Here is a 57,671-nt window from a genome sequence, read left to right on the forward strand (position 1 = left end):
CCCCCGGCTCCGGGAGCGCCCGGCTCTACCGTACGGGGGATCTCGCCCGTCATCTCCCGGACGGCCGGATCGAGTACCTGGGCCGGCTGGATGATCAGCTCAAGATCCGCGGTCATCGGGTGGAACCGGGGGAGATCGAGTCGGCCCTCGGGCGGCACCCCCAGGTGGTTCAGGCCGCCGTGGTGTTGCAGCGCGCGCCGGGCCGAGAGCCGCGCCTGGTGGCCTACGTCGAGCCGCGCACGTGGGGCGCCCAGGCGGAGGGCGCGCTGAAGGAGGCGCTCCGGAAGTCCCTCCACGGGGTGATCCCCGAGTACATGATCCCGGCGGCCTTCGTGATCCTCGAGGCACTGCCGCTCACGCCCAGCGGGAAGATCGACCGCAAGGCCCTGCCACCACTGCCCGAACGAGAGCATGAGGCCAGTGCCCTGGTGCGGTCGGTGGGCAGCAGCGAGACGGAGCGTCAGCTCCAGGCCCTCTTCGGCGAGTTGTTGGGGCTCGGCACCGTGGCGCCCAACGCGAGCTTCTTCGAGCTGGGAGGACACTCGCTGCTCGCCGTCACCCTCATCGCGCGCATCCGGTCCCGTCTGGGCGTCGAGGTTCCTCTCAACGAGGTCTTCGAGCGTCCCACGGTCGAGGAGCTGGCCCGCTGGATGGACGCGCACTCGGGAGCCCAGTCCGCGTTGGCCCTGCGGCTACCCAACTGCGTGGTGGCGTTGAAGCCCCTGGGAAACAAGCCACCGCTGTTCTTCGCTCCGCCCTCCGCCGGCAGCCCGGCCGTCTACGTCTCCCTGGCGCGCTACTTGAGTCCGGAGCAGCCCGTCTTCGGCTTCCAGATGCCGGGCGTCATGGACGACCTGCGGCCCCCGGAGACGATCGAGGAGACGGCCGCGCTCTACGTGGACGCCATGCGGCAGATCCAGCCACACGGACCGTACCGGCTCGCGGGGTGGTCGTTCGGCGGCATCATCGTGTGTGAGATGGCGCGGCAGCTCGAGGCGATGGGAGAGCAGGTCGCGCTGCTTGGGCTGATCGATGGCGCGGCGCTCGACCGGCAGGCCGCTCGGGACAATGGGGAGAACGGGGAGGGGTTCTTCGCCAGCTCACAGATGGTGAAGGTGCTGACGGAGGCCCCGCTGCCACGTGACTATGAAAACGTGAGGCTCGTGGGGGAGTGGATGGGCATCAGCCTGCCCGAGTCTCTCGGGGAGCTGTTCCGCAGGGACACGGACGGCCAGCGCACCTACCTCTGGAGGTTCCTGCGGGACGCGGCGCGGACCGCCCGGAACTTCATTGTGACCATGCAGGCCGAGCGCCTCTACACGTTCTCCTCGTACGGAGGTCCCGCCACGCTCTTCCGCGCGGGCCCTCCGGCGATTGGGGTGGACACGCTCGTCGAGAGTGTGCGCAGGTTCGCCCGGGCGGGTGTGGAAGTGATTTCGGTACCGGGCAATCACATGACTCTCGTCATGGATGAGAGAAATGTCATGACGCTTGCACTCCGATTGCAAGAATGTCTGGATAAGGTTCTGGCCGCGGCCTCGAGCCATGGAGCCCCTCGGGCAGAGATGTCGGCGAAGGGTCTGAACGAGCAGCACTCAAGGGAGGTGGTGTGATGCCGTATCGAATTCTGTCGATGGATGGTTCATCCATATCTGGCGGAGAGGGTTATGTGACCGCGGGCCTGCTGAGGGCGCTCCGGCAGATGCTCGATTCCAGGGGAAACAAGCAACCGCTGCTGAATTCCGTGGATCTGTTCGCGGGCTCATCGGCGGGTGCCTTCAACGCGGCGTTCCTGGCCGCCGAGGCGGATCCGGATGCCGCCCTCGCCAAGATCATCGACTTCTGGGGCCAGGTCGTCTCCATGAACAAGAAGGGAGTGTCCCCCGGGCGCTTCCTGAAGGCGTTGGCGGGTGGCAGCGCGCTCCTCGACTCGAGCTACATGCGCGACTTCTTTTGCGAATACTTCGGCTCGACGCTGAGGCTCGGGGACCTCAAGCACAAGGTGGCGATCGCGTCCTACCAGCTCGATGGAAAGCGCAAGGGGATGCGGACCTGGAAGGCCAAGATCTTCCACAACACCAGCCCTGAAAATGACGCGGACCTGGACGAACTGGTGGTGGATGTCTTGATGCGGAGCGGCTCGCCGCCACTCTCCTATCCCATCTACCAGGGGCTCAAGCAGAAGGGGAGCGGCTACGTGGACGGAGGATTGTTCGCCAACAATCCGTCGCTCGTGGGACTGGCCCAGGGCATCAGCATCCTGGGCCGCAAGAACAAGAACGATGTGGTGGAGACGCTGGAGACCGAGCAGCCGGATATGACGGACATCCTGCTGTTCTCGGTGGGCAATGGGCAGATGCCCACGTATCTGGCACCGGAGTTCCATGGCGGCGTCGCCAACTGGGGCTTCGCCAAGTGGCTCCTGGACGTCCACAACCCCTTGATCCTGATCAAGATGCTGCTCGAGGCGGGCGCGGAGGCCGTGCACTACCAGTGCCGCATGATCCTCCGGAAGGAATACATCCGGCTGAACCCCGCCGTCGAAAAGCGCCTCTCCGCGACCGATCTCAAGCAGGTGGAGGCGGTCCTCCAGATGCTGCTGGCCTCGCAGTCCACCATGGATCATCTCGAGCGAGCGCGGAAGTGGGTGTCGAAGTCGGGCTGGCTGGGTGACACCACTCCCAGTCCGTCGCCCGCGGGGGCCTAGCGCACGTGGGAAACCCCGCACGAATCGAACCAGGAAAGGTGGACTGAAGTGGCCAGGCTCATTCTTGTCACGGGAAGTGGTGGCGCCGGGAAGACAGTCGTGGCGTCCGCGACCGGCCTGGCGGCGTCGCGCCGGGGCGTGCGCACGGGGATTGTCTCGTTTGGCTTGTCCCAGGGCCTGGTCAGCACCTTTGGCCTCGAGGAGCCGCTGTTCCCGTCCGCCAGGGGACAGCCAGTCCGCATCAACGAGCACCTGGACATCCAGGAGCTCGATGTCCAGGAAGAGCTGCGGCGCGGCTGGAGTCACGGACGCGGCTCCCTGGCCGCGCTCCTGGGAGAGGGGCTGGAGAACGTGAGCGCGGAGGAAGTGGCGATCACTCCTGGTCTGGAAGAGCTCGTCACCCTCCTGCGGCTGAGCGAGCTCCTCCGGGAGCAGCGGTACGAGCTGCTCATCGTGGACTGTCCGTCCACGACGGGGGCGCTGCGCCTGGTCAGCAGCGCGTCGGCTCTGGGTTGGTATGCCCGGAGGCCGTCATCTCCGGCGCGGAAGGCCCGAAGTGGGATGCTGACGGCCAGAAGCTGCCGCGAGCCAGGGGCGCTCCAGGAGGCGCGAGACAGGCTGGCGGCTGTGGACGAGCTGCTGCGTGACCCGGCCGTGACGACCCTGCGGCTAGTGGCCACCTCCGGAAAGGTATCCGTTCAGGAGACCCAGCGGGCGTATACCTACTTCAGCCTCTATGGTGTCACCACCGACTGCGTCGTCATCAATCGCCTCGCGCCAGGAGGGGAGGGCGCGCAGCAGCCTCACGTCGAGAAGCTCCAGCGCGTCTTCGCTCCGCTTCCGGTGCTGAAGACCACACTCCACTCCAGCGAGGTGGTGGGCGAGGGCCCGCTCGAGGCCTTCATGGAGCAGCTCTACCAGGGGGAGGATCCGGTGCTGCCCATGGTCTCGCAGCCCCCCCTCGGGTTCAGCAAGGAAGGGGTGGATGCGTACCGGCTGGAGCTCAAGCTCCCCTTCACGACCAAGGACGACATCGACATCTCCCGGCGCGAGGAAGAGCTCGTCGTGCGGGTGGGGGCCGTCCGGCGCAACATCCTGCTTCCCAGAATGATGGCGCTCCTGCCCACGGCAGGCGCTCGTATGGAAGGTGATAGACTCATCATGAGTTTCCGGAAAGAGAGAGGTGGCTGATGTCTTCGCAGAACAAGGGTCATTCGAGTGGGATGTTCCGGACCGCGCCCGAGAATGGGGCGCAGGTCGCCGATTTCGCCGAGGCCGTCATCCCGGGCGGCAGAGGCTTCGTCCAGCAGCTCTTCCGCGCGAGGAAGGACCTCCTCAAGGGCGTCTCGCATTTGATCGATGCCCAGATCAATGAGCTGGAGCACATCGACGCGGCGATCCAGGACGAGTCGCGGCGGAGTCCCCCCGCTTCCGCCTCCGGTCCTGCTCCCGCGGCGCACATGGGGACGCACAAGCATCGCTCCTACATGCGCGTGATGTCGCTTGGGGAGATCGTGGACAAGACCAAGGAGGTGCTCTACGCGAAGTGCACGGGAGCCAGGCCGCCCGTCATGTCGGAGCCTCCCAAGCCGAGCACGGCGGCAGCTCCGCCAGCGGCGCCGCCAGCGAACGAAGGCAATCCTGGCGAAGCCGCCAAGCCTCCGGAGAAGATCATCATCACTTCCACGACTTGATTCGCGTCATTCGTGCCGTGAGCCAACGGAGTTCCCTCGCCCCGGTGGTGAGGGCTCCGAGCCGCGAGGACGATGGACGGGCGCGCCAACCTGGCGCACTGCTCCTGCCGCGGCATCAACGGCTCGGGCATGGCGCATCGATAAGACGGCCGCACAGCTCGGCACCGTGGACGGGTCTCGTCCCGGCAGCGTACCCACGGTGAGCCCAGGGCTCGCGCAGGCTGTTGTCTCACCCTACTAGTGGAGAAGAGATGTCCAACGGTCAGACTCCCCCCTCGCTGGACGAAATGACGCCCTTGCAGCGCGCGGCCCTGGCGATCAAGACGCTCCGCGCGCGTGTCGACGGGCTGGAGCGAGCGCGCTCGGAGCCGATCGCCATCATCGGCATGGGCTGCCGGTTCCCCGGCGGCGCCGACGACCCACGGTCGTACTGGCAGCTGCTGCGCGCCGGGGTCGATGCGGTGGGCAAGGTCCCCGCGGACCGCTGGGACGCGGATGCGTACTACGCGCAGGATCCCGACGCCGACTGGAAGATGAGCGTGCGCGAGGGAGGTTTCCTCTCGCAGCCCATCGCCGCCTTCGACTCTGAGTTCTTCGGGCTCTCGCCGCGCGAGGCGAACTACGTCGATCCCCAGCAGCGCTTGATGCTCGAGGTCGCCTGGGAGGCCCTGGAGGATGCCGGGATTGCCCCCAGCTCGCTCGCTGGGAGCGACACCGGCGTGTACGTGGGCTTTCTGAGCAGTGACTACGGGCGCGTTCCCTTCAACGCGGTCCAGACCCGGGATCTGCCGTACATGGGGACCGGGAACGAGCTGAGCTTCTCGGCGGGACGCGTCTCCTATGTCCTGGGCCTGCAAGGCCCCTCCATGGTCGTCGCGACGGCGTGCTCCTCGGCGCTCGTGTCGGCCCACCTCGCGTGCCAGGCCCTGCGCCAGGGGGAGTGCTCGTTGGCGCTCGCTGGCGGAGTGAACGTGATCATCCGCCCGGACAGCAACATCGTCCTGTCCAAGATGCGGGCGCTGGCGCCGGATGGGCGCTCGAAGACCTTCGACGCGTCCGCCAACGGCTACGGCCGCGGTGAGGGATGCGGCGTCCTGGTGCTCAAGCGGCTCTCGGATGCGCAGCGCGACAAGGACCGCATCCTCGCCGTCATCCGCGGCTCGGCCGTGAACCATGATGGGCTGAGCGGAGGCCTGACGGTGCCCAACGGGCCCGCTCAGGAGAAGCTGCTGCGCAAGGCGCTGGAGTCCGCGGGCTTGGCGCCGTCCGACGTGCACTACGTGGAGGCGCACGGGACGGGGACTCCCCTGGGAGACCCCATCGAGCTTCGCGCCCTCGACGCGGCGCTGGGGCAGGGCCGCCGTCCGGAGGAGCCGCTGCTCGTCGGCTCGGTGAAGACGAACCTCGGGCATCTCGAGTCCGCCGCGGGCGCGGCGGGCATGATCAAGGTCGTGCTGTCGATGCGCAATGGTGAGCTGCCGCCGCACCTGCACCTGCGCAACCCCAATCCGACCGTCGACTGGGCACAGCTCCGGCTCTCCATTCCCACGCGGCTGACGCCGTGGAAGGCGGGAGCGCGGCCCCGGGTCGCGGGGATCAGCGGCTTTGGGCTCAGTGGTGTCAACGCCCACGTCCTCATCGAGGAAGCACCTCCGGAGTCGCCCCGGGTCCCGGAGGAGCTCCCGCGGCCGCTTCACGTCCTGGCGTTGTCGGCCAGGAACCCGGAGGCGCTGGGAGCGCTCGTCCAACGCTACGAGCAGGCGCTCGGCGGGCCCGAGCTCGCCTCGGAGTCGCTCGAGGACATCTGCTTCACCGCCAATACCGGGCGAGTCCACTTCCGACATCGCCTCGCGGTCCTCGGGACTTCGCGGGACGCGGTGCGGGACCAGCTCAAGGCGGTCCTGGAGGGGCAGAGCCCTCCGTCGGTGCCGCGGGGAAGGGCCGAGGGGCCGCCGCGGACGGCCTTCCTGTTCACGGGGCAGGGCGCGCAGGGGCTGGGGATGGGCGAGGAGCTCTTCCGGACCGAGCCCTCCTTCCGCCAGACCCTTCTTCGCTGTGACGAGGTGCTGCGCCCGCTGATGGGACAGTCGCTCATCTCGCTGCTGTATCCGCCGGAGCGCGGCGACAGTGCGCGTGCGCGGCTGAACGAGACCGGCTACACCCAGCCGGCGCTGTTCGCGCTCGAGTACTCCCTGGCCCGGTTGTGGATGCAGTGGGGGATTGTCCCGGACTTCGTGATGGGACACTCCGTTGGAGAGTTCGTGGCGGCGTGTGTGGCCGGCGTGTTCACCCTGGAGGAGGGGCTCGAGCTCATCGCCACGCGCGCGCGGCTGATGCAGTCCCTGCCCACCGGGGGCGCGATGGCCTCCGTGGCCGCGGAGCCGGCGGAGGTGGAGGAGTTGCTGCCGCGGTATGCGGGACAGCTCTCCATCGCGGCGCTCAATGGACCGCGCAGTGTGGTGATCTCGGGCCGCCAGGGGGCGGTGAGCGACTGCCTCGGCGAGCTGAGCAGGAGGGGGCGGCGGGGCACGCCGCTCCAGGTCTCCCATGCGTTCCACTCGTCCCTGATGGATCCCATCCTCGACGAGTTCTCTCGGGCCGTGGAGAAGGTGCGTCTCCAGCAGCCGGCGATCCCGCTGATCTCGAACCTGAGCGGACAGGAGGCCGGAGCGGAGATCGTGAATCCCCGGTACTGGGTGGATCACCTCCGCCAGCACGTGTCGTTCGCCCGGGGGATGGAGACCCTGAACCGGGCGGGCGTGCGGGTGTTCCTGGAAGTCGGCCCGAAGCCGACGCTCGTCACGATGGGGCAGTCCTGCATCACGGAGGGTGACAAGCTCTGGCTGGCGAGCCTGCGGCCCGAGCGCTCCGACTGGCAGCAGATGCTGGAGAGCCTCGGGGCCCTGTACGTGGCGGGGGCTCCGGTGAAGTGGCAGGGCCTGGAGGCGGGGCGTGATCGGCGCAAGGTCGTGCTCCCCAGCTATCCCTTCCAACGGCGGGAGCACTGGATGGAGCTCACCGGCGCGACCTGGGACCGTCAGGATGTGAAGGCCCAGGACTCCACGCGGGGCGAGCGCGTCCACCCGCTCCTGGGTCGCCGCCAGGAGTCACCGTCTCAGGTGCGGCAGTTCGAATCCTCCCTGGGGGCCTCGAGGCCGGCCTTCCTCCGGGATCACGGTGTCTACGGACAGGTCGTCATGCCGGGGGCCGCCTATGTGGAGATGGGGCTCGCCGCGGGGGCCGCGCTCTTCGGGGCCTCTGGGGGCACCGTCGACGAGTTCGCCTTCTCTCAGGCCCTCTTCCTCCCGGACGAGGGCGAGCGCCGCGTGCATCTGCTCTACACGCCCGAAGGGGACCGCGCGGGGAGGTTCGAGATCTTCAGCCAGGAGGAGGCTCGCGGTGGTGAGGTCGAGCCCGCCTGGATCCTGCACGCTCATGGTAAGCTCTCCGCGGCGGTGTCCGCGCCGGACGAACGTGTCGATCTCCAGCGCCTGCGGACCGGGATCGCTCACGAAGTGCCCGTGGACGGCTATTACGAGAAGCTGGGCCGGGCGGGGCTCGCCTATGGCCCCAGCTTCCGTGCGATCCAGGGCCTCTGGAGGGGCGAGGGCGAGGTCCTCGGCCGGCTTGGCTTGTCTGGCGCCGCGCTGGTGGATGCCGAGCGGTACGCTCTCCAACCCGCCCTCCTGGATGCGTGCTTCCAGATGGTGGGAGCCGTCCTCGAAGGGGAGGGAGATGCCGCCTACCTTCCCGTGGGAGTCGGGAAGGTTCGCGTGCACGTGACGGGCACTCGGGAGGTGTGGGCCCATGCCCGGATCAAGCGGAGCGAGGATCCGAAGGGCCCTGGCTATACGTGTGACATCGCGCTGATGACTTCCGAAGGGGAGCTCGTGGCGACCGTGGAGCGGTTGCTGCTCCGGCGTGTCACCCGCGAGGGCCTCTTCGGCGCGAAGAGCAAACGTCTGCAGAGCTGGCTCTATGCGCTGGAGTGGCAGGCCCGGCCGCTGGGGGTGCGGTCCGGGGCTCCCGGAGAGGGCGCTTCCGGTCCGGTCGCGGGTGCGGTGCCTCAGTGCCTCATCCTCGCCGATGAGGCGGGCGTGGGCGGTCGCCTCGCCGAGCGCCTCCAGGCTCGCGGCTGGCACGTGGTCACGGCGAGGGCGGGCGAGCGAGGCCAGGGCGTCGATCGCGAGCGTGCCGAGGCGCTCCTGGCCCTGCGCGCGGACCCGGCGCGAGGCCCGGTGCATGTCGTGGATCTGTGGAGCCTCGATGGAGCTGGGACAGGGCCCGGTGTGCCCGAGGAGTCCTTCCTTCACAGCACGCGCGTGCTGGAGCTCGCCCAGGGGCTCGTGCGGGCTCCGAAGGGCACGGAGACTTCACTCTGGTTGGTGACGCGAGGGGCTCAGGCGACCGTCGAGGGGGAGCGGATCTCCAGCCTGGGCGGTGCGGCCCTGTGGGGGCTCGGCAAGGCGATCATGCGCGAGCATCCGGAGCTCCACTGCCGGCGTGTGGATCTGGATCCCGGTTCCCCCGCGCGGGAGCTCGAGCAGCTCGCCGAGCATCTGCGGGATGAGCTCCTCGGTGGGAGCGCCGAGGACGAGGTCGCACTGCGGGGGAAGACCCGCCTGGTGCCCCGCCTGGTGCGCCACCGCAAGCTCCAGCTCTCGAGCGGTGAGGCCGGGCCTTCGCTGCGCCCGGACGCGAGCTATCTCGTCACGGGAGGGCTCAGCGGACTGGGGCTGGCCGCGGCGGAGCGATTGGCCGAGCGGGGTGCTCGCCACCTCGTGCTGCTCGGGCGGCGCGAGCCGGGGACAGAGGCACGCGCCCGGCTGGCGGTGCTGGCGGGTCGAGGCGTGAACGTCCAGAGCCTCTCCTGCGACGTGGCCGTCGCATCCGAGCTCGAGCGCGCCCTGGCGGGGCTCTCCGGACGGCTGCCGCCGATCCGGGGCGTGGTGCATTCCGCGGGTGTCATCGACGATGGGCTCTTGATGCAGTTGAGCCCGGAGCGGTTCGCCCGGGTGTTCGCCTCCAAGGTCTTCGGTGGGTGGAACCTCCACCGCGCTCTTCAGGGCGTGGAGCTCGACTTCTTCGTGCTCTTCTCGTCGGCGGCTTCGCTGATTGGCTCGGCCGGACAGGCCAGCTACGTGGCCGCCAATGCGTTCCTGGATGGGTTGGCGCACCACCGCCGCGGGGCGGGACTGACCGGCCTGAGCCTCAACTGGGGCGCCTGGGCCGAGGTTGGCGCGGCTGCGGACGAGCAGATCCAGCGGCGGATGGAGCAGCTTGGCTTCGGGGTGATTCCCGTCGGGGACGGGCTGCAGGTCTTCGAGCAGGCCCTGGGGCTGGGGGGGCAGATCGGCATCCTCCCGGTGGACTGGGCGGTGATCGGGCGGCGGGGGAGTTCTCCGCTGTTCGAGGGCTTCATCCAGAAGAGCAGCCCCGCCGTGAGCGAGGGAATCCGGCAGAAGCTCGAGTCCCTCTCCGCCAACAAGCGGCGTGCGACGCTGCGTGCGCATGTGGGTGAGCTCGTGAACGGCGTGCTGGGACGGCCATCTTCCGAAGCGCTCGATCCGGGCCAGGGCTTCTTCGACCTCGGCATGGACTCGCTGATGTCCGTGGAGCTTCGCAACCTCTTGCAGCGGAGCCTGGGGGCCTCGTTGCCCGCGACCGTCGCCTTCGACAATCCCACCGTCAACGGGTTGGTGGACTACCTGATGGACGAAGTCCTCGGCATGAAGGAAGAGAAGGCCGCCCCCGTGAGGGAGGCCACCGTCGAGGACAAGGATTTGGATGCGCTCCTGGCGGACGTGGACGGCCTGGACGATGACGAGGTCCAGAACATGCTGCGCCGCGGCCGCTGAGCCGGGGCCTTCGAGAACAGCGTCTCCGAGCTGGCGCCGGGAGCCAGCCGGAGGCGGATGGTGTTACGGCTTCCGGGTATGGATGCCGTACACCAGGTCCGTGATCGCGGAGAGGGTCTGGAGGTCTTCGACGCGAATCGCGTCGGCGGGCACGGTGATGCCGTATTGCTTCTGGATGAAGGCCATCATCCGGGTGGTCTCCAGGGAGTTCAAGATGCCGAGCTCGAGCAGGGGAGTAGAGGGCTCCAGGTCTTCTGCGGCACCCTCGAGGATCTCTTCGGCGACATAGCGGGTCAGGTCGGCGAGCAACTGGGTCTTGGTCATGGGGCGGGGATGGGAGCGGGTGGTGAGTTCGTCGCGGATGGTCCGCAGAACCTGATCGGTCACTTCGTTGATGAAGAAGTGCCCGCCTGAAAACATCTGCATCGTGAAGGAGTGCTGGGTCTCCTGGCTCCAGGCGGCGAGCGAGGCTTCGGTGACGTGGGGGTCACCCGAACCACCCAAGGCGCAGATCCGCACGGAGAGGGGAGGCTCTTCGCGGTGGACGTAACTCTCGGACACCTTCACGTCGGCACGGAGGGTGGGGAGGATGAGCTCGAGCAGCTCGGGTTGCTCTAGAATCTGGAGGGGCAGGCCGCCATAGCGGGTGGAGAGCTCGCGGATGAAGTCGTCCCGTCCGAAATGGCTGAAGGGTGGGAGTTGGCTCCGGTAGGAGGGGGCCGCGGAGCCCGAGGCGAAGAAGAGCCGCGGAAGAGGCCGCCCGTGCCGGCGGAGTTCACGGAGCAGATCGAACGCGACGAGTGCGCCGAGGCTGTGGCCAAAGAAGGCGTACTCGCCATCGAGAAAGGGGGAGAGCACCTCGACGAGCTTCGCCGTGAGCAGCGGCAGGGCGGTGAAGAGAGGTTCCCGGAGGCGGCTCTCCCGGCCAGGGTATTGGAGGGCGCACACCTCGATGTCGCTGGGGAGCAGATCCGGCCACTTGTAGTACGGGAGGCTGCCGGCGCCAGCATAGGGGAAGCAGAAGAGGCGGAGCCTGGGGGTGGCGGAGGGCTTTCGTCGGACGAGCCAGGGAGTTGCGGCTGGAGGAGGGCGGGATACGGGGTTCACGTGGCGACTCAAGGGAGGAGCGCTCCGTTTTCGGAGGGCGCAAGGCTGGCCGGGGGGGCTCGACGACGCAAGGAGTATCGTATGAGCAGATCCGGCGAATGCCACGGACCCGCACCCCACCGGCTCCCCTCACGCGGGATGGGGTGATCCACGTCCTCGGACGAGCAGGGGAATCAGCAGTAGCAGCAGCCCTGCCATCGAGCCGAGCCCGGACGAGGAGCAGCCGCCTCCACCCTGGAACTTCCAGAGCGATGGATCTTCCTTGGGCCGGCATGCCCCGGCGACGCAGAACGCATCGGCGCCACAGGCGTCGTCGCTCGTGCACGTCGTATTGCAGCTCGTCTGGCCGCAGGCGTAGACGCCGCAGAGGCGCGTCTCCGGAGCAGCGCACTGGCCCGCGCCGTTGCAGCTCGCGGCGAGGGTCTGGACACCGTTGGTACATGACTCCGCCCCGCATCCAACGGTGGCTTCCGGGTAGGTGCAGCTCATCCTGCTCTGGCCGTCGCACGTTCCTCCACACTTCGGGTCGTCGCTGGCGCAGGCGGGACGCTCACCGTGCGGGTTGCCGCTGACGGGAACGCAGGTGCCCTTGCTGCCCGCGGCGTCACAGGCTTCGCACTGACCGGTGCAGGCGGAGTCGCAGCAGACCCCATCCACGCAGTTGCCCGAGAGGCACTCGCTGGCGCTCTCACAGGCCGTACCGCGTGCCTTCGTGAAGGTCGCCACGATGGAGTGAGAGGTGTTGATCGTGGGGAGGACGTACTTGCCGCCGACGACCTGGGAGCGGCGATCCACCGAGTTGTCGATCAGGGTGGCGAGCTCGTAGCCCGTGGCGGGAGTCAGGGTGAGTTCCAGGGATTGTCCCTGCTTGACCGTCTGGTTTCCCGGCGGGGAGACGGTGCCGTTGGGGCCGTTGGTGAGCGAGATCGTATACAGGGGCGCCGGGCTGACCTGGAGGGGGCGCGTTCCGGAGAGCCGCGGCGCCGGGTCGCCTGGCATGCCACCGTACTCCACGATGTAGCCGGAGATGCTTTTATCCGAGAGCGGGAAGTCGTTCCACGTTCCGTTGGTGAAGAAGTGCGCGTAGTCCTCACTCATGCCTTTGTAATCGTTGGGCTCGCACTGGGACCAGTTGTTGTACCGCCCTTCCACGGCGGTGCCGTGGGCGCCCGAGCGGCAGGGGGTGGCATCGCTGTCCTGGGTGAAGAAGTGGCGCCCGGCGCCATTGTCCTCCTGGCCCTCGGGCCCGGTCACCCAGCGCCACGTCCGCTTCGAGCTGTCGTCGCTCGCGCCGATCCACCCCTGGCCCTGTAGTTTGCTGGTGACGAAGGTGTTCTCGGCCTCGCTGGTGATGGTGACGAGATAGCCCTTCAGCCCATCGTATTTCCTGCTTCCCGCTGCGTTCCTTGCTTCCTCCCATGTGATGCCGGGGGCGGAGACGAATTCGTAATAATGGCCGGTGGCTGGGCTGTAGTGGTTCGTGCTGTCGATAGAGTAGGTCACCTGCCGTTCCCGGGTATCGGGTGTCCTCGTGGCGATGTTCCGGTACGTGATGGAGCGCAAGATGGCCCCATAGGTTGCCGCCGGGGCGGACCCTGTCAGCGTGAGGATGCCAGTGGAGATGTTGAACGAACCGGTGACGCCCCCCTGTGGCGTGAAGTGGAGGCGATCCTGATCTGGGAGGTATCCACTGGTGATCGAGACATTCGCACCCTCGAGCTTCGTTCCGCCGGGATCGGTCAGCAAGAGGGTGCGATCGATGACCACTGCGGGCGAACTCTCGACGTACGTCGTGGTGCCAGGCGTCACCGTCAAGACCGGCACCGTCCCGTCCAGTGCGTCCTCGCGCAAGGCAGTGTTCTCCGCCGTGGAGGAGAAGGAGTTCTCCTCTTCGGGTGAACAGCCAGCGGCCATCAGCAGGATGGCGATGGAATACAAGAAGGGAATCCTTGAATGCATGGTGCTGACCCTTTGGGTGGGGATGGCGCACCAGGTGCCGGGATGCACCTGATGTCCGCACTCTGATGCGTCTTCCACCCGATTGAAGTGACGGAATTCACTCCCCACGTGTGAAGTCGCGCACAGCCCCTGGACGGGGGAGAGGGCACATTGGTTCTCGTTTAGAGAGACGCCCTGACAATGGAGAGGATGTTCATGTCATTCAGACTGGGAACTGGGATGGTTGCAAGGCTTGCCTTCGTCCCGGCACTGCTATGGCTTGCGTGCGGTAATGTGCCACGGGATGGGGACGGAGACCCGCGCCGCGAAGGGCTCGAGTCCCAGTCTCTCCAACTCATGGAGGCCAGGCTGTGGAGCTCCACGGACGCTCTGCCCCCAGCGCGCGACAGGCACACGGCGACGCTGTTGCCCTCGGGAAAAGTGCTGGTCTCCGGAGGCTACGGCCCCGTCTCCGTGGGTGGAGATAAGAAGGCCTTGGATAGCGCTCAGGTGTATGACCCACTCAAGGGTAAGTGGGAGTCAACGGGTCACCTGATCGAAGCCCGCTTCTGGCACACGGCGACGTTGTTGCCCTCGGGCAAGGTGCTGGTCACCGGCGGTTATGGCGCGGGCCTCCTCAAAAGCGCGGAGGTGTATGACCCAGGCACGGGGAGCTGGAGTTCAACGGAAGCCCTGGGCATGACCCGCGCCGGACACACGGCGACGTTGTTGCTCTCGGGCAAGGTGCTGGTCACCGGAGGCTATTCCGCCTCGGATGGCGGAGCCCTGAAGCACACGGAGGTATACGATCCGAAGACGGGAAGATGGAGTCCTACGGGGCAACTGAAAGAGGGTCGCATCATGCACACGGCGACGCTGTTACCCTCGGGCAAGGTGCTGGTCACCGGAGGAAGCGGTGCCCTCAATCCAGCAGGCACTGGCTTCAGCGGTATCCCCATCGCCAGCGCGGAGGTGTACGACCCGGAGACGGGGCAGTGGAGCACGACGACACCTCTGGACACCGCCCGTTATTACCACACGGCGACGCTGTTGCCCTCGGGTGAGGTCCTGGTCACCGGCGGCTATGGAAAGACAAGTAACCCCCTCGACAGCACACAGGTGTATGACCCGGTCACGGGGGGGTGGAACACGACGGCTTTTCTGGGCACAGCTCGTTTTCTGCACGCGGCGACGCTGTTGCCCTCGGGCGAGGTGCTGGTCTCCGGAGGTCGTAACCCAGCAGGCTTCTTCGCTAGCGCGGAGGTGTACGACCCGAAAACGGCAAAGTGGAGCACGACGGTTTCCATGAGCGAAGCCCGCGACCAGCACACGGCGACGCTGTTGCCCTCGGGTAAGGTGCTGGTCACCGGAGGTTCTGGCTCGGACGAGCATTATCTCGCCAGTGCGGAGGTGTATGACGATGCAGTGACTTCCATTCGCCCCGCGGTCTCGCCGATCCTTCCCCAGAAGCCTGGGGCCATCTTCTCCGTGCAGGGGACAGATTTCTCGGGCACCGTCGGCGGACCTGGGATTGTCCACTTGCAGAACTCAGCTGGGGGATCGCCGAGAGAGCTGCCCGCCACGGTGCTCTCGAACACATCCGTGCAGGTCAACCTGACCGGCGTACAGGAGGGATATCACTTGCTCTTCGTGCTGGCGAATGGCGTTGCCGGAGGACAACTCCTGCGTGTGGACGGAACGCCGCCGAACGCCCCCGTCGTGACCAGTCCGGAAAAACGGACCTGGGAACAGCTTCCCGTCATCGCCGGTGTGGCAGAGCCCGGAAGCTTCGTGACGGTGTGGCTGGATGGTATCAAGCAGTCAGAGAAACTCACGGCGGACAAGAACGGGAACTGGAGTTACAAACCGCACGCGGCGTTGGCTGACAAGGAGTATGAGGTCAAGGCCTCCGCCAGGGATGACGTCGGAAATGACGGTCCTCCATCCGATGCGTACATCTTCACCGTCGATACCAAAGCGCCGGATGCACCCGTGGTGACCAGGCTGAAGGAATTCACCAATAACCCGGTCCTCAGCCTTGCCGGTACGGCGGAGCCCGGAAGCTCCATAACGGTGTGGCTGGATGGTATCGAGCAGCCAGGGAAAATCACGAAGGAGGAGGCCGAGAACTGGAGTTTCACATCGAACACTGCGTTGGCTGACAAGGAATATGAGATCAAAGTCATCGCTACGGATGACGTCGGAAACGACAGCCTTCCCTCTGAGGAACACCGATTCACCGTCGACACCCTGCCTCCGGATGCACCCGTGGTGACCAGTCCGGAAGAACTCAACGATGACCCGGTGCCCCTCATTGCCGGTAGGGCGGAGTCCGGAAGCCTGGTGACAGTGTGGCTGGATGGCATCGAGCAGCCAGCGAAAGCCACGGCGGACGAGGCCGGGAACTGGAGTTTCACACCGAACGGACTGGACTCTGGACCTCACCTCGTCTCCGCCTTCGCCATGGATAGGGCCGGCAACACCAGCGACTCTTCAGCCGAGTACTCCTTCATCACCCAGAGAAGTCATTACGGCTGGAACTGCACCACCGCCCCCGCTCTGCCTGCCTCCTGGGCGTTGTTGGTACTGGCCTTGGCTCTTGGTCGGCGTTACCGAGCACGGTGAAACGTGCTCTGTTGGAATCCCGAATGGATTTTCGTAGGTTGCAGGAATGCTCGCTCTGACGCTGACGCTCATCCTGTCGCAGACTCCTCCCGCCGCCCCCGCTGGGCTTCTTCAACGGTTTGAAACGGAGCGTCCCGTCGTGCTCCAGGCCCTGGCCGCGAAGTATGCCTGCGAGAAGCCCAGCCGGAAGCCGGAGCCACTGTGCGATGCCGCTCTGTCGGAAACGCGTGGCTCCGCCGCCGACATTCGTGGACAGAATGTGCTGGTGGGGCTGACCTGGATTGTGAGGCGTGGGGCAACTGGGAAGGTCAGCGTAAGCGCGCCGAGACTCTCCGCACTGGCGCTCAACGGGCAGGGTGCCCGCGTCCTGGGGGCGGTCACCGACATCTCTCCCGAGAACGCCGAGGAGACGAAGCTGTTCGCGCGGCTCGCGAAGGACTACGAGGCCTTGCTCAAGGGGCGAAAGACGAACGTGACGCTGCCCGAGACCATCCGTTCGCTGCTCTCTGTCTGGTCAAAGAGCGCCAACCATCCCCTGGAAAAGGGCAGCGGTGCCTGGGTGTTCAAGGGAGCGCCTGGCGAGCTTCGCAAGGTTGGCGAGCACTGGGTGCTGGTCGGCTTGGGGCGAGCCGGTGACGAAATCGGCGTGTCGGTCTTCACGCCGTAGAGGTGCTCGAGTCCGAAGCACACCGAAGCATGTCCACTCCAGAAAAGGGAGTGGCCACCCAGGAAGCCGCGTCAGTCGTTCGCCACGGCGAACGCGAGCCGGTCGAAGCGCTGGGCCGCCAGGTCGTCACGGTGGACGAGCAGATAGACCTGGTTGCTCCCCCAGGTGAAGTCGGCCGCGTTGTCGAAGTTGAGCCGGAACACCTGCTCGTACTCCCGGAAGTCCTTCGAGAGTCCCGTGGGGGGTTCGAAGACACAGAGCGAGTCCTGGCCGAACGAGCGATGACCTCCGAGCCGGTGGTAGCGCTCGTCACACATGCCACTTTCGCGCTGCCACTCATCGATGTCGTCGGAGAGTTCCCAGGCGTCCTCGGGCAGCAGCGCCATGAGGTCTTCCCAGCAGGGAAGGGACCAGCTCTCGCGGAAGTGGAGCGCCGCCTCGAAGCGCCCGAACCGTGACACGTCCCGCGCCGGTACCGCCTCCTCTTCAGAGGGCCGTGGATACCAGCGCGAGGTGAAGGACAGCCCGAAGGCCGAGCAGCCGCGAACGCCGTCGAAGGCGAGCAGTCCCTGCCGGGGGAGCCCGGGAACCGAGGTCGGCAGGTGGGCGAAGTTGAGCTGTCCGAGGAACCACCGTCCCTCCCCCATCGGACCCGTGGTGTACGGCGTGCCACCGAGCTTGCTGTCGAGCAACGCGAGTCTCGGCACGTCCGTCCGCAGTCCCAGCATCCTCCCGAGCACTCCCCGGTGCAGCGGCGCCTGGCCGACCCGCTCCGACCCGACCAGGAGACAGGGGCGCAGGTTCTCCTGGATCGTCTGCGCCGCCACGGTGGCGACCTCCGGGGAGAGCCGCGACAGATCCTTGCGCAACCGTGGAGAGAGCTGGGGGGGCGCGGTCATAGAGCCTGGTCCAAACGTAATGCACGAATGGACCCGAGCGCCATGCGCGGCAGGGGCCGCCTCGAGCGGAGGCGTGCCCACGGTCGGTCCTTTGTCCTACCTCATGCGCCCAGGTCCAGCACCACGCGGCCCTCGATCTTGCCGGCGTGCATGCGCTTGAACACATCGTTGATGTTCTCCAGCTTGTCGGTGGACACGGTCGCCTTCACCTTGCCCTGCGCGGCGAACTCCAGCGACTCCTGCAGGTCCAGGCGGGTGCCGACGATGGAGCCGCGCACGGTGATGCCGTTGAGCACCATGTTGAAGATGGGCAGCGGGAAGTCGCCCGGAGGCAGGCCGTTGAGCGAGATCGTGCCGCCGCGGCGCACCATGCCGAGCGCCTGCTCGAAGGCCTTCGGAGACACCGCGGTGACCAGGACACCGTGGGCTCCACCGATCTCCTTCTTGAGGTAGGCCGCCGGATCGCCCTCGCGGCAGTTGACGGTCACAGTGGCGCCGAGCTTCCTGGCCAGTTGCAGCTTGCCCTCGTCCACGTCCACCGCCGCCACGTTCAGACCCATGGCCCGCGCGTACTGCACCGCCATGTGGCCGAGCCCGCCGATGCCGGAGATCACCACCCAGTCCCCGGGCCGGGTATCGGTGACCTTGAGGCCCTTGTAGACGGTCACGCCGGCGCACAGCACGGGGGCGATCTCGGCGAAGCTCACCTTGTCCGGCAGGCGCCCGACATAGTTGGCATTGGCCAGCGCGTACTCGGCGAAGCCGCCGTTGACCGAGTAGCCGGTGTTCTTCTGCTGCTCGCACAGGGTCTCCCAGCCCCCCAGACAGTGCTCGCAGTGACCACAGGCCGAGTACAGCCAGGGAATGCCGACCCGGTCGCCCTCCTTCACGTGGGTGACGCCCTCGCCGACCGCCACCACGTGGCCCACCCCCTCGTGGCCGGGAATGAACGGCGGACTCGGCTTGACCGGCCAGTCTCCCTCGGCGGCATGCAGATCCGTGTGGCAGACGCCGCACGCGTGGATCTTCACCAGGATGTCGCCGCGCCCGGGGCGTGGGACCTCCACTTCCTCGATCCGCAATGGCTTGCCGAACTCACGGACGACCGCGGCCTTCATGGTCTTGTTCATGTCTGGCTCCCTGTTTGTCTGTAGATGAAACGCTGCGGGTGGATGCGTCGGTGCCTGCCTAGAAGAAACCCAGTGCCTTGGGGGAGTAGCTGACGAGCAGGTTCTTGGTCTGCTGGTAGTGGCTCAGCATCATCCGGTGGTTCTCACGGCCGATGCCGGACTGCTTGTAGCCCCCGAAGGCCGCGTGCGCCGGGTACTGGTGGTAGCAGTTGGTCCAGACGCGGCCGGCCTGCACCTCGCGGCCGACCCGGTACGCGGTCGACGCGTCGCGGGTCCACACGCCAGCGCCGAGGCCATACAGCGTGTCGTTCGCGATCTTCAGCGCATCGTCCAGGTCCTTGAAGGACGTGACGGAGACGACCGGTCCGAAGATCTCCTCCTGGAAGATCCGCATCCGGTTGTGGCCCTGGAAGATGGTGGGCGCGACGTAGTAGCCGTTCTCCAGCTCGCCGCCATGGCGCAGCCGCTCGCCGCCGAGCAGCAGCTTCGCGCCCTCCTGCTTGCCGATGTCCACGTACGAGAGGATCTTCTCGAGCTGATCGTTGGACGCCTGGGCGCCGAGCATCGTGGCGGTGTCGAGCGGGTTGCCCGTCTTGATCTTCTTCGTGCGCTCGATCGCCCGCTCCAGGAACTCCGAGTAGATCTTCTCGCTGACGAGCGCGCGCGAGGGGCAGGTGCAGACCTCGCCCTGGTTGAGGGCGAACATGGCGAAGCCCTCCATCGCCTTGTCCGCGAAGTCATCGTTCCTCGCGAAGATGTCGTCGAAGAAGAGGTTGGGCGACTTGCCGCCGAGCTCGAGCGTCACCGGAATCAGGTTCTCGGACGCGTACTGCATGATGAGCCGGCCGGTGGTGGTCTCGCCGGTGAAGGCCACCTTCGCCACGCGCTTGTTCATGGCGAGTGGCTTGCCCGCCTCCACGCCAAAGCCATTCACGATGTTGAGCACGCCGGGCGGGAGGAGATCGCCCACGAGCTCCGCGAGCATGAGGATCGACACGGGGGTCTGCTCCGCCGGCTTGAGCACGACGCAGTTGCCGGCGGCGAGCGCCGGGGCGAGCTTCCACGCGGCCATGAGCAGCGGGAAGTTCCAGGGGATGATCTGCGCCACCACGCCGAGCGGCTCGTGGAAGTGGTAGGCGACCGTGTCCGCGTCCAGCTCCGACAGGCTGCCTTCCTGCGCGCGGATGCAGCCGGCGAAGTAGCGGAAGTGGTCCACCGTCAGCGGCAGGTCGGCGGCGAGCGTCTCGCGGATGGGCTTGCCGTTGTCCCACGTCTCCGCGATCGCGAGCTTCTCGAGGTTCTGCTCGATGCGGTCCGCGATCTTGTTGAGGAGGAGCGCGCGCTCGGCGGGCGAGGTCTTCCCCCAGGCCGTCTTCGCGCGGTGCGCGGCGTCGAGCGCGGCCTCGATGTCGCTCGCGTCCGAGCGGGGAACCTCACAGAACACGCGGCCGGTGACCGGCGAGATGTTCTCGAAGTACTGGCCTCGCTTCGGCGGTGTCCACTCGCCCCCGATGTAGTTGGCGTAACGGGACTTGAACTGGACCGGCGAACCCGACGTATTGGGGGCGGCGTACACCTTGCTGGACATCTGCGCTCCGGGGGGAGGGGGCCGCGGAATCGCGGCGGGTCCTGACTCCCTTGTGCAGCGTGCGTGCCGGGCCTTTCTCCTCTCGGTGGGTGTCGCGGGTTGGAGCGGAAGCGGTCACTCGCACGAGTCAGTTGCAGCGTTTCGCGACATGACGCGCGACGTCACATGAAATGGCGCGGGGCGGGCGTGCAATCTCCTGACGGATTGAAACAGGATTCGGAATGTCCAGCTGGGGGCGTCGGTAGCGAACCAGGAGGAGGAACCGGGATGCTCAAACTGGTCGAGCCAGGGCCACGACTCTGGGAGCGGTTCATGTCGGGGGCCATCGGAGCGGAGGAGCGCGCGCACTCCCTGCTTCGCCGGTGGTCGCGGGCGGTGGAACTGGGGGCGAAGGCGGACGGTCCCTCGCACGCCGAGGGCGTCACCGATGCCGAGCTGCGTTCCCGGCGCGAGTCCCTGACCGAGCGATGTGCCGATGCGGTCCAGCTCGTGTCGCGGCTCGCCACGGAGACGAGCGCCTCGGAGTTCCGCGCGGTCCTCAGCGATGCGGAGGGCGTCGTGGTGCTCGCGCGGGGCGGGGTGGGCGCGTCCCTGCGTTCGGCGGATACGTCGCGACTGGTGGAGGGCGCGCGCTGGGCGGAGAGCACGCGCGGCACGAATGCCATTGGAACCGCGATCGCGGAGGGCGAGGCGGTGGCGGTGGTCGGGCGCGCGCACCTCGAGGAGCGCAACCACGGCCTCGCCTGCTACGCGGCGCCCATTCGCGATCCCTTCGGTGAGCTCGTCGCCGTGCTGGATGTGAGCGGAGCCGTGACCCAGGCCAACCCGCTGCTCGAGGCGCTCGTGCTCGCGTCCGCGCACGCCGCCGAGCAGTCGCTCCGGCTGCGCGGCTATGAGGAGATGCTCGCGGGGGGCCGCCGGAGTCTCGAGGCCCGGCTCGCGGGCTCCGCCTCGCTCCTGGTCGAGGCGCCCGGCGTGGTCAGACAGGTGAGCGCGGATGCGGCGGCGAGGCTCGGTCTGCCCCCCGCTGGCGTGACGGGACGGGCCGTGGAGGACGTGCTCTCGCTGTCGTGGACCGCGCTCGTGGAGGCCGCCCTGGGTGGCAGGCCGTGCCGTGTCTCCGGCATGCGCCTTCACCCCGTGCCACACTTCGATGCGCATGGACGCCCGCTCGCGCTCGCCGTCTTCGTCGAGCGCGACGTGCCCCAGGCGCGCCCGGTGGGTCCGCTGCCGGGCTCGTTCAACGTGCTCCTGGGAAGCGATCCGGCGCTGAGGGACGCGAAGCAACGGGCGGCCCGGGTCGCGGGGAGCTCGCTTCCGGTCCTGTTGCTCGCCGAGACGGGCACCGGCAAGGAGTTGTTCGCGCGCGCCATTCACGAGGCGAGTGGCAACGCGTCCGGTCCCTTCCTCGCGCTCAACTGCGGGGCGCTGCCCGCGGGGTTGCTCGAGGCCGAGCTGTTCGGCTACGCACCGGGTGCGTTCACCGGCGCGCTCGCCGCCGGAAGCAAGGGCAAGCTCGGCGTGGTGGATGGGGGAACGCTCTTCCTCGACGAGATTGGCGAGATGCCCGAGTCGTTGCAGGCGCTCCTGCTCCGGGTGCTCGATGATGGCCACTACTTCCGGCTGGGCGAGACGAAGCCTCGGGAGTCACGGTTCCGGCTCATCAGCGCCACCTGCCGCGACCTGCCCGCGATGGTGGAGGCGGGGAAGTTCCGCCGCGACCTCTACTACCGCATCCGCGGCGCGGTGCTCTCCCTGCCGCCCCTGCGCCAGAGGACGGACAAGACCGAGCTGGCTCGCGCGCTCGTGGAGAAGATCGCCCGGGAGCAGGGCCGCGAGGCGCCCCCTCTGTGTCCCGAGGCCGAGCGGCTCATCGAGGTGCACGCGTGGCCGGGGAACGTGAGGGAGATGAAGTCCGCGCTCGCGCATGCCCTCGCGCTCGCGGGAGAGGGCGAGCCACTCGCTCCCGAACACCTCCCCGAGGATGTCGTGGACACGCCCGGCGCGGCGGTGGTGCACGCGGGCGGAGGCAGGAAGGCCGCGGAGGCCCGCGCGCTGCGCGAGGCGATGGCCGCCGCGAACGGAAACCTCAGCGAGGCGGCGCGGCGCCTCGGCGTGGCGCGGAGCACGCTCTACCGGATGCTCGGCCGGCAACACCTCGGATGAAGGAGGTCCGTGCCGCGGGTGGTCGGCCTGGGCTGGGACGCGGAGGTGGGCCGCTTGACCCTGGTGCGGCGGCTGGCCACTCAAGCGCTCGGTTGGGCGCTCGAATCCGTGAGCAGCACATCGAGCTCGCCCGAGTTCTCCAGCTCCAGCAGTTCGTCGCTGCCTCCGATGTGACGGCCCGCGATGAAGACCTGTGGCGTGGTCGTCTTCCCCGTCGTGGCGGCGATCATCTCGCCCCGCAGGGAGGGGTCGAGGTCGATGACCTTCTCCTCGTACCGCACGCCCTTCGCGTCGAGGAGCTGCTTGGCCCGCTTCGAATAGGGGCAGGTGGACTTCGTGTAGATCTTGACGTGGCTCATGCGGGGAAACGTAAGCATTGTTCCCGCATGCGAGAGGGGGGGTGCTCCGGCCTATTCGCTGTCGGGGGGAGCGGCGAGCGCATGGCGTTCGAGCAGTCGCCGCAGCTGGGTGCGGTGCATGCCGAGCGCCCGGGCCGTGGCGGCCACGTTGCCCCCGTGTTGCCGCAGGGCCTGCTCGATGCGGGTCCGCTCGTCGTCATCGAGCGGCCGGGCCCGCGAGGAGGCCTCGCGTGTGGGCTCGGGGGGCTCCGGAGGAGGAGCGGACGGCGGAGGCGCCGCTGCCCCGGTGCCGAACGCGGTGCCGGCACTCGGGCTCAGGTGGCGGGCCTCCACGCGAGGGGCCTCCTGCATGAGCGCCGCCTGGATGGCGCCGCGGGCCTCGACCAGCAGCTCCCGGATGTTGCCCGGCCAGGGCCGCAGCAGACACGCCTCCACGAAGGAGAGGTGCAGCCCCAGCGTGGGGGCCACCTGCCGCACCTCCCGCTGGAGCAGCAGGGCCAGCTCCTCGGGGCGCTGGCGCAGGGGCGGCAGCGTCACCTCCGGGCGGCCGATGCGGAAGTACAGATCCTCGCGCAGCTTGCCGGCCGCCACGAGCGCGCGCAGATCCCTGTTGCTCGCGGAGCAGATGTGGATGTCCACCGTCTTCGGCTTCGCCGCTCCCAGGGCGAGGATCTCCTTGGTCTCGAGCGCCCGCAGCAGCTTGGCCTGCACCGCCAGGTCCAGCTCCACCACCTCGTCGAGGAAGAGCGTTCCGCCATCCGCCGTCTGGAGGTAGCCCGGGGCATCGGCATCCGCCCCCGAGTACGCGCCGCGCCTGGCGCCGAAGAGCAGCCGCTCGGCGATGCCCTGGGGAATGGCCGCGCAGTTGACCGCCACGAAGGGCCCCGCGCTCCGCGGCCCGCTCTCGTGGAACGCGCGCGCCACGCCCTCCTTGCCCGTGCCACTCTCGCCATGGATGTGCAGCGGGAAGCCGAGCCGCGCCGCGCGGGTGACCTCCTCGAGCAACCCCTGCATGGCCGGACCCCGGATGAAGCCCTCCCGTGTCACCACCCCGCGCCGCTCGAGCGGCCCCACGTCCGCGCAGGGCACGAAGAGCGAGTCCCCCATGCGGATGACGCGCTGCGCTTCGCGAGGCGACTGGGCGGGCACGGGCTCCCCATCCACGACGGTGCCATTCTGGCTGCCCAGATCGGTCACCCAGAAGCGCCGCCCGTCGAACTTGAGCCGCGCATGGCGGCGGGACATCCGGGGATCCTGCGCCTCGCCCAGCGCGGGGGTGCCTCGTCCCAGCTCCAGCTCCCCGTCCTTCAATGGCAGGGCCACCGCCATCGCCGTCCCCGCGGCGAACAGCCGCAGCAGACCCGGGACGCGCTCCTCGGAAGCGTGCTTGTCACCCAGAATCCCGCTCGGCTTCAGGGTCGACCCGTTCTGTTCCATGCGCGGGGATTATAGGCGGGTGGGTCTGGCACGGCTCGCGGTGCCAGCAACCGTGCCACCCTTTGTGCCACCCTTTGTGCCACTCACGCGGGTCACGTGCTTTCCGGCTCGTCCGGCGCGGTATGTGCCCGTGATTCCTCGCCCCTCCGTGTTTTGATGCACTGGCATGGCTTTGGCTAAGCCGGCCGGCAACGAGACTTCGCGGCGGCACGGGTGGGGGTGGGGGGAGCCAGCCCGTGTCGCCGCATCAGGGGGAAAACACATGGAAGCGACGAAGACGCACGGAAGGGAGACCCGCGAGGTGGGCGGACGGCGGTGGTTCTGGCTCCTCGGCATGGCCCTGGCGACGGTGGCCAGCGGGTGCTGGTGGGGCGTTCGACCCGTCCCGGGAGAGACCATCCCGGACCCGGTCAAGACCTGTCCCGGTGGGCCCCACTGCGGCATCAAGCAGTCCCTGCTGGAGACCATCGATGAGAATTGTCCCACGGGCGACTGTGATCCCGGGGGCAGTGGCAACGCCAAGGGCATCTACACCGCCGAGGGCGGCAACTACTGCTTCAAGGTCAAGGATCGGCCGTACTTCTGCCCGGAAGCCTTCATCAACACTCCGACGGGAGTCCTGCTCGAGATGCGGTATCTGGACGCGCCCCTCCGCTTCGCTCGGCCACGGGTCCACGGCAAGCTCGCGGCCAACTCCAAGCCCGTGGAGGTGCTCGCCATCAACGGAGACCAGACCGAGCTCTCCATCAAGTACCGGGTCCAGGGGGAGCCGAATGAATCCATCGTGAAGGGCGACAGCCTGAGCACGCTGATCCTCGGCCTCGATACCCTGTCCACGGGGATCAGTGAGAGCCCGCGCATGAACTATGAGCTGAGGTTCTCCGCGCACCAGCGGCCGGAGCCAGACGCGACGACGGACAAGGTGCACCGCTACACGCTCGACTACCGGGATACCGTATCGGAGGCCGCGTGGGTCCGGCACTGCGAGGCGGATGAGGGAGGGGCGGTCGTTTCCTTCCTCCAGGGACAGCGTGTCAGTGGCGTGAACGCCAGCGTCAAGCTCGACCCCCAGGTGACCAGCATGGGCTGCGAGCAGGGCTCGCTCGTCACTTGTCTGGCCTGGGGCTTCACGCCCTGGGAGCCCGCCACGGGCGTGCGCGACGAGACCCGCGACTACGTCTACCGCTCCTGCCTGCAGGCCAAGCGCGCCGCCTATTTCGTCGGTCACCGTGACTTCAAGAGCTACACGAAGAAGGGCACGAAGATCGAGAAGTGGGATCAGTACGCCTCGGGCGATGGCGAACCGGTCGAGCGCATCGAGGCGCTCTGGAGCCCCCAGGGCGCGGTGTGCTTCAACCCGGAGAACCGGCGCCGCCCGGACGCGGAGGCCTGGATCGGGCAGAATCCCAACGACCTGAAGACCTACGGCGTGGGGCCGTGCACGTCCAAGGACTTCTCCACGGAAGGGAAGCTCTTCACCGGCATTCCTCCCGAGGCGCTAGCGAAGCCCTGACTCCGCCTCGCGCAGTGGCGCCTCGCACTCGCGCCGCAGCAGCGGGTTGAGCGCGAGGGCCCGTTCGAGTTCGGCCCGGGCCTGGCGGACGGTGTCGAGGCGCTCCGGCTCGGGCATCGTCCGCGCCCGGTTCAGCAGCAGGGCCCCGCGCAGGGCATGCGCGTGCGCCAGGTTCGGGTCGAGCCGGAGCGCCAGGTCCACCTGCGTCAGTCCCTCGGTGATGGAGGGGCGCGCCTTGCCCGGGGGCAGCGCCTCCGCCAGGCGCCAGTGAACGCGGGCCAGGAGTTGGTGGGTCTCGGCGAGGGGATACATCTCCACGGCGCGCCGGGCCTCCGCGAGCGCCTGCTGGAGGAGGGACGCTTCCGGGCGTCCCCGCCGCTTCGCCCACACCGCCTCCGCCAGGGCCATCCGCGCACTCACGAGTCGGCACTCGACCCAGACGCAGTCCAGGCGGTTGGCCTCCGCCAGGGCCCGCCGCCCCGCCTCGAGCACGGCCGTGGGCTCCCCGCCGTCCCTCATCGCGTGCTCCACTTCCAGCAGGTGGCCCATGGCCCGGTAGAGCGAGGTCCGCCCGAAGCGGGGGTTGATGGACACGGAGCGCTCGAGGTGCTGGAACATCCGCTCCAGCCACGGGCGTGGGTCCCCGCCGCTGTCGACGAGGTAGCGCGCGAGCTTCAGCTCCGCGAGGGCCAGCTGGTTCAGCGCCAGGACGTAGTTGCCGTCGAGCGAGAGGGCCCGCTCGCCGGCCTGGAGCGCCTTGTTCACGTCCTCCTGGGGGTTGCGCCCGCGCGACAGCTCGTACTCGGCTCGCTGGCTGTACACGTCGATGAGGTTCATGTGCGCGAAGAGGTAGGCCGGATCGCTTCGCGCCGCCTGGAGCAGGTGGTGCTCGGCCTGGGCGTACGACTCACGCGGATCCCCGCCGTGCTCCCACTGATGGTTGCCCTTCCAGCGGTAGACCTGGGCGAGATCATTGTGCCCCCAGGGGTATTCGGGCTTCAGCTTCAGCGCCCGGTTCAGCCAGGAGATGGCCTCGTCCCAGGCGGCGTCTGGCGCCGCGCCCTCTCGCGCCAGCCGGAGCGCGCGCATGAAGTGGCTGTAGCCCAGCATGTCGTAGGCGTACACGTCACGAGGATCCAGCTCCACGGCGCGCGCGGCGGTGGCGGTCCACTCGGTGAGGATCGGCGCTGGGTCCAGACCGCCCTTCTCGAAGTTCATCAGCCGGTACCACTGCATCAGCACCTGGGCCTTCTTGGTGTGGCCCGAGGCTCGCCCCGGAGCCGCGTGGAGGCCCTGGTCCGCCGCGGCCAGTGCGCGCTCCAGCGAGGCCTTGCGTGATTTGCCCTGCCGCGAGTCGAGCTCCGATTGCTGCAGCCACGCCTCCGCGAGGGCCTCGTGGTTGCGCGCATCACTCCGCCCGGACTCGAGGGCCCGCGTGTAGAGCCGATCCGCCTCCTGGAGCCCCGCGCGTGCCGTGTCGTAGTCGCCCCGCTCCAGGTGCTCCACGGCGCGGGCGTAGGCCACGTCTCCAGCGAGCGTCCAGGCCTCGTATACCCAGGGCGTCTCCTCGGCGGCCTGGGCCGCGAGCCGCGCCGCCGCGTCGTACTCCCGGCGGTAGAAGGCGATGAGGCCCTCGAGGTAATGGGGGGACTCCAGGTCGAGGCCCCGGCTGCGCTCGAGCGACTGGAGCGCCGGCTCCAGGTACTGCTTCTCCAGGAGGCGCTGCCGCGTGGCCACCCACTCCTTGCCGCCGCTGCGCCGCGCGTCCTCCAGGGACTGGTGGTACAGCTCGCCGAGCACGCGGCCGCGCGCGTAGTGCAGCTCGGGCGAGTCGATGCCCTGCTCCCGGGCGCGCTCCAGTTCCTGGTGGGCGCGCTCCAGCTCGTGCATGGCCAGATAGCCGCGCCCCAGGGCGTAGTGCACCAGTCCCTCGCCGTGGTCACCCAGCTCATGCGGCTGTGAGGCGATCCGCACCATGCGCTCGCGCACGAGCTGTTGCTCCCGGCTGGTGTCGTGCAGGGGCAGCGTGTGGGCCGCGCGCAGGAACCATTCGATCTCCTTCACCTGCTGCCCGAGCTGTCCGGCCAGCCGCGCGCGCTGCTCGGAGCGTTGCCGGGTGGTGCGCGCCTCCAGCCCCGCGCGCGCGCCAAAGGCGGCGAGGACGAGGATGCTCGTCAGGGACACCGCGGAGACAGCCACCAGGGCGCGGTGCTTGCGCGCGCGCCGCCGCAGCCGGTGGAACAGGCTCGGGCGCCGTCCGAGGATGGGCTCGCCATCCATGTAGCGTCCGAGATCCTCGGCCAGGGCCCGGGCCGAGTCATAGCGCTGGTCCGGCTCCTTGCTCAGACACTTGAGGACGAGCGTCTCCAGGTCGCCCGGGAGGTGGGGCACGTGCGTGCGTGGGGAAGGGGGCTCCTCGTGGAGCACCTTGTTCAGCGTGCCCAGGACCGAGTCACCGGTGAACGGCGCCACGCCAGCGAGCAACTCATAGAGCGTCGCGCCCAGGCTGTAGACGTCGGAGCGGCGATCGATGCCACGCACATCGCCACGGGCCTGCTCGGGGGCCATGTACGAGGGCGTGCCCATCAGTGCCCCCGTCTGGGTGAGGGCGTGCCCCTGGCCGATGTCGTACGCCAGGCCGAAGTCCATCACCACCGGCACCCAGCGCCCATCCTCCGCGCGCTCGACCATGATGTTGGAGGGCTTGAGGTCGCGGTGGATGACGCCGAGCCGGTGCGCCTCGTGGACGGCGGCGGCGACCTCCCTCATCACCTGCACCTTCTCGGGCAGGGTCATGTCCCGGGCCGCCCGGTCGAGCCCCTCTCCGCCAATGAGTTGCATGGCGATATAGGCCTTGGCGCCCACCTCGCCGACCTCGTACACCTTGCAGACGTGGGGATGGTCGATGCGCGCCTGCGCGCGGGCTTCCTGGAGCAGGCGCATGACCTTGTCGGGATCCGCCCCGCGGATGAACTTGAGCGCCACCACCCGGCCCAGACGCGGATCCCTCGCCTTGTAGACCTCGCCCATGCCTCCGCTGCCCAGGCGCTCGAGGAACTCGTAGCGCTCCCAGTGGGGTACGGGGAACGCCGCTTCCGGGTGCGTGGGCCCGGAAGGGGTGGGGGAGGTGGTGGGCTCTGGCGCGAGCGTCGGCTCGAGGGTCCGCTCTTCCTGATCAGGCGTCGGCATGGGCGAGGAGGGGGCGGTTCTCTCCTGGCACACTGGCATGTGCCCTCCCGCTCCTCAAGAGCGGGAGGGGGCCACGCCACCGCACCGGGCGTGGCCACGGGTCATGCGGTGGCGTGGGAGAGGCTCAGGCACGCGCCCGGCGCACGAGCAGCAGGGCGGCGGCGAGCGGCAGCGCGAAGGGCAGATAGCGCCGCGCGTGGTAGCTCCACGAGTCGACCCGGTCCCCGAGCAGCATCAACAGCCAGTGGCTCGGGTAGTGGTCCGGAAGCCGGTAGGCGAGCTTGCGGACCACTCCGGACAGGCCGTGCAGGGGCACGGGTGCCAAAGACAGGCGGCATCGTCTTGTTGGGGCGGCCATGCATGGGGACCGCCGACTCACCGCGCTGGGGTTCCGGTGGGAAGCGCGTGTTGGGCCATGGCTGGGGATCCCTCATCATGGGGACTCCCGGCCGGTGCGAGGGCTCGAGGTCGACGCCCCAATAATCCGGTCTCAGCACGGGCTGCATGGACTGGTAGCCGGAGCGCCGTTGGATCGTCTCCGGAGTGGTCACCTCTGGTACGGGTTTCATCAGGCGTCTCCGTTCCTAGTGAAGGGTTGCGTTGGGGAAGAGCGCCACCTTGATGCAGCCGTCCCGCTTCTGGGCGAACGTGTGGTAGCCCTGGGGCGCCTGTTCGAGCGGCAGCCGATGGGTGAAGACCTTGCTCGGCTTGATCCGCCCGGCCCGGACGTGCTCGAGCAGGTGCGGCATGTAGCGCTTCACGCTGGCCTGGCCGGTGCGCATCGTCTGCGCCTTGTTCATGAAGGTGCCGATGTCGACGCCTGCCCACGGCGGGCCGTAGCCCCCCATGAGGGAGATGGTGCCGCCCTTGCGCGTCGCGTGGATGGCGAAGTTGATCGCCTGCGGGGAGCCGGCCTCCAGCTTTCCATAGACGCCGAGCACGCGATGCACCGGCGAGCCCGCCGCCTCGCAGCCCACGGCCTCGATGGTCACGTCGGCGCCGCGGCCCTCCGTCATGCCCTTCACCGTGGTGACGAGGTCGAGATCCTTGAAGTTGAGTGTCTCGACACCGAACCAATTCCTCGCGAACTCGAGGCGGTAGTCGACATGGTCCACCGCGATGACCCGGCCGGCGCCCATGGCCCAGGCCGACCACATCGCGAACAGACCGACCGGGCCACATCCGAGCACCAGCACGGTCTCGCCGCCCTTGAGGTCACCCATCTCCGCGCCCTGGTAGCCGGTGGAGAAGGCGTCGGTGATGGGCAGGGCGTCGAGATCCTCGACGTCATCGGGAATCTTCTCGGCGTCCACGCCGATGAAGGGCACGCGGACGTACTCGGCCTGGCCTCCGTCGTAGCCGCCCATGGTGTGCGAGTAGCCGTAGATACCGGTTCCCGCGTCGGTCGCCGGGTTGGTGCTGTCGCAGCACGAGGTCAGGCCCTGGGTGCAGAAGTAGCAGCCGCCACAGAAGATCTGGAACGGCAGCATCACCCGATCGCCCTTCTTGACTCCCCGGGCGTCGGGGCCGACCTCCTCGACGATGCCCGTGAATTCGTGGCCGAAGGTGAAGCCGATCCGGGTGTCGGGCATGAGCCCGTGCAACAGGTGCAGGTCGGAGCCGCAGATCGCCGCGGACGTCACGCGGACGATGCCGTCCTGGGGATGCTCGATCTTGGGATCGGGCTTGTTGCGCACCGCGACACGATAGGGGCCTTCATAGGTAAGCGCTCTCATGCGCCAAGGCTGTGGACGCCACCGACGATTGCCAATCAGACGTCTCCCCGGCAGGTCTGCCTTCAGGGGTCTGCCCGTTCTGGCCCGCTCGGCCGTCCCTTGACGGGTGTGCCACCTCTCCGGCCACGGCCCTCGATGAGACGCACTTCAATCTCACAGCACGATTGTATTTTTCATGTTCCCAACAATCGATAATTCAAGAATTAGTTGCTTAGGCAGCTAATCGTCAATACCGTGACTGCCCCTATTAACCAGGAGAACCCAGCATGGCCTTGCGCAACACCCTGTCCGTCGCCGCGTCATCGTTCATCTTCGGACTGTCCTTCGTTGGCTGTAACGCGGGTCCCGAGGCCTGGGAGGACGGAGCTGCCGCGGAGGGGGCGGGCGTCGAGCAACGGGAGCTGTGCTCGCGCCCGACGGACTATCCGTGGGAGGAGCCGGACTTCGCCAACGTCAAGAAGGCGATCACGGTGGCGCGCGACCAGATCTGCAAGCCGTATGTGCAGGGGAGCGCGGGCCCGGATGGGTTCGACAGCCCGGGTCTGGTCTATTACGCCTACAGCCAGGCGGGCTTCAATGTGCCGCGGGTGGACACCTGGGCCATTGATTCCTGGGGCCGCAGGGTGAGCCCCTTGGAGAAGCGCCCGGGGGATCTCATCATCTACCGCGCCTGCGCCGCGGGGAACATCTCGCACGTGTCGCTCTACGTCGGGCGCAACAAGAGCACCGGCGCCCCGCAGGAGATAAAGGCCTTCTACGTGCAAGACGGCGTGGGTGTGTATGACGGCCCCTCGCCGTGCTCCATCCCCTCTACCGCTGTCCGGGTGCAGGGCTGAGCATTCATGCGGGCATGATGGGACGCGGCATGTCCATTCCCGCCGCCCCGGATGCCCTCGAGAGGGAAGAAGAATGCCCTGTCTGGCCTCGAAGCGCGGAGGCCGGACGGGGTGCTTTCTTCCCGTGATGCCGAGTCTTAGGTTCCCCTCCAGTTCGAGGGAGGGGGATGTCGATGATCATCGGTTCGGTCGCGTTGCTCGCGGCGGTGCTCGCGAGCACGGCGCCTGTCTTGCCTGTCAAGGTTGGCAATGCACTCACACTGCCCGCGCAAAGACACGCGGTGCGGATGGACACCGGGGGCGGCCGACCGGCTACCTGGTTGCTCGCTGTCCAGCAGGAAGGCGTGGAGGGGCGAGGCCTGTCCTTCTACCGCTCGGAGGACGAGGGCCGCACGTTCCGCTTCTACGCCCCCATCCAGCCGGATGGAAGCCACGCGGATCGCGCGGATCTGGTCGCGGTGGGGCGGGACGTCGCGCTCGTCTACTCGTGGGAGTCCCCCGGCCTGAAGGCCTCGTCCCGGCATGACGTGTACTTCCAGTGGTGGCGCTACCAGCCGGACTCCCATGACTGGGCGCCAGAGCCCGCCGTGCGGATCTTCAACGCGGATGACTCCACGGCCTATACGAGGGCGCTGCTCGCGCGCGACTCGCGAGGCCGGCTGTGGGTACAGGCCTTCCGTCTGGACTCGGATGGGGGCTCCACGGCGGTGTTGTCCGTGTCCTCGGATGGAGGCGCGTCCTTCCAACGCCAGGCGAACCTGGGCCGGGTCAAGCGCCGTGGGGGCGGGCGGCTGTTGAGCGTGGGCTCCAAGCTCGTCTTCCTCTACGCCATGCATGACGGCTTCGAGCCCACGCGCATGCGCATCCGCCGCGACAGCGATCCGGTGGAGTCCTGGGGAGACGTGAAGACGGCCTTCTCCGACGGCATCTACCATGGCGCCGCGTTGAGCGCGGTGGCGGACGGGGAGGGGGGCATGCACCTGGTCTACAAGGACGAAACGGAGCGCCTCTATTACCGTCACTTCGACGGCACGAGCTTTGGTTCGCGCACGCTGCTGGAGTCGTCGCGGGACTGGGCGATGCAAGCGGCCACCACCCGGGTGGGCAAGACGCTGTATGTCTTCTACAACGTCATGCGCTCCGCCGGCAAAGCCTATGAGCTCCACGCCCGGACGCTGAAGGATGGCCGGTTCAGCGACCCGGTGGTGCTGGACTCGAAGCGGACCTTCAAGGGTTATCCCAATGCGCTGGAGACCCTGCCCGAGGGCGTGGACGACGTGCCCTGCTTCTTCGGCGAGTCCCCCGACGACAACTCGCGGGGGAACATGGTGCGCGTGAAGCTGGACGCGCCCGGTGGCGGCGGCCCGGCGGAGCCCCCACGGCCCGCGCCCTCGGACGACCTTCCTTCTCCGGGCCGGGAACTCTTCCGCGATGGCTTCTCGCGCAACTCCTCGCGCGGACTGGGTTCCGACTGGTCGCTGAGCGGGCTGTGGTTGGCCAATGGCAAGCGCGCGGTGAGCGACCTGGACAACGCCGAGGGAAGCAACCATGCGCTGGCCCCGCTCTCGCGCTGCCGGGACTGTCAGGTGGAGGCATGGTTGCAGCACTTCGCCGCGGACGAGGCGGGCGTGGTGCTGCGCGCCCAGGGGGATGCGTTCTACGCGCTCGTGTACCTGCCCTCGGGGCGCATCCAGATCCGCCGCTATCGCGACGGGAAGTCCACCGTGCTCGCGGAGGCCGCCAGTGGCCAGTCCTCCGCGTGGGAGGGAGCGACCTTCACCCTGGCCGCGTGGGGCACGCAGCCGGTGCATCTGGCCGCCTCGGTCAACGGCCAGGTGCGTCTGCGGGTGACGGATACGAGTTCGGCCGCCCCGAGCGACGAGGGACTCGCGGGCCTGCTCACGCCCATCGCGGGCATCTGGTTCGATGACTTCCGGGTGCGCGCGCTGGAGGACTGACGGGGCGAGGCCACTGCCTGCCTCCCTGTCCTGTGGAGTGAACAGCGCCTGTCCTCGAAAGAGGTCAGGCGCGGTCTGGCCCTCCTGCTGGGCGGATGACGGCAACCTGTACGCGGCCAATGGGGATGGCACTGGCTTCACGCTGGTCAATCCCCGGCCGGATCCCGTGTGGGACATCGCGGTCAGCCGGATTCAAGGGATGCCGGGCGCGCTGACGGGCTCGACCCTGACGACCCGGATCAGCCAGACGTGGAAGACAGGCCGGTACAACCGCAAGCCCACCGGCATGGTGTGCGTCGATGCCACCCTGTACATGGCCGTGCAGGATCTGGAGTGGGAGTTCGACGACGCGCCCAACGCGACGATCGCCAGGTCCACGGACCATGGGGCCACGTGGACCTGGGACTTGTCCGCGCCGATGTTCCGCGACTCTCGGGCTTCGAGAAGCAGACGGGCTCCACCTGAGCCGACAGTAGTCAACCCTCTCCCGTGGTTCTTCACTGGGGGTCGCATCTCGACCCGCACCGCGCGGGTGAAGTGTGCGAACCTCGCGGCGATGCGGCCCCGGAATCGTCTCCTGCTCCTCGTCGTCGTGGGGTTCTTGGCCCTATGGGGTGCGTTCCTCTCGTTCGCCCCATCGCCGGAAGTGGGCACCTCCTCGGAGGTGTCCGCGCCTCCTCGGCCGAGGGCTTCCGTCTCCAGCACCCGGCCCCCGGAGAGGGCGCGTGACTCGCGCGCCGAGCTGCGCACGGAGGAGAGGCCGATCGTGGCCGGGAGTGTCCCGCCCGCTGAGCGTGCCCCGCCAGCTCCTTCCCCACGGCCTCCTCGGCCGGAACAGGGTCAGGCGCAGCCCTCGGACGAGGTGCGCTCCGATGATGCTCGGCTTCGGGTGCGCTGGGGGAAACCGGGCCTGTGCGAGGAGGGGACTCGTCCGCTGGTGGACCGCGAGGCGCTCCTGTCGAGCTTCGTGGCCGGACCGGAAGGCGCGGGGCACATTCGCCGAGATCCGGACCTGTCGGCCTCGCACGCGGAGCTGGCCCGCGAGATGCTCGAGCGGGCGCACCGCCTCCTCCGCATGTTGTTGGGGGAGCGGGTGGACGCGGTCCGCGCTCCATCCGTCTTCCTCTACTCGAGCGTCGAGCAGCTCGTGAGTGCCGCCTGTGTCAATCGCGCGACCCGTGGCTACTACGACGGTGCCATCCACGTGGCCGCCGAGCGGGATCTCGGCGAGAGCCTGCTGCACGAGTATTCCCACCATGTCCTCAACCAGCTCGGCGTGCGCAAGCCGATGTGGCTCCATGAGGGGATTGCGATGCTGGTCGCCAGCGAGACGTGGTGGCAGGACCCGCGGCTCGGGTTGCATGACTGGCTGCCCGAGGGCCATCTGCCCTTCGAGGCCCTGGTGGATGCCTTTCCCCACACCGCGGATGAACTCTTCTCGGGCGCGGTCTACTACCAGAGTATCGCGATGGTGTTCTTCATTCGTACCCGCGGAACACGGCCGGATCTCGGTGCGCTCGTCGAGCAACTCGCCCGGGGGGAGGTGTCTGCGCGGAGTGCTTTTGCGTACGCGGCCGGACGGGAGGGCCGTGCGCTTCACGAGGCCTTCCGCGACTACGTGCGCATCCTGCCCGTGGCGTCTCTACCTGGGGCCCCTCCAGAGGGGAGGGGAGTGGGGGAGGGGCGTTGAAGCACCCCCCTTTCAAGGTCGATTGGCAGGCATCCCGCGCGATAAATTAGACGGGGTGGAAGTAGCCAACTGCCCCAATCGGGGCGTTCATTGGATACATCTTCCCCATGAACGCCCGATGCTGGACGCCCCTGGGGTACTCTGGTCCTCTGGGTTGTCTCACTTCTTCGCCGTCCCCTTGGGCTCAGGGCTTCTCTCCCTTGAGCACGCGCGCTGTCGCCACGTGTTTTCTCGCCTCCTCTGCCGACACATAGCCTTTCTTCACTTTCTTCTTGGCCGCTCGCGGGTGCTTGCGCAGTGTGGAGAGTTTCACCTGCTTCGCCAATTCCAGCAGCACCTCGCTGAGTTGCTCCGCGGATTCTTCTCCCTGTCCGCTCCACTCTTGCGGTTCTACCGCCGTCATCATCCCGCTGTAGGTCGCCTTCACCTCGGTCGCAATGTAAAAGGTGGAGACTTGCCATCCACGCTTGGCGGCTTCCTCTTCTTGGCCGACTTCCACTGCGGCTTTCACCACCGACAGTACATTGTACGCCATCACTGCTACCCCAAACGCCAACAGCGCCGCCTTCGGCTGTCCCAGACTTCGCACTTCACTTTCCAGCACTGCTTCCAACTCTCCGAACATTCCCTCTATCTTCCAGCGGCCCCTATACAACTCGGCTACCGCTAAGGCTCCCACATGGCGTGCTGGAGTATCCGGCGCACCATGACGGTCACGGGACTGCGCTTGGTAAAACGTTCCACAATCGCTTCTAGGGCCATGCTCATTCCTCGCGAATGGAATGGGGCAGGCTCCTTGGATTCGTCTACCGTCTCGGACCCACCTCCACCCGGGTGGGCCTTCTCTTGCCCACCTGACCGCTATGGTAGCACCCTCCACATGACCTTGAAAGTGGTGGCACTGGGAGCCCATCAGGCAGGTTGTGTTTCCCTCGGGCCGGATGGAGCGGCGGCACTACTCACGCGCCTTCCCTTGCTCGCTCACTTGCTCTACAGGCGGGAACGTGACGTTCCCGAGGGTGACGGTGCGGGGCCCCTGCGCTTCCCCTAGCTTGAAGTACTACGGGACCTGGACGCTGCTCGACGAACAGAAGCGCGCCCCGAGCTGCTCAAGCTCACGCAGGAGTTCCAGGCCTCCGTGCAGGCCCGCGACGAGTTTCTTTCCCTCGCGAGCCACGAGCTGAAGACCCCGCTCACCACCCTCAAGCTGCAAGCGCAGCTGCTCCAGCGCTGGGTGCGGAAGAACGATCCCCAGCTCATCGGCAAGGAGCGGCTCGGCCAGCTGGCGGAGCAGTCGAACCTGGGCGTTGGGATGTTCGGCTCACGGCACGAGCGCTCCCGAGGAAGAATATTGCCACCCCTGCCTTCAGGACGATAAGCCTTGACCATGCTCATCAGGAAAGCCACAGCCGACGATGCCAAAGCCATCGTTGAGATCATCCTCCCGACCATTCGCGAGGGCGCCACCTACGCGCTCGACCCGAACATGAGCGAAGCCGACGCGCTGGCCTATTGGATGGGACCCGACAAGGAGACGTTTGTCGCCGAGGAGGACGGCGCCGTTCTTGGCACCTACTATATGCGCCCGAATCAGGCAGGCGGCGGACGGCACGTTTGCAACTGCGGCTACATGACGAGTGCGGCGGCCACTGGCCGAGGAGTCGCTCGTCGCATGTGCGAGCACTCCCTGGAGCACGCGCGGTCGCGAGGCTACCGGGCCATGCAGTTCAACTTCGTTGTCAGCACGAACGAGCGCGCGGTGCGCCTGTGGCAGTCCCTGGGATTTGGGATCGTTGGCCGCCTGCCGGTCGCTTTCCAGCACCCCACGGCAGGCGACGTCGATGCCTTCGTGATGTATCAGCAACTCTGACTGACTACGGCCCGAGCTCCTTCCAGGAGCCGGTGGCGCCGAGCTGCGGAGCGGGCCGTGCCGTGGACCATCGCAACGGCACGCCGTCCTCGATCCACGTGCCTTCCGTGACGCGGAAGCGCAGGAGCCGCTCCGCCCCCGTGAAGGACTCGACCTCGGGCCCCTCCCAGACGATCTCGGTCTCACCGGTCAGCGACAGGAGCCCGCCGGTGTCGAAGTCGACGAACAACAGACCCGCACGCGGGTTGAGGACCAGGTTGCCAAACGTATTGAAGAGAAGGTTGCCATTGAAGTCCGGGGCCGTCAGGACGGTGCGGCCGGCCTCCTCCGTCACTCGCACGAAGCCGGGCTTGCCACCGCGATGCGAGACATCGACACCTTCGACCGGCTCGTCCCCGCGCGCGGCCGGCGACGCCGTGGCGATGAAGAACGTATCCGCGCGGTCGATGAGTTCGACGCTCGCACCGGACAGCCGCGGGCCTTCCTTCCGCACGGGTCGCGGCTCCGTGACACGGGAGGGCTCGGCCACGAAGACGGGCTCCCGTGCCTGGATGTACCGCGGGCAATTGCCGAAGCTCTGCTCGACCCGGACGACGAATCGGCCCTCGCCGAGCTCCACCACCGTTCCGTTCATCCGGTTGCGGCGGCGCGTCTCGAGCTGGATACCGAGAAGGCCCAGGGGCGCGCCCGGGAGGAGGTTCTGGCCCAGGGCATCTCCGAAGCCGGGGAAGGCGGAGACCACGAGCGTCCGCGGGTCGGGCGAGGCCACGAAGCCCGGTCGGCCCACGAGGATGGAGGCCCATGGACGTCGCTCACCATCCAGACTGCCGACGAGCAGGAAGGGCAGCTCGCGGAACAGCTCGCGATGCTGCTCCGGCATGAACGAGCGGATGACCTTGCGCCCGGTCTGCTCGAGGCGAGCACGCATTCCGACCCGCTCCTGGATGGCCTGCTCGCCGGCGTGGAAGGGTGACCGTTCGTGGGACCAACCCGGCAGCGGTGCACCGGGGACGTTCGGTGGGGTGTTCTGGGACATGACATGCTCCATGGATCAGGCAGTGAACCGCGTCGGCGTCCGCGGCATCGGCACGAAGCCGGGCAACGCCTCGATGCGCGCGAGCCACGCCCGGACGTTGCCGTAGGGCTCGAGGGACACGCCCCCCTCGGGGGCGTGGGCGGTATAGGAGTAGAGCGCCACGTCGGCGAGGGTTGGTGCCTCCCCGACGAGGAAGCTCCTGTGGGCCAGAGACGGATCGAGCACCGTGTAGAGCTGGGTGGCGATCGCCTTCGCGCGCTCGGCGTCGAGCTTCGCACCGAACACGGTGACCAGGCGCGCCGCCGCGGGACCCGACGCGAGCGGCCCGGCCGCGACCGAGAGCCACTGCTGCACCCGCGCGGCCGCGACCGGCTCTCGCGGAAGCCAATGTCCCGAGGGGTCGTACCGCGTCGCGAGATAGACGAGGATGGCGTTGCTGTCGGCCAGCGTCACCTCCCCGTCCTCGAGCACCGGCACCTGGCCGAACGGGTTCCTGGCCAGGAATCCGGGCGTCTTGTGCTCCCCCTTGGCGAGATCGACGTCGATGAACTCCGACGGGAGCTTCAGCAGGGACAGGAACAGCTCGACCCGGTGCGAATGGCCAGACAGGGCGTAGCGATAGAAACGGAGGGGACGGACGGGGACGGTCATGGGCGATGCGCCTCGCTTTCGAAGGGAAAGATGCTCGTTGCCGCCCGCGAGCGGAATGCGCGTTCCTGACAAGGCACTGTTCCACATCGCGGAATGGTTGCGTGGACCGAGTCGAGACCATGTCGCGCGCTGGAGCACGGGCTCCCCTACCGGAACAAGGCCAGATCGATGGCATTGGCCATCGCCTCGTAGCCGGCCCCGTTGGGGTGCAGGTGGTCGCCGCTGTCGTACTCCAGGCGCATCTGGAGCGGGTCGGCCGGGTCGCGCATGGCCGCTTCGAAGTCGATGATGCCCTTGGCCTGTGCGGTGTTGGCGCGAATCCAGGCATTCACCGCCTGCCGTTTGGCCTCGGCCTCCGGGCTGTAGTACGGCGCGGCCATGCCCTTGAGCGGGAGCAGGGTGCCCAGGAACACCTCGACGTCGCGCGCCTTCGCCTGGTCCACCATGGTCTGGAGGCCGGCGATGATCTCGTCGGCCGTCACCGCCTGCGCCGGCACGAAGCCTCCGAAGCCGATGTCGTTGATGCCGATCTGGATGATGGCGTGGGTGACCCCCGTCGTGCCCAGCACGTCACGCTGGAAGCGCTCCACGCCCCTGGCTCCGATGACGTCGTTGAGCACCCGATTGCCCCCGATGCCCTGGTTGACCACGCTGAACCCTTGCAGCGCCGGGTCGGCCGCGACGCGACGCGCGAGGAAGTCGGGGTAGCGGTTGAGCGCATCCACGGTCGACCCCGCGCCGTCGGTGATGGAATCCCCGAAGGCGACGATGACTCCGCGGGCATCGTCGTTGCGCACGTCGAGGCCGGTCACCCAGTAGTACGACTGCCGTGTCTGCGTTGGGGTGAAGGTCGCGCTGCCGAGGGCGTTTCCGGCCGCGACCGAGATGGTCTGCTGTCCCAGCGAGTGCACGGTCGCCACGGGCGTCGTCTGGGGCACGTACACGGTGACCGCCACGTCCGTCTGGGACGGGAGCGAGAAGCTCGCCTCGTCACTCCAGGCCTCCTGGCCGGCGGGGACCGTCACGGACTCCTGACCGTTGAAGCGCAGGAGGGTGTCCGTGGTGGCATTGATGGATGCGCCGCCAGTGCCTCGGGCGATGTGCACGCCGCCGAGGGTGACTGGAGCGGTGCCGAAGAGGTTCGACACCCGCACCCGAACCTTGTCCCCGCCGGCCGATACCCGCATCACCTGTCGTATCGATTGGTCCTGGAACGATTGCGGCTCCGGCGGCGGCACCCCCGGTACTGGAATGGTCTCGTTGTAGTCCTGCGGCGCGGCCGTCCATGTGGCCTGCAATCGCCGCGCACCGCCGTCATCGTGCGTGTGCTATCATCGGACCTCGCGCGTTGGCGCGTCTGTCGATTGCCCTCTTTCTCTTACAGTACACTGCGCCCGAGGTGGTTCGAACGGTGGGTATGTCCCTCCGTTCAGCCCTCCCGGAAGCCCCGCACGTCCGTGTCTCGCGCCCGAGCTGCTATTTTCCGCCTGCCCAGACGAGGCAGACGCAAACGTACGCGGGTTCCCTCTCCCTCGCGGCTCTCCAATTCCAGGCGGCCACCGTGTTGCAGCACGATGCCCCGGGCCAGGAACAATCCCAGCCCCAGTCCCCCGCGATCATGGGGCGTGCCCGCATGGGCCCGGTAGAAGCGTTCGAAAATCCGCTCCCGTTGTTCCGCCGGGATGCCAATGCCCTGGTCGTGAATGGAGATCTCCACCGCGTCACCGTCGGGAGTGACGGCCACCTCCACGCCCTGGCCCACGGGTGAGTAGCGTGCGGCATTGTCGAGCAACTCGGCGAGCACCTGCACCAACCGCGCGCGATCTCCGAACACCCACGTCTCGGGAGCCGGCTGGAGGTGGATGGGATTGTTCGGGTGATTGGCATGGGTCCGTGCGATGGCTGTTTCCACCAGCGCCCGCAACTCCACCGACTCCTTCTCGAAGCGCAACTGGCCACTCTGGAGTTGCGAGGCATCGAGCAGCGTCCGCACCAACCGATCCATGCGATCCACGCCGCGGCAGATGCCCTCGAGCAACCGGCTTGGCGTGGAGGCGGGGTTTTCCGCGCGTCGGGAGAGCTGCGCGAAGGACTTCATCACCGTCAGGGGCGTCTTCAGCTCGTGCGCGGCCATCCTCACGAAGTCTCCCTGGAGGCGCTCCAGCTCGATGGCCTGGGTGATGTCGCGCGCCACCGACACCGCGGCGATGACACGGCCCGACTCGTCGCGGATGGGCGCGGAGTTCAGCCGGAGGACGAGCTGCCGGGGCGCTTGGGGCCCGGTGATGATGAGATCCGTGTCGCTCACCTGCTCGCCTCGCAGGGAGCGGACCATGGGCAGCTCCTCGAAAGGAAGGTCCTGCCCGTCCAGCCCCCGGGGGCGATGGTGCGGATACACGGAGTCCAGCCGGGTCCCCTCGAGCATCGCCTGCCCGAAGAGCTTCAGCGCGGCCCGGTTGGCGAGGGTGATGACTCCCACGGCATCGGTCACGATGACGGCATCGACCATGCCTTCGAGGATGGCCTGGAGCTCCGCCGAGCGCTGCCGTACCTGGGCGAGCAGCCGCTGCCGCTCCTCCTCCTGACGCTGGCGCTCGGCGAGTGTGCGTCTCAGGGCGAGGGCCCGTTCCGAGCGGGCCATGGCCAGGCCGCTCGCCCCCAGCCCTCCCCAGAGCATCACGCACAGGGCCACCACCCACGCCTCTTGCCGGCGCACCGCCTTGAACAGCACGCCTTCGTCCGTCGAAGCGAAGACCCTCCAGCCCGCCTGGGGGACGCTCACCTCGGTGAGGTGCCGTCCCCGGTCCAGCTCCTGTTCGTGTTCCCACGTCCGCAGCTCCACGAGGGTGAGCTCGCACAGGGACCGCACGGGTTTGCCTCGCGCTCGTGCCCAGGTGAGCAACTGCTCCTCGCTCGGGTGGGCGAGGAGCGCGCCAGCGGGGCTCGCGACATAGAGGATCTCCGAGGGAGACAGGTTGGCATGGCGGACCATCTCCGTGACCTGGGGGAGGAAGAGGTCCACGCTCACCACCCCTCGCAGCCGGCCCTGGTCGTCGAAGAAGGCCCTCGAGAGCGTCTCGTAGGCCTGGTCCTCTTCGACGTAGGGCTCGGAGATGACGATGCGGCCCCCGCTCGCGCGCGCCTGCTGGTACCAGGGCCTCCGGAAGTAGTCGTAGGCGGGCGTGGACCACTCATAGGTGAGGAGGGGAAGACCTCCACGTCTCGCCTCCTCCCGGTGGAGGTAGGGCCCCATGTAGCGCGTCCCTGGCACGAACTGCTCGGGCTCGAACCACACCCCGAGCCCGTAGGTGCTCTGCGGTGCGGAGGCCAGTACGCGGCGCATCAACTCCTCGAGCGCCCGCTTCTCCTGAAGGGGGCCCACGAGCACGGCCAGGGTATCCATGAGCTGCTCGGCGCCACGCAGCGTGGTGCCCAGCTCCGAGGCCAGCTCCTGGGTGCGGGCCTTCTGTTGGACCAGGGCCTCTTGCTCCTGGCCGTGGCGGGCTCTCCTGTCGACATCGAGCAGTCCGATCGTGAGCAGCACCCCCACCACCCCCGTCAGCAGCAGGGCGAGCGAGAGCGACCGGCGCGCGGTTGCCTTCTCGCGGCTCGAGGGGGAGCGATCGTGGATGTGAAACAGGTCGATGATGTCCTCCGGTCCCATCTTGATGGGTGAGGGCGGAAGAGCGTTCTGCCAAGCCATGCCTCCTTCCTGGGAGGGCCATCAACGTGGCAAGCCTTACTTGCCGTGGAGGCGGCGGGAATCGAACCCACGTGTTCGTTCGTCGCTGTCGGAGCGCGCTCACATACTCCGAACGGCCCCGCTAGGATCCAATGGGTCCTCGTTTCGACAGAGGACCCGACCATGCGCCTTCGAGCGTGCATCGCACTTCTGCTCTACGTCTCCGCCTGCGCTACGTCAGCGCCGAGCCCGGAAGAGCCCGTGGACTGGGACCCGAGGTATGCCAACCTCCAGCGAGCGGCGAAGCTGCCCTGGACGGACGGGGGGCGGTGCGCCGTCCGCGAAGCTTCCGAGCCCTGGCCCGTGCTGGCGGAGCGGTGCTATCAGGCCCTCGACCATGACCGGCTCGAGTTTCACGACCTCACGGGACGATGCTCGGTGGCCTCCGCGGGCGCTGCGGCCATGGGGCTCGGGGTCTGCGTGCTGGCCGCACCGGAGATCATCGTGGGAGCGGTAGTTGTGGCGGGTGTGGTGGTGGTGGGCTTCGCGATCTCAGAGGCGCTGGAGGCTTACGAGAAGAGGGGCCGTCCCCAGGTTCGGCCTGGTGCTGAGATGACGGAAAAGCGAAAAAAAATGACACTCATCGTCTACGCGCCTGCGCTCGTGGGCGACGACAGTCGACCTGTGGCCGTGGTTCATGGGATGGAGCGTGTGTTCCCTGGCCCGCGCCTGGGATGGACGACTTCACTGGACGGGCAGCGTACCCTCTTGGCGAATCGCGATGCATGGCTGGCCCAACAGAGGATGGACCGAGAATTTCCGCTCCTCCACAACGGCGATGAGCGTGCTTTCGTCTCGGTGTATGGAACGGAAGCGCCTGCGACCAGTTCGCCGGGCGGTCAGGCCCAGCTCGAAATACACGCAAAGCTCCCACTGAGCCCAGAAGGCATTGCAGCGGCAGCGGATGTGCTGGAGGCCGTGGCAGAAACCGCGCGCGCGTACTGGGGGCATGCTACGCCGTCCAAGGCGTCGCTGGATATCGCGCGCCAGACGAAGAATCGGCCAGACGACCTGGAGCCTCCTCCTCGCGGGCTGCCGATGATCAAGTCGCCTGGTGCCATGCGCTCGCCTGAGATTCCGCATCGCCTCGGGTGGCTAAGCTACTGGTCGGCCGCTGCGGCACGGGCCATCGGCTTTCCGGACCCCTCCCGCGACGCGGAGTTGCTGTCACGCTCACGGCGTACCGCGACGGGCGGGTGGGTCGTGCAGCTCACGGATGCGCCGCTCGACCTGGACAACCCCGCCCACCTGGACGCGCTCAAACGGGCCTACGAGCGCTTCCCGGAGATTGGCGGACGCTCCGCCTCTTGAGGCTCGGCACGGCTCGCGCTGGCCGCACTCAGGGCTCCTTCGCTTACCCCTCGGGGAAGGTAACTCTGCCGAGCCGACACCTTCGACACCTTCTGCCGGCCAACAACAGCCACATTGACACAGGCTGCGCCGGGCGATAGCCCGAGGGTGTCGGCTGATGGACGGGAACGCTCCCGCCTCGCTTGTCAGGCTGCGCTCCTTGGCCCAGGGTCGTCTGGATTCAGCGGTCCAGGGGGGACTCGTCAATGGGAAACATTCGCGAAGTGTTCGCTGTGGTAGGAGTGATGTCCTCGCTCTGGCTCGCCTGCGGGGGTGAACGGACGAGTGTCCCTCGGTGGGAACAGCACCCCGGCGTGTCCCCTTCGACGCTCTCGCCCAGCCTCTCGGTGTGGTTTTTCAGCGGACCTATCTTCAGGATGGCTCGCTTCACGAGGAAAAGCTGCTGGATGCACATGGGCGGATGCTCCATTGGCGGTCCCTCGGGCCCAATGGCGGCACCGAGTTCGAGATCTTCTCCGTCTACGATGCCGCGGGTCGTGAGGTGATAAGGGAGGAGCACGGACCCGAGTCCGACCAGCTCTCCACATGGGAATACGCGTCTGACGGACTCTTGCTCGCCCATTATTCCGACTACCCCGTGACGGGAGACCTCTTTCATTACGATGCCAGGGGACGTCTGCTCCATGTCGAGAAGATTCGCGATGGGGATCACTCCTCCACCGAGTCCTTCGTCTATGACGAAGCGGGCCTCAAGGTGGAGGTCCGCGACACGGGGGTTGACGGAATCCTGTACGGGATAACCAGATTCGACTACCACGAGAACGGTGTCTTGAAGCACTCCATCTATTACGCGACCTCGCACGGCGGGTCACGGGAGGAGATCTTCGATTCGGCGGGACGGTTGCTGCGCGAGCGTCTCTCCTCCTCCTCTCACCACGCCACCGTCAGCTCAACCGATTGGCCCGCATGGTCTCGATCACCGCCCGCAAGCCGGCGGAGATGTATTTCCGGGCCGGGTAGTACAGATACAGCCAGTCTTCCGGGGCGCACCACGGGTCGAGGCAGCGGATCAGTGCGCCGTCGCGGATCAGCGTCTCCGCCCGGTTCTCCCAGACATAGGCCAGGCCTCCGCCCGCCAAGGCCGCTCGGATCAGCAGGTCGTGGTCGTCGGAAGAGAAGGGCCCGGTGGGCTGAAACTCCACGGTCCGGCCGTCCTTCTTGAACTCCCAGGCGTAGCGCATGCCCGAGGGATAGAGGTTCTGAAAGCAGATGTGAGCCTTCAGTTCGGCGGGGGTGCGCGGGACCGGCCGAGCCGCGAAATAGGCCGGCGAGCCGACGACCGCGAAGCGCAGGCGGGGATTGATCCGCACGGCCGTCATGCCGTCGCGCAGGCTTTCCCCCAGCCGGATGCCGGCGTCGAAACCCTCCTGGACGATATCCACCAGTCGATCGGTGGTGACGATCTCAAGCTCCAGGTTGGGATGGGAGGCGATCAGGGGTCCAAGCACGGGACCCAGGATGAAGGGCGCGATCGAACTGGGCGCATTGAGCCGCACCTTGCCGAACGGCGAGTCCCGGAACTGATTCAACCCGTCCATGGCCGAGCCGATGTCCCCGAACGCCGGCGCCAGCCGCGACAGCAGCATGGCCCCCGCGTCGGTGAGCGATACGCTGCGAGTCGTGCGGTTCAGCAGCCGGATGCCGACGCGGGATTCCAGATTGCTGACCGCGTGGCTGATGGCCGAGGCCGTGACGCCGCGCTCCTCGCCCGCCCGCTTGAAACTCTTGTGGCGGGCAACAGCATCGAAGGCGGCCAGTTCCGAAAGATCCGTCGTGCGCATTGCTGAATCATACTCAGGATTGAGCGGAAGATTTCCAATCTAATCATCGTGGTCGTGAAAGCGCACTTTTCTCCTCGAAGCCGGGTGGCACTGACGCCGCCGGCCAGAACAGGAGCGTTTCAAATGGCTGATTTCATCCCGCCCGCCCAGAACCCCGGCTCGATCTTCGCCGACATGCGCGGCCATCACGTCGCCGTCCGCACCCCCAGCCTGGAAGAGGCCAAGGCCTTCTACGTCGGCAAGCTGGATTTCCGCGTCGTGGCCGAATGGGCCTATGGCGACGAGAACCTGGCCTATCTGGCTCCGCCGACCGACGATCATTTCTACATCGAGGTGCTGGGCGGCGGTGAGCCGGCGCCGGCCGAAGTCCGCCCCTATACCGACCTGGCCGACAGCCTGAAGTACCGCGGCTATCATCACTTCTGCCTCAACGTCTCGAACGTCGAGGAGACGGTCGAGAAGCTGCGCGGACGCGGCGTCACCATCGTCACCGAGCCGTTCGTGCTGGAGGCCATCCGCCGCAAGCTGGCCTTCTTCCGCGACCCGTTCGGCAACCTGATCGAGCTGGCGCAGGTGCTGTCGTGAGCGGCGCCCTGCTGCGCGTCGGCGCCGGCCCGGGCATCGGGCTGGCCACGGCGGAGCGCTTCGGCCGCGAGGGTTGGACCCTGGTCCTGGCCGCTCGAAGCCTCCGTACGCTCTACGCCGGTGAGGCCGTCAGTGGACATGCCGCGGCGTTCGGACAATCATTTTGCACATTCGTTGTGCTCAGGAGGACCGCATGCGCGCCACCCGCATCATGGCAAACCTTCACGTGGCTGACGTTGAAGCAGCGAAGAGCTTCTACACCGACTACCTCGGGCTGAGGACCGAGGAGTTCAACATGGGATGGGTGGCCCGCTACACCTCTCCCGACACCGGAGCGAACGTCCAACTCGTCACGCGCGACGCGTCCGCACCCGAAAACCCGGTCATTTCCATCCACACGGATGACATCGAAGGTGCTTACGAGGAAGCTTTGCGCCTCGGCTACGAGATCGTGCACCCGATCACGACAGAACCCTGGGGTGTACGCCGGTTCCTCCTCCGAGCTCCCGACGGCAACGTCATCAACATCGTGCGCCATCGGGACTGACAAGGTCGAGGAGGAGATGCCGCTGCGCTCCGTCCCAGGGCTAATCCTCGAAGCGGGTCCACAGCGGCGCCAGGGTGAGGGACTGATTGCCCTCGGAGGGCAGCTCCACCTGCTCGCGGTGGACGTCGGTGCCCGAGTCGTCGTGACGGATGGCGATGAGGGTGTAGTCGCCGCCAGGCAGCAGGGAGAAACGCCGGACGCCATCGCTCACGCGCTTGCCCATGAAGCCCGTGGACAGCTTGCCGTAAAGCCCTTGCCGGGGAGCGAGCAGGGGCAGCTCCCCGGGAATCGGAAGCCCTCCCTGGGAGGGGCGTCCTCAGGGTGAAGTGGCCATCCCACCGCGTGTACACCCTCGGGAAGAAGCCACCCCTGACTCCCACCCCCACCTGGGAGACAGGCGCCGAGCTGAGCGCATCCACCACCTTCCCCATCACGTCCATCTTCCTCGCCAAGGTGAGAGGGAGGGAGAAGTGGCCCTCAGGCGAGTCAAACCCCTTGCCGTTGAGCTGGAAGGGGGTGACCGGCCCACCGTCCTCGTGCACCACGGCCCAGCAGCCGAGGCCGCGCCCGGAAGACGAGCTGGATCGTTGATTCGCCCGAGGACACACGCACCCGGACGGACCCGCGCCCCTCGGGCTCCACGCCCCGTGAAGCCGAGGCATCCAGCCTGCTCAAAGAGTGGCGCTCTGGCCGGACGGTGCGCTGGACATCCGCATGCTGTCCAACCCCAACGCCTCCAGATGGACCCCTCCGCCATCCAGCCGCACGAGCGTGTCCGTCAGCGCGAGGCTCCTCAGGGACAACCCACCGGCACGCGCGGTGAATGCGAGCGGGGTGGGCAGCGGACGAGAGCCAGCCGTTGGTGGTGTCCTCCTCGCGCCTGTCCCTCGAGGCCAGGGGCGCTCACCCGGCTGCCCCGCTACCGTGCGCTCTCCCGCGGGCCGCGCGGGCACCGCGGCGGTCCCTTCCAGCTCCACATTTCCGGCGAGGACACGCTCCAGCTCGCCTGGCTCGAAGCGCCGCTCTATTTGGGGAAGAGTCCGCCCCCGCGCACAATCATCCCGGACCCCGTCGAGAGCCCCCGCTCCCGACTGTTCCCCCCCAACCATGGCGAACCTTCCCACCTTCGAGATGTCTCCGTTCGTCCCCACGCCTCCCGAGCCTTCTCGACAGGCCTCCACGTCCCACGGGCGCCGCCCCTGGCTCATGGCACGACTGGACTCCCTGCTCTCGGAGTCCCTGCGCAATGCCACGCCCACGGACCTCATCCGTCACCGGATCATGGTCGGGGCCGCCTGCATCCTCTTGCTGTTCAACTCCCTGTTCCTGCTGTGGTCCATCACCCAGCGCAGTCTCCCGCTCGGGGTCATGGCCAGCATCGCCGGCCTGGGCTACCTGGTGACACTTCTGCTGGCACACAGGACCACCACGTCCACTCCGCCCGCCATGCTCCTGTTGGTGAACATCACCATCGGGCTGGTGGGTTCCACCTTCATGGACAAGAATCCTGTCGGTGGCGCGCATGCCATCAACATGATGCTGCCCGCCCTCGCGGTGTACCTGGTGGGGCCACGCATGGGGCTGTCCATCACCCTCTTGTTGTTCGCGGCCCTGGGGTTGGCCCATCCGTTCTACCGAGCGGACAATGGCATCGACACCAGCGCCATCACCCTCGAGTTCATCTGGTTCATCCACGTCTTCGCGGGCATCGCCTTCGTGGGGGCCTGGGGCCTGGGCTCACTACACAGCACCGCGCGCGAGGCGGCGCAGCTCTCGCTCGAGCGGACGCTCAAGGAGCTGCGGGAGAGCGAGAGCAAACTCAACAGCGTCATCGAGAGCACCGACGACCTCGTGCTCTCGCTGGACCGTGAGGGACGCCTGCTCACCGTGAACTCGGGTGCCAGGCGCGTCTACCTCCAGCGCGCTGGCATCTCGCTCGAGCCGGGACAGCTGCTCTTCCATCATGACAAACCAGAGGAGCGCAAGGCCTGGGAGGCACGCCTCGCCCAGGTGCTCCAAGGCCAGCGCCTGCGCCTGGAGCAGACGTATGTGGAGGGGGGTCCCCGCCTCGTCCTGGACATCAGCATGCATCCCATTACCGGCGAGGACGGCCGGGTGGTGGGGGTGACACTCTTCAGCCGCGACGTCACCGCCCGCCGGGAAGCCGAGACCCGGCTGGGGGAGATGCACCGCACCCTGGTGGACGTCTCGCGGCAGGCGGGCATGGCCGAGGTCGCCACGGGGGTGCTCCACAACGTGGGCAACACCCTCAACAGCGTCAACATCTCCACCAACCTCGTCACCGACCGGCTCCGCCAATCACGCGTCTCGGGCCTGGCCAGGGCCGCCCAGCTCCTGCGCGAGCACACCACGGACATGGCCTCATTCCTCACCGCGGATCCGCAGGGCCAGAATCTGCCGGCCTATCTCGTCGCCGTGTCCGACCAGCTCCAGCAAGAGCGGGATGCGCTGCTCCAGGAGATGCGCTCGCTGGGAGAGAGTGTCGATCACATCAAATCCATCGTCAGCATGCAGCAGAAGCACGCGAGGGCCGCGGGGGCCGTGGAGCAGGTGGTGGTGCCGCGGCTCATCGACGAGGCGCTGCGTCTGCACGCCGTCTCCTTCGAGCGCCTGGGCATCCGCATCGAGCGCGACTACGCCCAGGTGCCTCCCGTCTACGTCGACCGGCACAAGCTGCTGCAAATCCTCATCAACCTGCTGAGCAACGCGAAGCAAGCGCTGGTGGACAGCACGAAACAGGACAAGCGGTTGGAAATCCACGTGAGGCGAGCGCCCGAGGAGGGCCCGCTGCTGCTCGAGGTGGTGGACAATGGCGTTGGTATCGCGCCGGAGAACCTGGCGCGGATGTTCACCCAGGGCTTCACCACCAAGAAGACGGGACACGGCTTCGGCCTGCACATCAGCGCCCTGGCCGCCGCCGAGATGGAGGGACGGCTGACCTGCTCCAGTCCTGGCCCCGAGCAGGGCGCCACCTTCACGCTCGAACTGCCGATCGGCGCTGGGGAGCCGTAGCGGCGGTAACACCAACCCACTCACTGCCGTCACCGAGCGCCTCGAGGCGGAACACGTCACGGGGCTCTCGCTCGTGATCATCCAGGAAGGCAAGACCGTGTGCCTCAAGGGCCATGGCCTGGCGAACCTGTCTCGTTCAGCGGGAGCATCACCGTGAAGGCGGTTGCTCCGCCATCCGTGCGCACGAGGCGGATGCTGCCGGAGTGTGCTTCCGCGAGGAGGCGAGCGATCCACAAGCCCAGCCCGAACCCACCATGATTTCTCTCGGAAACGGCTCGCTCGAAGCGCCAGAAGATGCGCTCCTGGTCCTCCAGCCCGACGCCGACGCCGTGATCCACCACCGTGAGGAAGGCCTGGTCCGCATCCCTCCGCACAGCCACCTCAACGGGCCTTCCCGCCCCGAACTTCAGTGCGTTGTCGAGGAGTTCTTCAAGGATCTGGTGCAGCCTCGCCCGGTCGTAGTGTCCCATGACCGGAGAGGGAGCATTCAGGGTGAGGACGCAACCGGCCTGAAGGGCCTTGTTCCGCACTTGCTCCACGACGGCACTCGCGACCGCCGACAAGTCGACTTCCCGCCGTGTGAGCCTCAGGCGGCCGGTGACGAGCTCGGACACGTCAAGCAGCCGCTCTACCAGGCGCGCCAGGCGGTGCAGGTGTTTTCGTGTCGTTCGCGCCTTCACCCCGAGCGCTTCCAGCGAAGCCTCGGCACGGCCTTCGTTGCTCAGGCTTCGGACCAGGGACTGGACGTTGAGCGACAGGGCGCTCACGGGCGTGCGCAGCTCATGGCTGACGAGGTTGAGAAACTCGTCTCGCACCCGCACGGACTCGCGCAGGACCTTCTTCTCGATCTCGTTGCGGATCACCTCCCGGCGCACGCGAGCCATGTCGAGTTGGGTGCGCACCCGGACCATGAGTTCGCGCGCAGAGAAGGGCTTCACCAGGTAGTCATCCGCTCCGCTCTGCAAGCCCTCCACCGTGGCCTCATCGCCCGCCCGCGCGGAGAGCAGGATGATGGGGATGGCGCGCGTGTCCTTGTCGGCGCGCAGGGCGCGCACCAGGCCAAAGCCGTCCAACCCCGGCATCATCACATCGGAGAGGACCAGGTCCGGCGGCCGGGCGCGCGCCCGCTCGAGCGCGTCGTTCCCGTTCGTGGCTGTCTCGACGTGGGGGAAGACTCGCCCGAGCAACCCAGCGACGTAGGTGCGTAGGTCGGAGTTGTCGTCGACGAGCAGGATGCGGGAGCGCGCGAGCTCCTCGGGCACGTCCAGCGTCGGGTCATTCGACGCTCCGGCGTTGGGGGTGTCCGTGCCCGTGGAATCCGAGGACCAGCGCTGCGCCTCCTCGACGAAGGGCGCGGCCCCCGCGGAGACAGAGCCCGGCCGGGGCGTGCGCTCGATTCGCTCTGGAGGCAGGTGGGCCGAACCACGCGGCAGGAGCAGGGTGAAGGTCGTACCCGCACCGAGCTTGCTCGCCACCGAGACGCTGCCGCCGTGAAGCTTCACCAGCTCCTGCACCAGGGCGAGGCCGATGCCCGTGCCCTCGTGGCTTCGTCCCTGGGTGCCACGGACGCGGTAGAAGCGCTCGAAGACGCGCGGAAGCTCTTCTTCGGGAATTCCCACCCCCGTGTCCTGGACGGTGAGGACCGCCTTGTCGTCCCGCCACCCGAGGCCAATCCGGATTTCACCTTGATAGGTATACTTCACCGCATTCGAGAGAAGGTTCAAGACAACCTTCTCCCACATCTCCGGGTCGACGTAGAGGGGCTCGGGCAGGGGAGGGCAGTCCACCACCAGCCTCAAGCCCGCGCTCTCCACCGCGGATTGAAAGGCGCTCGCGAGGTTGCGAGTCATGGCGGAAAGGTCCGTCGGCACGTAGTGGGCCTGGGCCCGGCCCGCCTCCATCCGCGAGAAGTCGAGCAGTGTGTTGACCATCTTGTAAAGCCGCAAGGCATTGCGGCGGATCAGGTCGAGCTTTTCTCCTTCCAACGATTTTTCCGGCTTGGACAGCGCGTCCTCGATGGGGCCGAGAATGAGCGTGAGCGGAGTCCTGAATTCGTGGCTCACGTTGCTGAAGAACGCGGTCTTCGCCCGATCGAGCTGGGCCAACTCTTCTGCCCGCTGCTTTTCCTGTTCATAGGCGCGGGCACTGGAGATGCTGGCCGCGAGTTGTCGCGCCAGGAGTTGCAGGAATCCGCGGTACTCGTCGTCCAGCGCGACCAGTGGGCTCAGGCCCGCCACCAGCACGCCCGTGGCCATGGTATCCGCGCCCATGGGCACGGGAAGAACGAGGGCGCGCGTCGCGGGCTCGGGCCAGGGGCCGCCGGGCAGGCGTCCAAACTTCAAGTGGAGGTCTTCGACCAACGCCTCCTGCCTCAGGCGAGCAACGGTGGCGAGCGGCCACGAGCGGGTGTTGTCGAGGCTCAGTTCGAGGGGGGCCGCGGGGGCTCCCCGTGCAAGGCCGGCGCAGCTCACCAGGTGGGCCTTCTCGGCCTCGACGACATAGAGGAGCGCGAAAGGCAGATCATTGCCGGCCTGCGCGAGGACTTCTTCCAGCGAGCGGAAAATCCTTTCGACTTTCTTGTCGAGCGCCGCTCGAATGGACAGTTCCCGGAGTATCCCCAGCCGGCGGTCACCGACCACCTGGCGCGTCGTCTCGCTCGAGATGGCGAAGAGGCCCGCGATCTCTCCCGTCTCCCCGATGGTCGGGTTGTAGGACCAGGTGAAGTAGGCCTCTTCTCTCAAACCGCCAGGCCGCCGCGCGAAATTGACGTTCCCGTTCTGGAGGAACAGCGGCTCTCCCGTCTCGTGAACGCGCTTCATCAAGGGGCCGAGGAGCGCCCACTCCTCGGCAAGCGCCTCACTCCCGCGCGCCCCCAGGGTCTGGGGATGCTTCGTCCCCAGGATGGGACGAAACGGATCGTTGTAAAGCATGCGGAGTTCGGGTCCCCAGAAAAGAATGATGGGGTAGGGGGAGCGGAGCATCGTGCTGACGGACGTCCGCAGGGATTGGGGCCAGGCTTCGACCGGGCCCAGCGAGTTCTTGGACCAGTCCATGGCGCGCATCAGCGCGCCCATCTCGCCACCGCCTTGAATGAAGCTCTCCTCGACGCCCCGTCGCGGGAGTGTCGTGCGGTGCGCTGGCGAGACCGCGCCCTCCTTCTGTTCGGAGGGAAGCGAGAAAGAGAAGGTGCTGCCCGTGCTGGAGGTCTGCTCGAGCCGGATCCGCCCACCGTGACTCTCCACGATGCCCTTGGCGATGGAGAGGCCCAGGCCATGCCCCTCGCGCTTGTTCTGCGCCTCGTGCCAGTAACGATCGAAGATGTGCGATTGCGCCGCGAGGGGGACCCCCGGGCCGGTGTCCGTGACGCTGAGGCGGATGTCCCCGGTCCCCGCCTCGGCCTCGGCCCGCAGGAGGATGCGGCCCCCCGGGGGGGTGAATTTGATCGCGTTGGAGAGCAGATTTCCGAGCGCTTGAAGGATTCGTTCCTTGTCGCACCACAGGAGGAGTCCCGGCTCCACTTCGAAGTCGAGTTGCAAGCCTTTCTCGGCCGCGTGAGGCTCGAAGGATTCTCGGGCATCGCGGACGATTTCCTCGACCCTCTGTGAGTGGGCCTGGATGGAGAGCGTTCCGGCATCGATGCTCGCCATATCCAGCAGGTCATCGAGCAGCCGGTGCATCCGGTCGGCGGAACGACGAATGGCGTCCGCCTGCTTGCGCACGCGGGCGAACAGGTCCCCCTCCGGGGACATTCGCCGGAGGAGCTCGGCGGAGGTGCGAATGGCGGTGAGCGGCGAGCGCAAGTCGTGGCTGACGACGGCGAGCATGTCCTCGCGAAGACGTGTGGCGCGGCGGGACTCCTCGAGAAAACGCAGGGAGTCCTCCGCGTGGGCGCGTTCCGAGCGGACCGCCGCCTGGTGCAGTTGCGAGACCGTGAGCAGCGCGGTGACGCGCGCCAGGAGCTCCTTCGCGGAGAAGGGCTTGACGAGGTACTCGTCCGCGCCGCTGTTCAGCCCCTGGATGGTGGCCTCTTCACCTGCACGTGCGGACAGCAGCAGGATGGGAATGGTGCGGGTGCGCTCGTCCGCGCGCAGGGCTTGAGCCAACTGCAGACCGTCCACCCCTGGCATCATCACGTCGGAGATGATGAGGCTGGGAGGATTCGCCCGCGCGGCGGCGAGGGCCCGTGTGCCCTCGCTCACCGGCTCCACGCTCCAGTGCGGCGACAGGAGGCGTGAGAGGTAGGCGCGCATGTCGGCGTTGTCGTCCACCAACAAGATACGGGCCTCGGAGTGGGGGAGGGACGGTGCCGCGGAAGCCTCGACTTCATTCCATTGGGAGACCTCCGCGAGGAACAAGCTGGCTTCTCTCCCGGTGGTGGGGGGCATCTGGGGAGCCCCCAGGTGCTCTTGGGGAATGTGTGCGGAGCCTGTCGGCAGGCTCACCGTGAAAGTGCTTCCCTCGCCGAGAACACTTTTCACCGTCACGCTCCCGCCGTGCAGCTTCACCAGCTCCCGCACCAGCGCGAGCCCGATGCCCGTGCCCTCGTGGCTGCGCCCTCGCGCTCCCGCCACCCGGTGGAAGCGCTCGAAGAGGCGGGGCAGCTCCTCCTCCGGCATGCCGGTTCCCGTATCCTGAACGGTGAACTCCACGTGACCGCCGAGCCACCTCAGCGCGATGCGCACTTCACCCTGGAGGGTGAACTTCAAGGCGTTGGAGAGGAGGTTCAAGACAACCTTCTCCCACATGGCCGGGTCCACGTAGACAGCCTCGGGGAGAACCGGGCAGTCGACCACCAGCGCCAGACCGGCGGACGCCATCGCCGAGTCGAAGTTGCTCGCGAGCTCGATCGTGAGGGAGGACAGGTCCGTCGGGACGAAGCAAGCCTGGACGCGCCCGGCCTCCATGCGGGCGAAGTCGAGCAGCGTGTTGACGAGCTTCCGCAGGCGCAGGCCGTTGCGGCGCACCATTTCCTGCCGTTCCCGCTGCTTTGGGGGGAGGGGCTGTTCGGTGTCCGCCAGGCCATCCTCGATGGGCCCGAGCATCAGCGAGAGCGGGGTGCGGAGCTCGTGGCTGACGTTGTTGAAGAAAGCCGTCTTGGTGCGGTCAATCTCAGCCAGTGCTTCGGCCCGCTTCTTTTCCTCCTCGTAGGCGCGAGCGTTGCTGACGGCCGTGGCGATGTGGTCCGCCACCAACCCCAGGAACGCACGGTAATCGTCGTCGGGGGCGCGCCTCGCGCTCAAGCCCGCGACGAGAAAGCCATGGAGGCGCTCCGCGCCCGAACGGGAGATGGGTAGAATCAAGGCCGGGTGAAGAGCCTCCGGCGAGGTGCCATTGGGACGCTCCGCGAAGAGGGCGCGCACATCCGGGACGAATTGGGGACCCTGGGTCGCGGCCGCACCCGCGAAGGGCGACAGCGGGTTCGCCTGAAGTGCGCCCGAGAGCGAGACCGCGGCGGCTGTATCCGTTCCCCATCCGGCTGTCGCCACCAACTCGGGCCTCTCGCCCGCGTCACTTGTCCGATACAGCAAGGCGAAGGGAACGTCCAAGACGTTGCCCTCCAGCGCCCGCGCGGCTTCTCGCCACGCATCTTGTTCCCGCTTCACCGGTCCCGTGTGCGCCGCGAGGTCTCTCAGCGTCCGCAGCCGTCGTTCGCCGAGCACCCGGCCGGTCGTTTCGGTGACGGTGACGAGAACACCTCCGACGCCACCCGTTTCGTCTCGTATCGGACTGTACGAGAAGGTGAAGTAGCACTCCTCGAGATAGCCATTGCGGTCCAGAGGTAGCATCCAGTCCTCGGCGCCGACCGCCGTCCCTCGTCGCACTCCCTCGAACATCGGGCCGATGATGTGCCAGCTCTCCGCGAACGTGGCCTGGGCACTGCGTCCCATGGCGGCGGGATGCTTTGTCGAGCCAAGAACAGGCCGGTACCCATCGTTGTAGAACTGGACGAACTGGGGTCCCCACGCGATGTACATGGGAAAGCGAGATTCGAGCAGGATGCTGACCGCCGTGCACAGAGACTGAGGCCACGTTTCCAGCGGCCCCACGGGAGTCTGAGCCCAGTCGATGGAGCGCATGAGGGCTCCCATGTCGCCCCCGCCGGCGAGCACCGCCGCGGCTTCGCGCTGGGGCCCGCTCGGCAGCCCGGTGGTGGACGTAGAGCTGTTCGCTGATTCATGAGGTGTGGTCGGGGTGCTCATCCAAGCAATCGATACCACACACCCGCTGCACGGGTGGTCCAGCGCGTCTTCTGTCCAGAGCGCTCTCGCCTGAGTGCTTCCAGGGGCCGAGGAAACCGGAACCCTCTTGTCACTTCAATGGGTTGTGCGCTGAACACATGGACGACCCGAGTGCTCGAGGGGTCGCGTCCGCCTGCCTGGAGGGCCTGTTGTAGCGCCCCTTCACGTCACGTTGGACGAGCGCCTCCGGGTGAGCCCGCGCGTGGAGTTCCCCTACCGGAACGAGGCCAGGTCGATGGCATTGGCCATCGCCTCGTAGCCGGCCCCGTTGGGGTGCAGGTGGTCGCCGCTGTCGTACTCCGGTCGCATCTGGAGCGGGTCGGCCAGGTCGCGCGTGGCCGCTTCGAAGTCGATGCTGCCATGGGCCTGTGCGGTGTTGGCGCGAATCCAGGCGTTCACCGCCTGCCGTTTGGCCTCGGCCTCCGGGCTGTAGTACGGCGCGGCCATGCCCTTGAGCGGGAGCAGGGTGCCCAGGAACACCTTGACGTCGCGCGCCTTCGCCTGGTCCACCATCGTCTGGAGGCCGGCGATGATCTCGTCGGCCGTCACCGCCTGCGCCGGCACGAAGCCTCCGAAGCCGATGTCGTTGATGCCGATCAGGATGATGGCGTGGGTGACCCCCGTCGTGCCCAGCACGTCACGCTGGAAGCGCTCCACGCCCCTGGCTCCGATGACGTCGTTGAGCGCCCGGTTGCCCCCGATGCCCTGGTTGACCACGCTGAACCCTTGCAGCGCCGGGTCGGCCGCGACGCGACGCGCGAGGAAGTCGGGGTAGCGGTTGAGCGCATCCACGGTCGACCCCGCGCCGTCGGTGATGGAATCCCCGAAGGCGACGATGACTCCGCGGGCATCGTCGTTGCGCACGTCGAGGCCGGTCACCCAGTAGTACGACTGCCGTGTCTGCGTTGGGGTGAAGGTCGCGCTGCCGAGGGCGTTTCCGGCCGCGACCGAGATGGTCTGCTGTCCCAGCGAGTGCACGGTCGCCACGGGCGTTGTCTGGGGCACGTACACGGTGATCGCCACGTCCGTCTGGGACGGGAGCGAGAAGCTCGCCTCGTCACTCCAGGCCTCCTGGCCGGCGGGGACCGTCACGGACTCCTGCCCGTTGAAGCGCAAGACGGTGTCCGTGGTGGCATTGATGGATGCGCCGCCAGTGCCGCGGGCGATGTGCACACCGCCGAGGGTGACCGGAGCGGTGCCGAAGAGGTTCGACACCCGCACCCGAACCTTGTCCCCGCCGGCCGATACCCGCATCACCTGTCGTATCGATTGGTCCTGGAACGATTGTGGCTCCGGCGGCGGCACCCCCGGCACTGGAATGGTCTCGTTGTAGTCCTGCGGCGCGGCCGTCCAGGTGGCCTGCAATCGCCGCGCACCGTCGTCATCGTCACAGGCGCTCAGGCCGGCGGCGAGGCACGCGGCGGCCACGAAGCCGAAGAAGCGTCGGCGGGTTACCGCCTCCGGCCAGAGACGGGGCGGAATGTGTCTCGGGGTGGTGTCTCTCATGACGGGTTCTCCTCCCCAAGAGCGGGTGGCGTCGGCGGCCGCTGCTCGGGGCGCTGGGGTCCGATGCGAGTGCTATCATCGGACCTCGCGCGTTGGCGCGTCTGTCGATTGCCCTCTTTCTCTTACAGTACACTGCGCCCGAGGTGGTTCCGGTTGCGCCCATGGGTGAGTCGCTTGCCGCGGAGGCGGCGGGAAGCGAACCCGTGAACAAGG

The 57,671-nt window shown here is 67.6% G+C and carries 38 protein-coding genes (1 of these 38 only partly in view); 18 read left to right on the forward strand and 20 right to left on the reverse strand.

Translation table 11 applies throughout. The annotated features are described in order from the left end of the window. The 5 genes from D187_RS47745 to D187_RS47765 all read left to right on the forward strand — a co-directional run. A protein-coding gene (locus D187_RS47745; protein WP_002624480.1) for a non-ribosomal peptide synthetase crosses the window boundary here: on the forward strand, positions 1-1,613 show its final stretch. Its footprint begins 2,710 nt before the window's first position; only the last 1,613 of its 4,323 coding nucleotides appear in the window; its start codon lies off the left edge, out of view; its stop codon occupies positions 1,611-1,613. Then, positions 1,613-2,707 carry a patatin-like phospholipase family protein gene (locus D187_RS47750; RefSeq protein ID WP_043435622.1) on the forward strand — a complete coding sequence of 365 codons (1,095 nt, stop codon included), beginning with the start codon at positions 1,613-1,615 and terminating at the stop codon, positions 2,705-2,707. The genes D187_RS47745 and D187_RS47750 overlap by 1 nt, the downstream gene beginning before the upstream one ends. Positions 2,708-2,755: 48 nt before the next feature. Then, positions 2,756-3,898 (forward strand): ArsA family ATPase, encoded by a 1,143-nt coding sequence (locus D187_RS47755; RefSeq protein WP_002624482.1) that lies wholly within the window; start codon positions 2,756-2,758, stop codon positions 3,896-3,898. Further along, positions 3,898-4,401, forward strand: a complete 504-nt coding sequence (locus D187_RS58605; protein ID WP_043435624.1) for a hypothetical protein — start codon at positions 3,898-3,900, stop codon at positions 4,399-4,401. The genes D187_RS47755 and D187_RS58605 overlap by 1 nt, the downstream gene beginning before the upstream one ends. A 251-nt stretch (positions 4,402-4,652) precedes the next feature. After that, positions 4,653-10,259 (forward strand): type I polyketide synthase, encoded by a 5,607-nt coding sequence (locus D187_RS47765; protein WP_002624484.1) that lies wholly within the window; start codon positions 4,653-4,655, stop codon positions 10,257-10,259. Between the two features lie 63 nt (positions 10,260-10,322). On the opposite strand, the gene D187_RS47770 is transcribed toward D187_RS47765, so the two are convergent. Further along, complete coding sequence (locus D187_RS47770; protein WP_002624485.1) at positions 10,323-11,366, reverse strand: thioesterase domain-containing protein; 1,044 nt, start codon at positions 11,364-11,366, stop codon at positions 10,323-10,325. Positions 11,367-11,495: 129 nt separating this feature from the next. Next, on the reverse strand, positions 11,496-13,304 hold the full coding sequence (locus D187_RS47775; protein WP_043435626.1) for an InlB B-repeat-containing protein: 1,809 nt from the start codon (positions 13,302-13,304) through the stop codon (positions 11,496-11,498). Between the two features lie 495 nt (positions 13,305-13,799). Between D187_RS47775 and D187_RS51470 the strand changes: the two genes are divergently transcribed. Then, a complete protein-coding gene (locus D187_RS51470; RefSeq protein ID WP_162159773.1) occupies positions 13,800-15,929 on the forward strand; it encodes an Ig-like domain-containing protein in 2,130 nt (709 codons plus the stop codon). Between the two features lie 46 nt (positions 15,930-15,975). Further along, entirely contained in the window at positions 15,976-16,596 is a 621-nt protein-coding gene (locus D187_RS47785; RefSeq protein ID WP_002624488.1) for a hypothetical protein, read from the forward strand. Between the two features lie 71 nt (positions 16,597-16,667). On the opposite strand, the gene D187_RS47790 is transcribed toward D187_RS47785, so the two are convergent. The 3 genes from D187_RS47790 to exaC form a co-directional block, all read right to left on the reverse strand. After that, positions 16,668-17,495 carry a DUF1963 domain-containing protein gene (locus D187_RS47790; protein WP_002624489.1) on the reverse strand — a complete coding sequence of 276 codons (828 nt, stop codon included), beginning with the start codon at positions 17,493-17,495 and terminating at the stop codon, positions 16,668-16,670. 101 nt (positions 17,496-17,596) lie between these two features. Beyond that, positions 17,597-18,625, reverse strand: coding sequence for an alcohol dehydrogenase AdhP (gene adhP, locus D187_RS47795; RefSeq protein WP_002624490.1), 1,029 nt, complete (start codon positions 18,623-18,625; stop codon positions 17,597-17,599). A 58-nt stretch (positions 18,626-18,683) separates the two neighbouring features. Continuing rightward, positions 18,684-20,213 (reverse strand): acetaldehyde dehydrogenase ExaC, encoded by a 1,530-nt coding sequence (exaC, locus tag D187_RS47800; RefSeq protein ID WP_002624491.1) that lies wholly within the window; start codon positions 20,211-20,213, stop codon positions 18,684-18,686. A 267-nt stretch (positions 20,214-20,480) separates the two neighbouring features. On the opposite strand from exaC, the gene D187_RS47805 reads away from it, so the two are divergent. Continuing rightward, positions 20,481-22,379, forward strand: coding sequence for a sigma-54-dependent Fis family transcriptional regulator (locus D187_RS47805; RefSeq protein ID WP_043435630.1), 1,899 nt, complete (start codon positions 20,481-20,483; stop codon positions 22,377-22,379). 80 nt (positions 22,380-22,459) lie between these two features. Here D187_RS47805 and grxC read toward each other — a convergent pair whose 3' ends face one another. Both grxC and D187_RS47815 read right to left on the reverse strand, forming a co-directional pair. After that, positions 22,460-22,738: a glutaredoxin 3 gene (gene grxC / locus D187_RS47810; RefSeq protein ID WP_002624493.1), complete on the reverse strand. Its 279-nt coding sequence runs from the start codon at positions 22,736-22,738 to the stop codon at positions 22,460-22,462. Between the two features lie 51 nt (positions 22,739-22,789). Next, positions 22,790-24,175 carry an FHA and sigma-54 interaction domain-containing protein gene (locus tag D187_RS47815; RefSeq protein ID WP_002624494.1) on the reverse strand — a complete coding sequence of 462 codons (1,386 nt, stop codon included), beginning with the start codon at positions 24,173-24,175 and terminating at the stop codon, positions 22,790-22,792. A 262-nt stretch (positions 24,176-24,437) separates the two neighbouring features. Between D187_RS47815 and D187_RS47820 the strand changes: the two genes are divergently transcribed. Then, the gene (locus tag D187_RS47820; RefSeq protein WP_002624495.1) at positions 24,438-25,688 is read left to right on the forward strand and encodes an ADYC domain-containing protein; all 1,251 of its coding nucleotides are present in this window, start codon (positions 24,438-24,440) and stop codon (positions 25,686-25,688) included. Here D187_RS47820 and D187_RS47825 read toward each other — a convergent pair. The 3 genes from D187_RS47825 to D187_RS47835 all read right to left on the reverse strand — a co-directional run bounded on the left by D187_RS47825 (position 25,674) and on the right by D187_RS47835 (position 30,613). Further along, a complete protein-coding gene (locus D187_RS47825; RefSeq protein WP_155894076.1) occupies positions 25,674-28,916 on the reverse strand; it encodes a serine/threonine-protein kinase in 3,243 nt (1,080 codons plus the stop codon). The two genes, D187_RS47820 and D187_RS47825, sit on opposite strands and share 15 nt — an antisense overlap. An 85-nt stretch (positions 28,917-29,001) precedes the next feature. Beyond that, positions 29,002-29,202, reverse strand: a complete 201-nt coding sequence (locus tag D187_RS51475; protein WP_051256855.1) for a hypothetical protein — start codon at positions 29,200-29,202, stop codon at positions 29,002-29,004. A 259-nt stretch (positions 29,203-29,461) separates the two neighbouring features. Beyond that, positions 29,462-30,613 (reverse strand): zinc-dependent alcohol dehydrogenase, encoded by a 1,152-nt coding sequence (locus D187_RS47835; protein ID WP_043435631.1) that lies wholly within the window; start codon positions 30,611-30,613, stop codon positions 29,462-29,464. A gap of 266 nt (positions 30,614-30,879) precedes the next feature. Between D187_RS47835 and D187_RS47840 the strand changes: the two genes are divergently transcribed. The 3 genes from D187_RS47840 (at position 30,880) to D187_RS51480 (ending at position 35,097) form a co-directional block, all read left to right on the forward strand. Next, positions 30,880-31,449, forward strand: coding sequence for a C40 family peptidase (locus D187_RS47840; RefSeq protein ID WP_002624501.1), 570 nt, complete (start codon positions 30,880-30,882; stop codon positions 31,447-31,449). A gap of 167 nt (positions 31,450-31,616) precedes the next feature. Next, complete coding sequence (locus tag D187_RS47845) at positions 31,617-33,407, forward strand: hypothetical protein (protein ID WP_002624503.1); 1,791 nt, start codon at positions 31,617-31,619, stop codon at positions 33,405-33,407. Between the two features lie 37 nt (positions 33,408-33,444). Then, positions 33,445-35,097, forward strand: a complete 1,653-nt coding sequence (locus tag D187_RS51480) for a hypothetical protein (protein WP_002624504.1) — start codon at positions 33,445-33,447, stop codon at positions 35,095-35,097. Positions 35,098-35,281: 184 nt separating this feature from the next. Here D187_RS51480 and D187_RS47855 read toward each other — a convergent pair whose 3' ends face one another. Beyond that, on the reverse strand, positions 35,282-35,722 hold the full coding sequence (locus D187_RS47855; RefSeq protein ID WP_002632666.1) for a hypothetical protein: 441 nt from the start codon (positions 35,720-35,722) through the stop codon (positions 35,282-35,284). 513 nt (positions 35,723-36,235) lie between these two features. Here D187_RS47855 and D187_RS47860 point away from each other — a divergent pair. Together D187_RS47860 and D187_RS47865 are read left to right on the forward strand one after the other, a co-directional pair. Continuing rightward, positions 36,236-36,475: a histidine kinase dimerization/phospho-acceptor domain-containing protein gene (locus tag D187_RS47860; RefSeq protein WP_002623594.1), complete on the forward strand. Its 240-nt coding sequence runs from the start codon at positions 36,236-36,238 to the stop codon at positions 36,473-36,475. 9 nt (positions 36,476-36,484) lie between these two features. After that, entirely contained in the window at positions 36,485-36,967 is a 483-nt protein-coding gene (locus tag D187_RS47865) for a GNAT family N-acetyltransferase (RefSeq protein ID WP_043435690.1), read from the forward strand. Between the two features lie 4 nt (positions 36,968-36,971). Here the strand turns inward: D187_RS47865 and D187_RS47870 are convergent, their stop codons facing one another. From D187_RS47870 to D187_RS51485, 4 genes are all read right to left on the reverse strand, one after another. Further along, positions 36,972-38,003 (reverse strand): pyridoxamine 5'-phosphate oxidase family protein, encoded by a 1,032-nt coding sequence (locus D187_RS47870; RefSeq protein WP_169433444.1) that lies wholly within the window; start codon positions 38,001-38,003, stop codon positions 36,972-36,974. Positions 38,004-38,018: 15 nt separating this feature from the next. Next, positions 38,019-38,654, reverse strand: coding sequence for a glutathione S-transferase family protein (locus D187_RS47875; RefSeq protein WP_043435633.1), 636 nt, complete (start codon positions 38,652-38,654; stop codon positions 38,019-38,021). A gap of 146 nt (positions 38,655-38,800) precedes the next feature. Beyond that, on the reverse strand, positions 38,801-39,952 hold the full coding sequence (locus D187_RS47880; protein ID WP_245592018.1) for an SGNH/GDSL hydrolase family protein: 1,152 nt from the start codon (positions 39,950-39,952) through the stop codon (positions 38,801-38,803). 131 nt (positions 39,953-40,083) lie between these two features. Further along, positions 40,084-42,357, reverse strand: coding sequence for an ATP-binding protein (locus D187_RS51485; protein WP_002623606.1), 2,274 nt, complete (start codon positions 42,355-42,357; stop codon positions 40,084-40,086). Positions 42,358-42,597: 240 nt separating this feature from the next. Here D187_RS51485 and D187_RS47890 point away from each other — a divergent pair, with 240 nt between their 5' ends. Continuing rightward, positions 42,598-43,707, forward strand: a complete 1,110-nt coding sequence (locus D187_RS47890) for a DUF5953 family protein (protein WP_020918771.1) — start codon at positions 42,598-42,600, stop codon at positions 43,705-43,707. A 220-nt stretch (positions 43,708-43,927) separates the two neighbouring features. Here the strand turns inward: D187_RS47890 and D187_RS47895 are convergent, their stop codons facing one another. Together D187_RS47895 and D187_RS47900 are read right to left on the reverse strand one after the other, a co-directional pair. Continuing rightward, positions 43,928-44,545 (reverse strand): hypothetical protein, encoded by a 618-nt coding sequence (locus D187_RS47895; protein ID WP_155894077.1) that lies wholly within the window; start codon positions 44,543-44,545, stop codon positions 43,928-43,930. 106 nt (positions 44,546-44,651) lie between these two features. Then, positions 44,652-45,548 carry a LysR substrate-binding domain-containing protein gene (locus tag D187_RS47900; RefSeq protein WP_002623608.1) on the reverse strand — a complete coding sequence of 299 codons (897 nt, stop codon included), beginning with the start codon at positions 45,546-45,548 and terminating at the stop codon, positions 44,652-44,654. 123 nt (positions 45,549-45,671) lie between these two features. Here D187_RS47900 and D187_RS47905 point away from each other — a divergent pair, with 123 nt between their 5' ends. Next, complete coding sequence (locus tag D187_RS47905; protein ID WP_002623609.1) at positions 45,672-46,133, forward strand: VOC family protein; 462 nt, start codon at positions 45,672-45,674, stop codon at positions 46,131-46,133. A 193-nt stretch (positions 46,134-46,326) separates the two neighbouring features. Beyond that, a complete protein-coding gene (locus D187_RS47910; RefSeq protein WP_002623610.1) occupies positions 46,327-46,680 on the forward strand; it encodes a VOC family protein in 354 nt (117 codons plus the stop codon). 40 nt (positions 46,681-46,720) lie between these two features. Here the strand turns inward: D187_RS47910 and D187_RS47915 are convergent, their stop codons facing one another. Continuing rightward, positions 46,721-46,891 carry a hypothetical protein gene (locus D187_RS47915; RefSeq protein WP_155894078.1) on the reverse strand — a complete coding sequence of 57 codons (171 nt, stop codon included), beginning with the start codon at positions 46,889-46,891 and terminating at the stop codon, positions 46,721-46,723. 995 nt (positions 46,892-47,886) lie between these two features. Between D187_RS47915 and D187_RS51490 the strand changes: the two genes are divergently transcribed. Further along, entirely contained in the window at positions 47,887-49,713 is a 1,827-nt protein-coding gene (locus D187_RS51490) for an ATP-binding protein (RefSeq protein ID WP_245592019.1), read from the forward strand. A gap of 104 nt (positions 49,714-49,817) precedes the next feature. Here D187_RS51490 and D187_RS53480 read toward each other — a convergent pair whose 3' ends face one another. Continuing rightward, complete coding sequence (locus D187_RS53480) at positions 49,818-55,913, reverse strand: ATP-binding protein (protein ID WP_002623614.1); 6,096 nt, start codon at positions 55,911-55,913, stop codon at positions 49,818-49,820. A 252-nt stretch (positions 55,914-56,165) separates the two neighbouring features. Next, a complete protein-coding gene (locus D187_RS47935; protein ID WP_002623615.1) occupies positions 56,166-57,458 on the reverse strand; it encodes an SGNH/GDSL hydrolase family protein in 1,293 nt (430 codons plus the stop codon). Positions 57,459-57,671: the final 213 nt, after the last annotated feature.

Origin of the sequence: Cystobacter fuscus DSM 2262 (assembly GCF_000335475.2) — a bacterium.
In the GTDB taxonomy this organism is placed as follows: domain Bacteria; phylum Myxococcota; class Myxococcia; order Myxococcales; family Myxococcaceae; genus Cystobacter; species Cystobacter fuscus.

What these genes read in the sequence shown, in the direction of transcription:
- D187_RS47815 (WP_002624494.1), bottom strand. Translation starts at nt 24,175, where the DNA reads ATGGAACAGAACGGGTCGACCCTGAAGCCGAGCGGGATTCTGGGTGAC.
- exaC (WP_002624491.1), bottom strand. Translation starts at nt 20,213, where the DNA reads ATGTCCAGCAAGGTGTACGCCGCCCCCAATACGTCGGGTTCGCCGGTC.
- D187_RS47835 (WP_043435631.1), bottom strand. Translation starts at nt 30,613, where the DNA reads ATGAGAGCGCTTACCTATGAAGGCCCCTATCGTGTCGCGGTGCGCAAC.
- D187_RS47790 (WP_002624489.1), bottom strand. Translation starts at nt 17,495, where the DNA reads ATGACCGCGCCCCCCCAGCTCTCTCCACGGTTGCGCAAGGATCTGTCG.
- D187_RS47840 (WP_002624501.1), top strand. Translation starts at nt 30,880, where the DNA reads ATGGCCTTGCGCAACACCCTGTCCGTCGCCGCGTCATCGTTCATCTTC.
- D187_RS58605 (WP_043435624.1), top strand. Translation starts at nt 3,898, where the DNA reads ATGTCTTCGCAGAACAAGGGTCATTCGAGTGGGATGTTCCGGACCGCG.
- D187_RS47935 (WP_002623615.1), bottom strand. Translation starts at nt 57,458, where the DNA reads ATGAGAGACACCACCCCGAGACACATTCCGCCCCGTCTCTGGCCGGAG.
- D187_RS51485 (WP_002623606.1), bottom strand. Translation starts at nt 42,357, where the DNA reads ATGGCTTGGCAGAACGCTCTTCCGCCCTCACCCATCAAGATGGGACCG.
- adhP (WP_002624490.1), bottom strand. Translation starts at nt 18,625, where the DNA reads ATGAACAAGACCATGAAGGCCGCGGTCGTCCGTGAGTTCGGCAAGCCA.
- D187_RS47750 (WP_043435622.1), top strand. Translation starts at nt 1,613, where the DNA reads ATGCCGTATCGAATTCTGTCGATGGATGGTTCATCCATATCTGGCGGA.
- D187_RS47870 (WP_169433444.1), bottom strand. Translation starts at nt 38,003, where the DNA reads ATGTCCCAGAACACCCCACCGAACGTCCCCGGTGCACCGCTGCCGGGT.
- grxC (WP_002624493.1), bottom strand. Translation starts at nt 22,738, where the DNA reads ATGAGCCACGTCAAGATCTACACGAAGTCCACCTGCCCCTATTCGAAG.
- D187_RS47785 (WP_002624488.1), top strand. Translation starts at nt 15,976, where the DNA reads ATGCTCGCTCTGACGCTGACGCTCATCCTGTCGCAGACTCCTCCCGCC.
- D187_RS47875 (WP_043435633.1), bottom strand. Translation starts at nt 38,654, where the DNA reads ATGACCGTCCCCGTCCGTCCCCTCCGTTTCTATCGCTACGCCCTGTCT.
- D187_RS47820 (WP_002624495.1), top strand. Translation starts at nt 24,438, where the DNA reads ATGGAAGCGACGAAGACGCACGGAAGGGAGACCCGCGAGGTGGGCGGA.
- D187_RS51490 (WP_245592019.1), top strand. Translation starts at nt 47,887, where the DNA reads ATGGCACGACTGGACTCCCTGCTCTCGGAGTCCCTGCGCAATGCCACG.
- D187_RS47845 (WP_002624503.1), top strand. Translation starts at nt 31,617, where the DNA reads ATGTCGATGATCATCGGTTCGGTCGCGTTGCTCGCGGCGGTGCTCGCG.
- D187_RS47765 (WP_002624484.1), top strand. Translation starts at nt 4,653, where the DNA reads ATGTCCAACGGTCAGACTCCCCCCTCGCTGGACGAAATGACGCCCTTG.
- D187_RS53480 (WP_002623614.1), bottom strand. Translation starts at nt 55,913, where the DNA reads ATGAGCACCCCGACCACACCTCATGAATCAGCGAACAGCTCTACGTCC.
- D187_RS47805 (WP_043435630.1), top strand. Translation starts at nt 20,481, where the DNA reads ATGCTCAAACTGGTCGAGCCAGGGCCACGACTCTGGGAGCGGTTCATG.
- D187_RS47905 (WP_002623609.1), top strand. Translation starts at nt 45,672, where the DNA reads ATGGCTGATTTCATCCCGCCCGCCCAGAACCCCGGCTCGATCTTCGCC.
- D187_RS47865 (WP_043435690.1), top strand. Translation starts at nt 36,485, where the DNA reads ATGCTCATCAGGAAAGCCACAGCCGACGATGCCAAAGCCATCGTTGAG.
- D187_RS47825 (WP_155894076.1), bottom strand. Translation starts at nt 28,916, where the DNA reads ATGCCAGTGTGCCAGGAGAGAACCGCCCCCTCCTCGCCCATGCCGACG.
- D187_RS47910 (WP_002623610.1), top strand. Translation starts at nt 46,327, where the DNA reads ATGCGCGCCACCCGCATCATGGCAAACCTTCACGTGGCTGACGTTGAA.
- D187_RS47900 (WP_002623608.1), bottom strand. Translation starts at nt 45,548, where the DNA reads ATGCGCACGACGGATCTTTCGGAACTGGCCGCCTTCGATGCTGTTGCC.
- D187_RS47855 (WP_002632666.1), bottom strand. Translation starts at nt 35,722, where the DNA reads ATGTTCGGAGAGTTGGAAGCAGTGCTGGAAAGTGAAGTGCGAAGTCTG.